At 67.3% G+C, this 56,780-nt stretch carries 50 protein-coding genes and 1 riboswitch (2 of these 51 cut by a window edge); of the genes, 30 read left to right on the top strand and 20 right to left on the bottom strand.

Annotated elements, in window-relative coordinates; genetic code table 11:
* A protein-coding gene (locus ACN9MV_RS32965; RefSeq protein WP_093076435.1) for an SDR family oxidoreductase crosses the window boundary here: on the top strand, positions 1-149 show its 3' portion. Its footprint begins 634 nt before the window's first position; the window shows 149 of its 783 coding nt (coding positions 635-783); its start codon lies off the left edge, out of view; it ends in the stop codon at positions 147-149.
* 78 nt (positions 150-227) lie between these two features.
* On the opposite strand, the gene ACN9MV_RS32960 is transcribed toward ACN9MV_RS32965, so the two are convergent.
* Positions 228-776, bottom strand: coding sequence for an RNA recognition motif domain-containing protein (locus ACN9MV_RS32960; protein ID WP_093054994.1), 549 nt, complete (start codon positions 774-776; stop codon positions 228-230).
* A gap of 261 nt (positions 777-1,037) precedes the next feature.
* Positions 1,038-1,223: riboswitch (yybP-ykoY riboswitch) on the top strand.
* Between the two features lie 11 nt (positions 1,224-1,234).
* Between ACN9MV_RS32960 and ACN9MV_RS32955 the strand changes: the two genes are divergently transcribed.
* From ACN9MV_RS32955 to ACN9MV_RS32940, 4 genes are all read left to right on the top strand, one after another.
* Positions 1,235-1,798: a TMEM165/GDT1 family protein gene (locus tag ACN9MV_RS32955; protein WP_093054996.1), complete on the top strand. Its 564-nt coding sequence runs from the start codon at positions 1,235-1,237 to the stop codon at positions 1,796-1,798.
* A 124-nt stretch (positions 1,799-1,922) separates the two neighbouring features.
* Positions 1,923-3,083, top strand: a complete 1,161-nt coding sequence (gene metX / locus ACN9MV_RS32950; RefSeq protein WP_426390938.1) for a homoserine O-succinyltransferase MetX — start codon at positions 1,923-1,925, stop codon at positions 3,081-3,083.
* Positions 3,080-3,670, top strand: a complete 591-nt coding sequence (metW, locus tag ACN9MV_RS32945) for a methionine biosynthesis protein MetW (protein WP_093055000.1) — start codon at positions 3,080-3,082, stop codon at positions 3,668-3,670. The genes metX and metW overlap by 4 nt, the downstream gene beginning before the upstream one ends.
* Positions 3,671-3,692: 22 nt before the next feature.
* Entirely contained in the window at positions 3,693-4,280 is a 588-nt protein-coding gene (locus ACN9MV_RS32940; RefSeq protein ID WP_426390937.1) for an IMPACT family protein, read from the top strand.
* Here the strand turns inward: ACN9MV_RS32940 and ACN9MV_RS32935 are convergent.
* Entirely contained in the window at positions 4,228-5,163 is a 936-nt protein-coding gene (locus ACN9MV_RS32935) for an ion transporter (RefSeq protein ID WP_426390936.1), read from the bottom strand. The two genes, ACN9MV_RS32940 and ACN9MV_RS32935, sit on opposite strands and share 53 nt — an antisense overlap.
* A gap of 114 nt (positions 5,164-5,277) precedes the next feature.
* Here ACN9MV_RS32935 and ACN9MV_RS32930 point away from each other — a divergent pair, with 114 nt between their 5' ends.
* The gene (locus ACN9MV_RS32930; RefSeq protein ID WP_093055006.1) at positions 5,278-5,805 is read left to right on the top strand and encodes a bactofilin family protein; all 528 of its coding nucleotides are present in this window, start codon (positions 5,278-5,280) and stop codon (positions 5,803-5,805) included.
* Positions 5,806-5,811: 6 nt separating this feature from the next.
* Here ACN9MV_RS32930 and ACN9MV_RS32925 read toward each other — a convergent pair whose 3' ends face one another.
* Positions 5,812-6,582 carry a DUF72 domain-containing protein gene (locus ACN9MV_RS32925; RefSeq protein ID WP_093076426.1) on the bottom strand — a complete coding sequence of 257 codons (771 nt, stop codon included), beginning with the start codon at positions 6,580-6,582 and terminating at the stop codon, positions 5,812-5,814.
* 91 nt (positions 6,583-6,673) lie between these two features.
* Here ACN9MV_RS32925 and ACN9MV_RS32920 point away from each other — a divergent pair, with 91 nt between their 5' ends.
* Entirely contained in the window at positions 6,674-8,185 is a 1,512-nt protein-coding gene (locus ACN9MV_RS32920; protein WP_093055010.1) for a M20 family metallopeptidase, read from the top strand.
* A complete protein-coding gene (locus tag ACN9MV_RS32915) occupies positions 8,182-9,039 on the top strand; it encodes a lysophospholipase (RefSeq protein ID WP_426390935.1) in 858 nt (285 codons plus the stop codon). Before ACN9MV_RS32920 ends, ACN9MV_RS32915 begins: the two co-directional genes overlap by 4 nt.
* On the opposite strand, the gene ACN9MV_RS32910 is transcribed toward ACN9MV_RS32915, so the two are convergent.
* The 6 genes from ACN9MV_RS32910 to ACN9MV_RS32885 form a co-directional block, all read right to left on the bottom strand.
* Entirely contained in the window at positions 9,011-10,192 is a 1,182-nt protein-coding gene (locus ACN9MV_RS32910; RefSeq protein WP_097197570.1) for an MFS transporter, read from the bottom strand. The genes ACN9MV_RS32915 and ACN9MV_RS32910 overlap by 29 nt on opposite strands.
* On the bottom strand, positions 10,189-13,101 hold the full coding sequence (locus ACN9MV_RS32905) for a DUF4132 domain-containing protein (RefSeq protein ID WP_426390934.1): 2,913 nt from the start codon (positions 13,099-13,101) through the stop codon (positions 10,189-10,191). Before ACN9MV_RS32905 ends, ACN9MV_RS32910 begins: the two co-directional genes overlap by 4 nt.
* A gap of 105 nt (positions 13,102-13,206) precedes the next feature.
* Positions 13,207-13,659: a YidB family protein gene (locus tag ACN9MV_RS32900; protein WP_426390933.1), complete on the bottom strand. Its 453-nt coding sequence runs from the start codon at positions 13,657-13,659 to the stop codon at positions 13,207-13,209.
* 101 nt (positions 13,660-13,760) lie between these two features.
* Complete coding sequence (locus ACN9MV_RS32895; RefSeq protein ID WP_426390932.1) at positions 13,761-15,119, bottom strand: M20/M25/M40 family metallo-hydrolase; 1,359 nt, start codon at positions 15,117-15,119, stop codon at positions 13,761-13,763.
* A 94-nt stretch (positions 15,120-15,213) separates the two neighbouring features.
* Positions 15,214-15,933 (bottom strand): 16S rRNA (uracil(1498)-N(3))-methyltransferase, encoded by a 720-nt coding sequence (locus ACN9MV_RS32890; protein ID WP_426390931.1) that lies wholly within the window; start codon positions 15,931-15,933, stop codon positions 15,214-15,216.
* 69 nt (positions 15,934-16,002) lie between these two features.
* Positions 16,003-17,100 carry an aminoglycoside phosphotransferase family protein gene (locus tag ACN9MV_RS32885; protein ID WP_426390930.1) on the bottom strand — a complete coding sequence of 366 codons (1,098 nt, stop codon included), beginning with the start codon at positions 17,098-17,100 and terminating at the stop codon, positions 16,003-16,005.
* A 235-nt stretch (positions 17,101-17,335) separates the two neighbouring features.
* Here ACN9MV_RS32885 and ACN9MV_RS32880 point away from each other — a divergent pair, with 235 nt between their 5' ends.
* The 3 genes from ACN9MV_RS32880 to rsmA are packed head-to-tail and all read left to right on the top strand — an operon-like array spanning position 17,336 to position 22,049.
* Positions 17,336-19,852 carry an LPS-assembly protein LptD gene (locus tag ACN9MV_RS32880; protein WP_093055024.1) on the top strand — a complete coding sequence of 839 codons (2,517 nt, stop codon included), beginning with the start codon at positions 17,336-17,338 and terminating at the stop codon, positions 19,850-19,852.
* 21 nt (positions 19,853-19,873) lie between these two features.
* Positions 19,874-21,280, top strand: coding sequence for a peptidylprolyl isomerase (locus tag ACN9MV_RS32875; RefSeq protein ID WP_426390929.1), 1,407 nt, complete (start codon positions 19,874-19,876; stop codon positions 21,278-21,280).
* 4 nt (positions 21,281-21,284) lie between these two features.
* On the top strand, positions 21,285-22,049 hold the full coding sequence (gene rsmA / locus ACN9MV_RS32870) for a 16S rRNA (adenine(1518)-N(6)/adenine(1519)-N(6))-dimethyltransferase RsmA (RefSeq protein ID WP_093174595.1): 765 nt from the start codon (positions 21,285-21,287) through the stop codon (positions 22,047-22,049).
* A gap of 68 nt (positions 22,050-22,117) precedes the next feature.
* Here the strand turns inward: rsmA and ACN9MV_RS32865 are convergent, their stop codons facing one another.
* The 4 genes from ACN9MV_RS32865 to ACN9MV_RS32850 form a co-directional block, all read right to left on the bottom strand.
* The gene (locus ACN9MV_RS32865; RefSeq protein WP_176928788.1) at positions 22,118-22,261 is read right to left on the bottom strand and encodes a hypothetical protein; all 144 of its coding nucleotides are present in this window, start codon (positions 22,259-22,261) and stop codon (positions 22,118-22,120) included.
* A gap of 77 nt (positions 22,262-22,338) precedes the next feature.
* Positions 22,339-22,764 carry a barstar family protein gene (locus ACN9MV_RS32860; RefSeq protein WP_086011111.1) on the bottom strand — a complete coding sequence of 142 codons (426 nt, stop codon included), beginning with the start codon at positions 22,762-22,764 and terminating at the stop codon, positions 22,339-22,341.
* 50 nt (positions 22,765-22,814) lie between these two features.
* On the bottom strand, positions 22,815-23,228 hold the full coding sequence (locus tag ACN9MV_RS32855; protein ID WP_093055030.1) for a ribonuclease domain-containing protein: 414 nt from the start codon (positions 23,226-23,228) through the stop codon (positions 22,815-22,817).
* 180 nt (positions 23,229-23,408) lie between these two features.
* Positions 23,409-25,757 carry an NADP-dependent malic enzyme gene (locus ACN9MV_RS32850; RefSeq protein ID WP_097197572.1) on the bottom strand — a complete coding sequence of 783 codons (2,349 nt, stop codon included), beginning with the start codon at positions 25,755-25,757 and terminating at the stop codon, positions 23,409-23,411.
* A 177-nt stretch (positions 25,758-25,934) separates the two neighbouring features.
* Between ACN9MV_RS32850 and ACN9MV_RS32845 the strand changes: the two genes are divergently transcribed.
* From ACN9MV_RS32845 to ACN9MV_RS32780, 14 genes are all read left to right on the top strand, one after another.
* Entirely contained in the window at positions 25,935-26,984 is a 1,050-nt protein-coding gene (locus ACN9MV_RS32845; RefSeq protein ID WP_093055034.1) for an SPFH domain-containing protein, read from the top strand.
* Positions 26,985-27,087: 103 nt separating this feature from the next.
* Positions 27,088-28,584: a DUF4178 domain-containing protein gene (locus tag ACN9MV_RS32840; RefSeq protein ID WP_426390928.1), complete on the top strand. Its 1,497-nt coding sequence runs from the start codon at positions 27,088-27,090 to the stop codon at positions 28,582-28,584.
* 57 nt (positions 28,585-28,641) lie between these two features.
* On the top strand, positions 28,642-28,860 hold the full coding sequence (locus tag ACN9MV_RS32835; RefSeq protein ID WP_093055038.1) for a DUF350 domain-containing protein: 219 nt from the start codon (positions 28,642-28,644) through the stop codon (positions 28,858-28,860).
* Positions 28,857-30,413 (top strand): polyamine aminopropyltransferase, encoded by a 1,557-nt coding sequence (locus ACN9MV_RS32830; RefSeq protein WP_426390927.1) that lies wholly within the window; start codon positions 28,857-28,859, stop codon positions 30,411-30,413. The genes ACN9MV_RS32835 and ACN9MV_RS32830 overlap by 4 nt, the downstream gene beginning before the upstream one ends.
* A gap of 6 nt (positions 30,414-30,419) precedes the next feature.
* Positions 30,420-32,063, top strand: coding sequence for an FAD-dependent oxidoreductase (locus ACN9MV_RS32825; RefSeq protein WP_426390926.1), 1,644 nt, complete (start codon positions 30,420-30,422; stop codon positions 32,061-32,063).
* Positions 32,060-33,184 (top strand): saccharopine dehydrogenase family protein, encoded by a 1,125-nt coding sequence (locus ACN9MV_RS32820; protein WP_426390925.1) that lies wholly within the window; start codon positions 32,060-32,062, stop codon positions 33,182-33,184. Before ACN9MV_RS32825 ends, ACN9MV_RS32820 begins: the two co-directional genes overlap by 4 nt.
* A complete protein-coding gene (locus ACN9MV_RS32815; RefSeq protein ID WP_426390924.1) occupies positions 33,181-33,564 on the top strand; it encodes a DoxX-like family protein in 384 nt (127 codons plus the stop codon). The genes ACN9MV_RS32820 and ACN9MV_RS32815 overlap by 4 nt, the downstream gene beginning before the upstream one ends.
* Position 33,565: 1 nt before the next feature.
* The gene (locus ACN9MV_RS32810) at positions 33,566-34,042 is read left to right on the top strand and encodes a DUF2269 family protein (RefSeq protein ID WP_258352111.1); all 477 of its coding nucleotides are present in this window, start codon (positions 33,566-33,568) and stop codon (positions 34,040-34,042) included.
* A gap of 308 nt (positions 34,043-34,350) precedes the next feature.
* Complete coding sequence (locus ACN9MV_RS32805) at positions 34,351-40,362, top strand: alpha-2-macroglobulin family protein (RefSeq protein WP_426390923.1); 6,012 nt, start codon at positions 34,351-34,353, stop codon at positions 40,360-40,362.
* Between the two features lie 17 nt (positions 40,363-40,379).
* Positions 40,380-42,710, top strand: coding sequence for a penicillin-binding protein 1C (pbpC, locus tag ACN9MV_RS32800; RefSeq protein WP_426390922.1), 2,331 nt, complete (start codon positions 40,380-40,382; stop codon positions 42,708-42,710).
* A 70-nt stretch (positions 42,711-42,780) separates the two neighbouring features.
* Positions 42,781-44,133, top strand: a complete 1,353-nt coding sequence (locus tag ACN9MV_RS32795; RefSeq protein WP_426390921.1) for an esterase-like activity of phytase family protein — start codon at positions 42,781-42,783, stop codon at positions 44,131-44,133.
* Positions 44,134-44,309: 176 nt separating this feature from the next.
* Complete coding sequence (locus ACN9MV_RS32790; RefSeq protein WP_426390920.1) at positions 44,310-44,588, top strand: DUF3649 domain-containing protein; 279 nt, start codon at positions 44,310-44,312, stop codon at positions 44,586-44,588.
* Complete coding sequence (locus ACN9MV_RS32785) at positions 44,585-46,258, top strand: PepSY-associated TM helix domain-containing protein (protein WP_426390919.1); 1,674 nt, start codon at positions 44,585-44,587, stop codon at positions 46,256-46,258. Before ACN9MV_RS32790 ends, ACN9MV_RS32785 begins: the two co-directional genes overlap by 4 nt.
* Positions 46,255-46,614, top strand: coding sequence for a DUF3325 domain-containing protein (locus ACN9MV_RS32780; RefSeq protein ID WP_093076403.1), 360 nt, complete (start codon positions 46,255-46,257; stop codon positions 46,612-46,614). Before ACN9MV_RS32785 ends, ACN9MV_RS32780 begins: the two co-directional genes overlap by 4 nt.
* 84 nt (positions 46,615-46,698) lie before the next feature.
* Here the strand turns inward: ACN9MV_RS32780 and ACN9MV_RS32775 are convergent, their stop codons facing one another.
* Positions 46,699-47,766 carry an aldo/keto reductase gene (locus tag ACN9MV_RS32775; protein ID WP_426390918.1) on the bottom strand — a complete coding sequence of 356 codons (1,068 nt, stop codon included), beginning with the start codon at positions 47,764-47,766 and terminating at the stop codon, positions 46,699-46,701.
* 115 nt (positions 47,767-47,881) lie between these two features.
* On the opposite strand from ACN9MV_RS32775, the gene ACN9MV_RS32770 reads away from it, so the two are divergent.
* Positions 47,882-48,007 (top strand): hypothetical protein, encoded by a 126-nt coding sequence (locus tag ACN9MV_RS32770; protein WP_426390917.1) that lies wholly within the window; start codon positions 47,882-47,884, stop codon positions 48,005-48,007.
* The gene (locus tag ACN9MV_RS32765; RefSeq protein WP_426390916.1) at positions 48,001-48,249 is read left to right on the top strand and encodes an ATP-binding protein; all 249 of its coding nucleotides are present in this window, start codon (positions 48,001-48,003) and stop codon (positions 48,247-48,249) included. Before ACN9MV_RS32770 ends, ACN9MV_RS32765 begins: the two co-directional genes overlap by 7 nt.
* Here the strand turns inward: ACN9MV_RS32765 and ACN9MV_RS32760 are convergent, their stop codons facing one another.
* Positions 48,250-49,287, bottom strand: coding sequence for a hypothetical protein (locus ACN9MV_RS32760; RefSeq protein WP_143062575.1), 1,038 nt, complete (start codon positions 49,285-49,287; stop codon positions 48,250-48,252).
* Between the two features lie 197 nt (positions 49,288-49,484).
* Entirely contained in the window at positions 49,485-49,688 is a 204-nt protein-coding gene (locus ACN9MV_RS32755) for a response regulator transcription factor (RefSeq protein ID WP_426390915.1), read from the bottom strand.
* 171 nt (positions 49,689-49,859) lie between these two features.
* On the opposite strand from ACN9MV_RS32755, the gene ACN9MV_RS32750 reads away from it, so the two are divergent.
* Complete coding sequence (locus tag ACN9MV_RS32750) at positions 49,860-51,857, top strand: phosphatase PAP2 family protein (RefSeq protein ID WP_426390914.1); 1,998 nt, start codon at positions 49,860-49,862, stop codon at positions 51,855-51,857.
* A 53-nt stretch (positions 51,858-51,910) separates the two neighbouring features.
* Positions 51,911-52,909, top strand: a complete 999-nt coding sequence (locus tag ACN9MV_RS32745) for a LysR substrate-binding domain-containing protein (RefSeq protein ID WP_426390913.1) — start codon at positions 51,911-51,913, stop codon at positions 52,907-52,909.
* Here ACN9MV_RS32745 and ACN9MV_RS32740 read toward each other — a convergent pair.
* Genes ACN9MV_RS32740 through speD form a run of 4 tightly spaced genes read right to left on the bottom strand, consistent with a single transcriptional unit; the run spans position 52,863 to position 55,959 of the window.
* On the bottom strand, positions 52,863-53,438 hold the full coding sequence (locus ACN9MV_RS32740) for a hypothetical protein (protein WP_093076394.1): 576 nt from the start codon (positions 53,436-53,438) through the stop codon (positions 52,863-52,865). The genes ACN9MV_RS32745 and ACN9MV_RS32740 overlap by 47 nt on opposite strands.
* A 12-nt stretch (positions 53,439-53,450) precedes the next feature.
* Positions 53,451-54,854, bottom strand: a complete 1,404-nt coding sequence (locus tag ACN9MV_RS32735) for an aminopeptidase P N-terminal domain-containing protein (protein ID WP_093055063.1) — start codon at positions 54,852-54,854, stop codon at positions 53,451-53,453.
* A complete protein-coding gene (locus tag ACN9MV_RS32730) occupies positions 54,851-55,564 on the bottom strand; it encodes a nucleotidyltransferase family protein (RefSeq protein ID WP_426393223.1) in 714 nt (237 codons plus the stop codon). Before ACN9MV_RS32730 ends, ACN9MV_RS32735 begins: the two co-directional genes overlap by 4 nt.
* Positions 55,565-55,578: 14 nt before the next feature.
* Complete coding sequence (speD, locus tag ACN9MV_RS32725; protein WP_258352125.1) at positions 55,579-55,959, bottom strand: adenosylmethionine decarboxylase; 381 nt, start codon at positions 55,957-55,959, stop codon at positions 55,579-55,581.
* A gap of 145 nt (positions 55,960-56,104) precedes the next feature.
* On the opposite strand from speD, the gene tkt reads away from it, so the two are divergent.
* On the top strand, positions 56,105-56,780 hold the start of the coding sequence (gene tkt, locus ACN9MV_RS32720) for a transketolase (RefSeq protein ID WP_097197584.1). 1,379 nt of this gene lie beyond the right edge of the window; 676 of the gene's 2,055 nt are visible here — the first part of the coding sequence; it begins with the start codon at positions 56,105-56,107; its stop codon lies beyond the right edge, outside the window.

Here is a 56,780-nt window from a genome sequence, read left to right as displayed (position 1 = left end):
CACTGCGCGCCATCGAGGCAGGCACGAGCTACCGCGTGATTCCCTGGCAGATGGGCGTGATCGCCAAGATCATGCGCATGCTGCCCAACGCCGTGCTCGACCGGGCGGTGCAAGGGCGCGAGCGCAAGAAGCGAAGCGGCGAAGCCTGAGCAACAAGCGCCGGGCGATTGCCCATTGAAAAAGGCTCCCGAGGGAGCCTTTTGTCTGTGTGCCTTAGAGCGCAGGGCTTAGTAGCCGCTGTTGCCGCCACCACCGTAGCCGCCGCCACCACCACCGCCGGAGCGGCCACCGCCGCCACCGCCACGGGGGCCGGCGCCGTAGGGACTGCGGAAACCGCCGTCGCCACCACCACCGCCGCCACCGCTGCGGCCACCACCGCCACCGCCGTAGCCGCCGCCACCGCCGGAGCGGCCACCGCCGCCACCACCGTAGCCGCCACCACCGCCGCCGTAGCCTCCGCCACCACCGCCGCCATAACCACCACCGCCGCCGCCGTAGCCGCCACCACCGCTGCGCGGGGGACGAGCTTCCATCGGACGTGCTTCGTTGACGACGACGCTGCGGCCACCAAGGGGCTGGCCGTTCATGCCGTTGATTGCTGCCTGAGCTTCCGCGTCACTGCCCATCTCGACGAAGCCGAAGCCCTTCGAGCGGCCGGTGTCACGTTCCATCATGACCTTGGCGCTGGTCACTGCGCCGAACTGCCCGAAGGCCTGTTCGAGATCTCCGTCGCGCACCGAGTAAGGCAGGTTGCCGACGTACAGTTTGTTGCCCATCAAGGGACTCCTATAAACACATCAAGAAAAGCGATGGAGTCCCGAAAGCATCACTCAAACGAGAGCCGTCGAGTCGCGCGAAACTGACCGATCACCGAACTGCCCCCCGACCAAAATGAAGAGGGAGGCTCGTGCATTATGGGTGAAATATCCGAATTGCAAGCGGGAATTTGCGTCTTGAGGTAGCACCTGTCAAAACTATTGGAAAGCTAGTGCCTACTTGCATTTTTGGGCGAGGTCCTTGGCGCTACATGTAGAATTCGCCCCGTCATTGGGGAGTAGCCGCCTTCCGATTTGCGAGAAGGGCCCGCGTCAACAGACTTGTCCTGCCCCACACAGGACATGGCGCGTGCAGTTAACACACCTGGCGAGACCTTTGACCGTGCAACTTCGGGAATATGGCCGAAGGTGTTGCACGGTCAATTGCGTCCTTCGGCCCAAGGAACCCCACATCCATCATGGAAGCTTTTCTCGTTGCAACCGGCGTAGTTGCGCTCGCCGAAATGGGCGACAAGACCCAACTCCTGGCTCTCTTGCTCGCCGCCCGTTTCAGGAAACCGTGGCCCATCGTCCTGGGCATCTTCGCCGCCACCATCATCAACCACGCGCTGGCGGGTGCCGTCGGCAACTACATCACGCGCTGGCTCGGACCGGAGGTGCTGCGCTGGATACTGGGCGGCTCGTTCATCGCGATGGCCGTCTGGATGCTGATTCCAGACAAGCTCGACGACGACGATGCCCCGGGCGCGTCGAAGTTCGGCGTCTTCGGCACCACGGTGATCGCGTTCTTCCTCGCCGAGATGGGCGACAAGACCCAGATCGCCACCGTCATGCTTGCCGCCCGCTTCACGCACGACTACTTCTGGGTGGTCGCAGGCACCACGCTGGGCATGATGCTGGCCAACGCGCCGGTGGTGTGGCTCGGCGAGAAGATCGTGCGGCGCGTGCCGATCAAGCTAGTGCACGGCATCTCGGCCGCGATCTTCCTGGTGCTGGGCATCATCATGATCGTCGGCTGGTAATCCGACGGGGCGATATACTGCCCCTTGCGCCGATTTGCTTCAGCTTGCGGGCGCTTTATAAATTCAGCTAAAGACAGGCGCGGCAGACCCGGCTCGTTTTTGGCGAGGCCGGGTTTTTTCATTCATGTCGTCGTCACCACCTTTGGTCGTCACCTCGCAGTCGATGCAGTTCGCAGGCCCGCTGGCCCTGCGCAGCGGCGCGTCGATCAGCGACTACACGCTCGCCTACGAAACCTACGGCACCCTGAACGCCGAGCGCAGCAACGCCGTGCTGGTGTGCCATGCACTCAATGCCTCGCACCACGTGGCGGGCGTCTACCAGGGCCAGGCCCGCTCCGAGGGCTGGTGGGACAACATGGTGGGCCCCGGCAAGCCGGTCGACACCGACCGCTTCTTCGTGATCGGCGTCAACAACCTCGGCTCCTGCTTCGGCTCGACCGGCCCGATGCACGTCAATCCCGCCACCGGCCGCGTCTATGGCGCCGACTTCCCGGTGGTCACGGTCGAAGACTGGGTCGACGCGCAGGCCGCGCTGCTAGATGCGCTCGGCATCGAGACGCTCGCGGCCGTCATGGGCGGCAGCCTCGGCGGCATGCAGGCACTGTCGTGGACGCTGCAGTACCCCAGCCGCGTGCGCCACGCCGTGGTCGTGGCCAGCGCGCCCAACCTCACGGCCGAGAACATCGCCTTCAACGAAGTCGCGCGCCGCGCCATCGTGACCGACCCAGACTTCCACGGCGGCCACTTCTACGAACACGGCGTGATCCCGAAGCGCGGCCTGCGCATCGCGCGAATGATCGGCCACATCACCTACCTCAGCGACGACGTGATGAACGAGAAGTTCGGCCGCATCCTGCGCAGCGCCGTCGAGGGCGAGGTGGCTGGGCTCGACTACCGCTACTCCACGCAGGACGTCGAGTTCCAGATCGAAAGCTACCTGCGCTACCAGGGCGACAAGTTCAGCGAGTACTTCGACGCCAACACCTATCTGCTGATCACCCGCGCGCTCGACTACTTCGACCCCGCGCGCAGCCACGGCGGCAAGCTCAGCACCGCGCTGGCCCAGGCCACCGCCAAGTTCCTGCTCGTGAGCTTCAAGACCGACTGGCGCTTCTCGCCCGCGCGCAGCCGCGAACTCGTGAAGGCGCTGCTCGACAACCGCCGCAACGTGAGCTACGCCGAGATCGACGCGCCGCACGGCCACGATGCCTTCCTGCTCGACGACGTGCGTTACATGGGCGTGGTGCGCTCGTACTTCGAACGCGTCGCCAAGGAGTTCCAATGAGCGACCTCGAACACCAAAGATTGATCGCAGAGCTCGTGCCCCAGGGCTCGCGCGTGCTCGACCTCGGCTGCGGCGACGGCGCCCTGCTCGACCTGCTGCAGCGCGAGCGCGGCTGCACCGGCTACGGCGTGGAAATTGCCGACGGCAACGTGCTGCAGTGCATCCGCCGCGGTGTCGACGTGATCCAGCTCAACCTCGACGAAGGCCTGGCGATGTTCGACGACGCTTCCTTCGACGTGGTGCTGCAGATCGATACGCTGCAGCACTTGCGCAATGCCGAAGTGATGTTGCGCGAGACCGCGCGCGTCGGCCGCATCGGTGTTGTCGCCTTTCCCAATTTCGCGCACTGGCCCAACCGCCTGAGCGTGGCGCGCGGCCGCATGCCGGTGACGCGCCGCCTGCCCTACCAGTGGTACGACACGCCCAACATCCGCGTCGGCACCTTCAAGGACTTCGAGGTGCTGGCCGGCAAGAACAACCTGCGCGTGCTCGACGCCTTCGGCCTGCAGGACGGGCGCGACGTGCGCTGGCTGCCCAACGCGCGCGCCAGCACGGCGGTCTTCAAGTTCGAGCGCGGCGGCGGCTGAACCCTTTGGAGAGCACCACCGGATGAGCTTCACGCTTGCACAGCCGGTCCACAGCGAGCTGCTCATCAAGAAGAGCCGCTTCATCGGCTGCGTGCAGCCGGTGGCTGACCGCGCGGCCGCGCTGGCCGTGGTCGCCTCGCTGCGCGCCGAACACCCCGCGGCCGCGCACGTGTGCTGGGCCTTGATGGCCGGCGGCCAGTCGGCCGCGAACGACGATGGCGAGCCCGGCGGCACGGCTGGCCGGCCGATGCTGGAAGTGCTGCGCCACCAGCAGGTCGAGGGCGCGCTCGCGACCGTGGTGCGCTACTTCGGTGGCGTGAAGCTGGGCGCGGGCGGCCTCGTGCGGGCCTACACCGACGCGGTTGCGCAGGCTCTGCTCGGCGCCGAGCTCGTGCCGCTGGTGCGCCAGCGCAGCCTCGGTTGCTCGGTGCCCTATGCGCTCGAAGGACTCGTGCGGCGCGAACTCGTCGCAGCCGGCGCGGTGCTCGACGATGTGCAGCACGGCGACGATGTGGCCTTCGCCTTCTCGCTCCCCGAGCCCGATGCCGACGCTTTCATCACCCGTCTCGACGATGCTGCGCAAGGGCGCGTCGTCTGGCCGAAGGCGTAACGCGCTTCGCAGGTGCTGAGGGCGCAGGCGCAGTCATCGCGAAAATGCCGCGCGGTGCCACCGGCACCGGCTCGTCGTCGGGCCCGCGTCGCGCCATCTCCGCGGTCACGATGCCGGTCGGCACCGCGAGCACGCCCCAGCCCAGCAGCATCATCACCGAGGCGATCGCACGGCCCAGGTCGGTCTTGGGCACGAGGTCGCCGAAGCCCACCGTGGCCATCGTCGAGATGGCCCAGTAAATTGCCACCGGAATGCTCGTGAAGCCGTGCACCGGCCCCTCGACCACGTACATCAGCGTGCCCATCACCAGCACCACCAGCATCACGAAGCCGACGAACACCGTGATCTTGCGCCGGCTCGATGCCACGGCAGACACCAGCGCGCGGTATTCCACCGAGTAGCGCGATAGTTTGAAGATACGGAACACGCGCAACAGGCGCAGCACCCGCACGTCGATCAGGTACGCCATCTCGGGCGCAAAGGCCACCAGAAAGGTCGGCAGCAGCGCAAGCAGGTCGATCACGCCATAGAAGCTCAGCGCATAGCGCAGCGGCTTGTTCACGCAGCACAGCCGCGCGATGTACTCCAGCGTGAAGAGAATGGTGAACACCCATTCGAGCGCATTGAACAGCGGCCGCCACTGCTCGCGGATCGACTGCACGCTGTCGAGGATCACCACCAGCACGCTGGTCACGATCACCGCGATCAGCGCCAGGTCGAACATCAGGCCCGCGCGCGTGTCGGCCTCGAAGATCACCGTGAACAGCGTGCGTCGCCAGCCGTGCGCTGGCTTGTCGAAGCGCGAATCGGTAGCCGACGAAATGGCGCGCGAGGGGTGCGCGGCCTGCGCGGTGGAAGGAGTTTCGGAGTTCGGAAGGCTCATGACGCCGCATTGTCATGTCCACAGTCGATTTATTCAGTTACGCTTCTTGCGCAATGAAGTGCCGCAGGCCATGAGTGCGTTCTTACGATAGTCCCTTTCTTGAGGAGCTCCCCTTTGGCTACACAGTCCCCCTTCTTCGGCAAGCGTGATCGTGACACCGACTCGTTGACATCCCGCCCCGCGCCGCTCGTCGGTTCGGGCACCAATCTCTCCGGAACCCCCGTCAATCCCTCGTCGCTGACCGCACAGCAAGGCGGACTGAACGCCGCTGCTGCTACAGCATCTGCCGCCGCCAAGGAAGGCGGCAGCAAGCTCACCGTCGGCCCGAACATCAAGCTCAAGGGCGTGGAGATCACCGACTGCGACACGCTCGTGGTCGAAGGCCTCGTCGAGGCCACCATGGACTCGCGCCTGATGCAGATCGCCGAACAGGGCGAGTTCAAGGGCTCGGCCGAAATCGACATCGCCGAAATCCGCGGCGTGTTCGACGGCAGCCTCACGGTGCGCGAAAAGCTCGTGATCCACTCGACCGGCAAGGTCACCGGCAAGATCCGCTACGGCAAGATCGTGATCGAGGAAGGCGGCCAGCTTTCCGGCGAAATCAGCTTCGGCGCCAAGCCGTCCCTGCACTCCGCAGCCTGAAGCCCGTCAAGCTTTCGGCGGGGTCCACCCAAAGCGCTCCAGCAAGGCACCGGCCGCGGCCGGTGCCTTTTCTTTGGCGCCATTGATGAAGTAGACAAACACGTCGCGCTTCTTCGGCGACACGGCCCAGCCCTGCGCGCGCTCGGCCCAGGTGTCCAGCGCCTTCGGCGCGTAGCCGGTCTTGAGCTTTGCGTCGGCCATCATGAGCCGCGCATAGGCGAAATCGCCTTCGGGCTCCTCGAAGGACGGAAACTTGTCGGCGTCGGTGAACACCGTCGACACCTTGTGCTTCTTCGCGAGTGCCTTGTAGGCGGGCACCATGAAGCTCTCGTGCCGCACGTCCATCACGTGCCGCAGCGCGCGGCTGCCCTCCTTCTTCGGCAGCAGCGCGAGAAAAGCCTCGAAGTCTTCCGCATCGAACTGCTTGGTCGGCATGAACTGCCACACGATCGGCCCGAGCTTGTCGCCGAGCTCGGCCACGCCGCTGTCGATGAAGCGCTTGATCGAATCGCCCGCGCCCGACAGCAGCTTGCGGTTGGTCGCGAAGCGCGAGGCCTTGAGCGAGAACATGAAGTCGGCCGGCGTGTCGTCGTGCCACTTCCTGAAGGTCTCGGGCTTGAAGGTGCTGTAGTAGGTGCCGTTGATCTCGATGGCGCTGACCTTGCGGCTCGCGTAGTTCAACTCCTTCGCGTGCGCGAGCCCCTTGGGATAGAAGTTGTCGCGCCAGGGTTCGTAGGTCCAGCCGCCTATGCCCACCTTGATGTTTGCCTTGCTCACATGGCCCTCCGGGTTGAGATCGCCCGCACTCTACGCGCGGTCGCCTCAAGGCGCAAAATGCGCCTTTTCGTCACCCGCGGAGAACCCACCGATGAACGCCCCCCTGCACCGCGAAATGCCTGCCGGCACGCTCGACGCCGAGCGCGCCCTGTCCGACGTCACCGCCCAATGGGACGGCGACATCCTCAAGCAACTCACCAACTACATCGGCATCCCGGCCAAGTCGCCCGGCTTCGACAAGGACTGGTCGGCCAACGGCTACCTCGAGACCGTGCTGCGCAACGCCGCCGCCTGGGTCGAGGCGCAAAAGGTCGAGGGCCTGAAGCTGGAGATCGTGCGCCTCGAAGGCCGCACGCCGGTGCTGTTCTTCGAAGTGCCGGCCACCGGCACCGACATGGGCGAGACAGTGCTGATGTACGGCCACCTCGACAAGCAACCCGAGTTCACCGGCTGGCGCAACGACCTCGGCCCGTGGACGCCCAAGTACGAGAACGGCCTGCTCTACGGCCGCGGCGGTGCCGATGACGGCTACGCGGTGTACGCCAGCATCGCCGCGCTGCAGGCGCTCAAGAGCCAGGGTGCGGCGCACCCGCGCATCGTCGGCCTGATCGAGACCTGCGAGGAAAGCGGCTCCTACGACCTGCTGCCCTACGTCGACGCGCTGCGTCCGCGCCTGGGCAATGTCGAACTGGTGATCTGCCTCGACTCCGGCGCCGGCAACTACGACCAGCTGTGGCTCACCACCTCGCTGCGCGGCATGGCCAGCGGCACGCTCAAAGTGGAAGTGCTGACCGAAGGCATCCACTCCGGCGATGCATCGGGCCTCGTGCCCTCGAGCTTCCGCATCATGCGGCAGGTGCTCGACCGCCTCGAAGACAGCGCCACCGGCCGCCTGCTGCCCGCGAGCTTCCACTGCGAAGTGCCGGCCGACCGGCTGGCGCAGGCCAGGGCCACCGCCGCGATCCTCGGCGAAGAGGTCTACAAGCGCTTTCCGTGGGCGCACTACGACTGCGGCGGCTCGACCATGTTCGCGCTGCCGACCACCACCGATCCGGTCGAGGCCCTGCTCAACCGCACCTGGAAGCCCACGCTGTCGGTGACCGGCGCCGAAGGCTTTCCGGCACTGAAGGATGCGGGCAACGTGCTGCGCCCGTACACCGCCTTCAAGCTGTCGCTGCGCCTGCCCCCGCTGGTCGATGCGGCCGAGGCGGTGCAGAACCTCAAGACGCTGCTCGAAGACAACGCGCCCTACCAGGCCCGCGTGACCTTCGAGAGCAACGGCGGCGCCACCGGCTGGAACGCACCCACCATCACGCCGTGGTTCGAGGACGCGCTCAACAAGGCCTCGCAGGCGCACTTCGGCGCGTCGTGCGGCTACATCGGCCAGGGCGGCACCATTCCGCTGATGAACATGCTCAGCGCCGGCTTCCCGAAGGCGCAGATGATGGTCTGCGGCGTGCTCGGCCCGAAGAGCAACGCGCACGGCCCCAACGAGTTCCTGCACGTGCCCTACGCCAAGAAGCTCACCGCGGCCGTGGCCGAAGTGATCGCCGCATTGCCGGCAGCGCATCGCGCGGCCACATCGGAGCCGGTGGCCGCTTGAGCGAGGCGCTGCCTTTGCCGCAGCGCGTTTCGCTGTCGACCCCGGACGGCGAGACGCTCGCCCTGCGCCGGCTGCCGGCGCCCGGCCCGGCGCGCGCCGTGATCGTGGTGGTCCATGGGCTCGGCGAGCATGCGGGCCGCTATCACGCGCTCGCCGAATGCCTGCACGAATGGAACTTCGCCGTGTGGGCGCATGACCACTTCGGGCACGGCGAATCGACCGGTGCGCGCGGCGGCCTGCCGAGCGAACTGCGGCTGGTCGACGACCTCGCGCTGGTCATCGACGATGCACGCCGCGAGAACCCCGGCCTGCCGCTGGTGCTGCTGGGGCACAGCCTCGGCGGACTGGTCGCCGCGAGCCTGGTGGCGCGTGGCGTGCGGCAGGTCGATGGGCTGGTGCTTTCCTCGCCAGGGCTCGATCCGGGCCTGAGCGGTTTCCAGAAGGCGCTGCTCGCGGTGCTGCCGCGCATTGCGCCGAACCTGCGCGTGGGCAACGGCCTCGACGACAACTACCTCTCGCATGACCCGGCGGTGGTGCAGGCCTACCGCGACGATCCGCTCACGCACGACCGCATCGGCAGCCGGCTCGCGCGCTTTCTCGCGTACGAAGGCCAGACGGTGCAGCAGCGGGCTGCGAACTGGCCCGTGCCTACCTTGCTTCTCTATGCGGGCGACGACCGCCTCGTGATGCCTGCCGCCAGCCGCGCCTTCGCTGCGGCCGCGGCATCAGGCGGCAAGGTCGAGGCGCACTGCTTCGACACGCTGTACCACGAGATCTTCAACGAGCTCGAAGCCGACGCGGTCTTCGCGGCCCTGCAAAGCTGGCTCAACCGGCGCTTTCCGCCGCTGGCCTGACGGCGCGCACGCGCGCCAGCCAGATCAGCGCCGCGCCAGTCAGCACCACCGGCACCAGCGAACCGAAGTTCAGCAGCCGCCAGCCCTGCGTGGTCACCAGCACGCCCGAGGCGAACGAGGTCAGCGCCAGCGTCGCGAACACGCAGAAGTTGAGCGCGCCCTGCGCGCGGTCGCGCTCCTCGGCGGTGTAGGCCGTGAGCGAGAGCGTGGTGCTGCCGGTGAACAGGAAATTCCAGCCCACGCCCAGCAGGAACAACGCGACGATGAAGTGATGCAGCTCCACGCCCGAGAGCGCGATGGCGATGCAGCCGAGGTTGAGCACCAGCCCCACGCCCATCACTGGCAGCGCCCCGAAGCGGCGGATCAGGTGCCCGGTGAAGAAGCCCGGCGCGAACATGCCGATCACGTGCCATTCGAGCACCAGCGCGGCATCGGAAAACGGCAGGCTGCAGATCTGCATCGCGATGGGCGTCGCGGCCATCAGCAGGTTCATCACGCCGTAGCCAAGCGCGCCCGCGGCGGCGGCCACGATGAACACCGGCTGCCGCATGATCTCGGCCAGCGGGCGCCCACCTGCGGCCTCCTTGCGCGTGGGCGCGGCCGGGAATTCGATGAAGTGCATCACTGCCATCGACAGCAGCGCCACCAGCGCCAGCGCAACGTAGGCGCCGGCGAACGGCACCGCAAAGGCTTCGCGCGTGGCGGTGGCGAGATTCGGCCCGGCGACAGCGCCGATCAGCCCGCCCGCCATCACCATCGACACCGCCTTCTCGCGCCAGGCCGGCGCCGCCAGCTCGGCAGCGGCGAAGCGGTAGAGCCCCGCGTTGGCGTTGTAGTAGCCCGCGACCACCGTGGCGAAGCACAGCAGCCAGAAGTTCTTCGTGACCGCCGCGAAGCAGCACAGCAGCGACGATGCCACCGCCACCGCCAGCCCGATCTGGAACGAGCCGCGCCGGCCGAAGCGCTGCTGCGTGCGCGCCACCAGCCCGGTGCTGAGCGCGCCGCCCACCACGTAGCTCATCACCGGCAGCGTCGCCATCCAGCCGTGCGGCGCGATGGCCAGCCCAACCAGTCCGTTGATGGCGATGAAGGTCACGTTGTTCGTCAAGAGCAGGCCCTGGCAGATGGCGAGCAGCCACAAGTTGCGGTTCATGGCGCCGTCTCCCGGATTGCGCGCTGCAGGTCGCGCTCGATTTCGCTGAAGACGATCGGCGGCAGCTCGCCCAGCGTGCCTTCGGTGCCATCGAGTGCCACCGCGCGCACGGTCTGCAGCTCCTTGCCGTCGGGGCTGTCCTGCACGAACCAGCCTTCCTCCAGCTGCAGGCAGATGCGGCGTCCGCCGGGCACGGCCTTGTTGAAGCTGTTGACCATGCCGCCGTCACCCACCTCGCGCTGCCAGCCGCGCGTCTCCAGGCCCATGAGGGCGGCGTTCGACACGGCGCGGCCGCTCCAGTGGGGGAGTTCGCGGCGGGTGCGCAGCGCCTCGTCGAGCACGAAGGCCGGGCGCATCAGCTGCTCGAAGGGCTGCACGATTTCGTAATCGGCCAGCACGGCGGCCCATGCGGTCGCCAGCGACGGGTCGAGTGCCGTGATTTCCAGCGGATGCGGCAGGCCGATGCGCGCGGACTCGGGCAGCTTCACCGCGTCGTCCTGCAGGTCGGCCAGCTCGCCTTCGGCGCTGACGCGGAAGGTGCCTTCGAGCTTGTCCGATGCGTCGAACAAGCCCCAGACCAGCGGCCGGCTGAAGACCCGCAGCACGGGGTGGTTGGCGAAGAAGGGCATGAACTCGTCGGGGCCCCATCGGCGCTGCATGCACATCGCGGCTTCCAGTCGCTTGATCTGCGTGGTGGCGACGGTCGTTGCCAGCTTGCGCAACTCCTTCAGCTGCGTGGTCGAGGCGGCGGCCTTGCCGGCGTCGTCGTTCGCGCCCGGCTTGGGCAGCGTCTTGAGTGCCTTGCCCCTGGCGTCGTGCACCACGGGCTGGAAGTTGTCGTCCATGCGCACCTCGAAGCTGCGCGGGCCGAAGTCGAGCGTCAGGCGCGCGCGGGTGTCGAGGCCGAGGTCAGGCACGGTGCGGTCGGCCAGCTGGTCGAGGCTGAGGCCGCGCTGCTCGGCCACTTCGCCGAGCATGCGGTCGGCGCGGGTGCGCAGGTCGTCGTGACGGGTCTGACGCGCGAGTTCGGCCAGGTGCATCAGGGCGGCGTCGCTGCCGATCTCGCCGAGCATCACCATCGCGTCGTAGGCCCGCACGCGGTCGAGCGCGGCGCGCCACTGGCGCAGCAGGCCGTAGAGCTGGCGCGCGGTTTCGCCGTCGCCGAGACGGCCCTGCAAAGCGAACATCCAGCGCTCCTTGGCCGGGCGGCCGTTGCCGATCCACCAGGCCAGCAGCGCGCGGCCGAAGCGCGCGAGGGAATCGGGAGTGAGCGCGTCCAGCAGCGGGGCGAGCCCCGGATAGGGCGCGTCGGGCTTGCCGAGCATCATCGCCATCAGCACGTCGGGCACCACGTCTTGCGGCAGCGCGAGCCCGCCTTGCTTGAGGAGCAGGCGGGGCAGTGACGCCAGCGGCAGGGTCTTCGGCACCACGGGCAGGCTGTCGGGCAGCAACTCTTCGGGGGCGATGGCCAGAAGCTGCGCCACCGCGTCGGCGGCTTCGGCGCCATAGGCGAGCGCCTGCCGGCGTACCGCGTCGGCGTGGCCGGCGTCATGCAGCCAGCGCAGCGCGGCTTGCGCCGCCTCGTGCGCCGGGCCGGGTTCGCCCAGCGCGATGGGAACGAGGCCGCGCGCAGCCGCATCCGGGTAGCGCGCAAGCCACTCGCCCGCTTCGCGCCGGACCCAGCGATTGGTGTGGAAGCCCTTGGCGATCCAGCCGGCGAGCGGGTCCCATTCGATGACCGACGCCAGCTCGAACATCGCGCGCGAGCCCTGCTTGAGGAAGCGCGGCAGTCCCGGCAGCGCGGCCGCGCCGAATGCATGGAGGATGGGGCGCATGCGCGAGACATCGCCCATGTAGAGCTCGGGCGCGGGCCCGAGCGTGAACACTGCGATGGCCAGCGATTCGGGCAGGTGCCAGATGTATTCGGCAACGCTCCAGTGGGTGGCCGGAGGTTCGCCGAAGTCTTCCGGCCCGATCTCACGGCCGTTTGCCGCGACAGCCTCGATGAGCTCGGGGCGCAGGCCCAGCATCCACAGGGCCTTGTGCACCTTGCCGCCCTCGCGGATCTCTGCGGGTGCGTTGGGCTGGTTGCGCGCGAATTCGTCCATCCACTGGTCGGCGCGTTCGCGCGAGACGCGGAGCTCGCGGGTCAGCCAGTCGGACGATTCGCCCGTGGCCTGCAGGTACTGCGGCGGCGGCAGATTGCTCCAGTGCAGCAGCGCCGTCGGTGGCAGTGGCTGCAGCGCCAGCGTCGGAATGACGGGCAGCGCCTGCCGGTTCTTCCAGGGCGGGCGCCGCAGCAGCGCGGGCCAGGCGTCGGGGGCGGCATCGGTCACGCCGGCGGAGCTGTCTTCCTGCAGGCGCGCGAGCGTCTTGCGCTGGCTGTCGTCGCAGGAGGCCTCCAGCGGTTGCTGCCACTCGGGGTTCGCGGCCAGCAACTCCAGGATCAACGCGGCGCCGGCCTGGTGTCGCGCCGGGTTCGCCGACAGCAGCTCGCGCAGCACGAACAGCGGCCAGCGGGCAGCCTGCTTGACGAGGGCGTTCTTGCAGTCGATCTGCTTGACCTGGGCCACGAAGAAACGCACCACGGCCGGGTCATGGATGGCCAGCAGGTCGGTGACGGCTTCCTTGTGCGGGGACGGCTCGAAGAACAGCTCGGCTGCCGCGGCGCCGTGCATGTCGAGCATGCGCAGCCGTGCGGCGCGCGGCGGATAGAAGCTGGAACGGTGGCGGCGAAAGAAGTCGAGGCTGTCGGCCAGGCTGCGTTCGTCCAGCAGCGAGCCGCCGCACTGGCCGCAGGGCCGGTCGTTGAACTGTGCGAGCGCTTCGCGCATGCCCTTGGACCACCGCACGGTGCCATCGGGCTGCGCGTCCAGACCTTCTTCTTTCGACTTGCGACTGCCCGCCATGCCATTGCTCTCCATTGATGCCAGCGGGATTGTCGGCCAACACGCACGGGCCAAAAAAAAGCGCCCTCGCGGGCGCCGGAATCCTGGAGAGCGCAGTCCGTCAGTTCAGGACTGCTTGCCTTGCAGCAGACCGCTGAGCGAACCCAGCAGGTCGTCATGGTTGCCCAGGCCCTGGTCGGGGACCTTGCCGTGCGGCGTGAGCTGGTCGATGAGCGCCGGCAGCATGGTGGCGAGCATCGGCAGCAGCGTTTGCGCATTGATGCCGAGCTTGGACGCGATGCTGGCGATGGTGTCGCTGCCCAGCGCGTTCTGCAGCTGGTCGCCCGAGACCGGCTGGTTTTCTCCCTTGCCGATCCACGAGCCGATGACGTCGCCCATGCCGGCCTGCTCGAACTTCGAGACCAGACCGCCCAGGCCGCCCTGCCCGCCGTTGTTGGCGAGCAGGCCGCCCAGCGCGCCGGCCAAGCCTCCCAGATCGCCCAATCCGCCGCCTTGCGGTTGCTGCTGTTGCACAGCGCCTCCGAGCACTTGACCGAGTACCGAATCGAGCAATCCCATGGCTGTTTCCTTGGTGTGTGACAGAACCGTCTGCATTGTTAAATGCCGCGGCCCGTAAGCAGAAAGTGGCACGTCCACTTTCGAACTGGCAACGTGACAAATTACTTGGTACGCGCTGTCCGTTTGGGGAGCAATGCGGGGCTGACCCCCTGCACGCCCACCAGGCCCAGCACGGTAACCAGCGAATTCTGCGCGCCTTTCCATGCATCTGTCACGTCAATGGACTCGCTCAACGAATGGAATCCGGAGGCCTTGCCGCCACCGCCGACGATGATCGCGGGAATGCCCAGCGCGATCGGCACGTTGGCGTCGGTGCTGCCGCCGCGCAGCAGCGTCTTGTTGCCGAAGGCGGCGTTCGAGCGGATCGCGGCCTCGACGATCACCGAATCGGGCGGCGTGCGGCCGCCGGGGCGGTCGCCGATGAGCTTGGTGCTCACGCTCAGCGTGCTCACGTTCCAGCGCCTGTTTTCCTCGACCACTGCTTCGTCGATGGCGGCCAGAATCTTCTTCTCCGTTTCGAGAAGCGAGGCCATGTCGTCGGAGCGGATGTCGATGGCCATGCGCGCATCTGGCGCGATGGTGTTGACCGAAGTGCCGCCGCCGACCGTGCCGACAGTGAACGTTGTCTTCGGGAAACTCGGCGTGCGGATATCGGCGATCTTCGCGATGGCGCGGCCCATGCCGTGGATGGCGCTGGGCACCTGGCCGAACGCGCCGAAGCTGTGGCCGCCCGGGCCCTGGAACGTGACTTCGTAGCGGTGGCTCGCGGTGCCGAGCACCAGCACCGCGCCCGGCGACGACGGCTCCAGCCCCACCATGCCGTCGATGTCGAGGTTGTCGCGAAAGATGGCCTTCATGCCGCGCAGGTTGCCGAGTTCTTCCTCGCCGACGTTGGCGACGATCATCAGGTCGCCCACGGTCTGGATCTTGTTTTCGTTCAGCACCTTGAGCCACGACAGAAGCACCGACAGGCCGCGCGTGTCGTCTGCGATGCCGGGTGCGTGCAGCCGGCCGTCGTGCTCCTTCACCTTCACGTCGGTGCCGGCGGGGAACACGGTGTCGAGGTGGGCCGAGATCAGCAGCTTCGGGCCGCCGCCGATGCCCTTGCGCAGGCCGACCACGTTGCCTTCGGCGTCGATCTTCGCGTGCGTCAGTCCCAGCGCCTTCATGCGCGCGAGAAACGCCTCGGCGCGCTTGTGCTCCTTGAAGGGCGGCGCCTCGATCTCGGTCAGCATCTTCAGGTCTTCGACCGAGTGTTCATGGTCGGCCTTGACCGCGTCGAGCAGCTTCTGGATGGCGGGCGAGGCCATCAGCTGGGTGTAGGCCTTGTCGACCTCGGGGCTGACTTGCGCGGGCGTGGGGGCGACGGCCTGGCTCTGGGCGAGCGCGCCCTGTGTGGCGCACAGCAGCGCGGCAAGAACGAGAGGTGCAAGGCGCAGAACGCTTGGCAGGCGGGACATCGGCAAAAGTCCTTCTTTTGTCTTAATGAAGTAACGATTGTTTCCCAAGCTTTCCGCGCGCGCGTCGCGGAAAACACCCACCTCGCGGCCCTGCCTAGAGCCCGGTCAGGGACACCAGCGCGGCCAGCGCCGCCGTTTCAGCGCGCAGCACGCGCGCGCCGAGGGTGATGGGAGCGAAGCCGCGGGCGATGGCCTGCTGTTCTTCGGTGCTGCTCAGGCCGCCTTCGGGGCCGCTCAATACAGTCACGCCTTGGTCGTTCGGGGCTTGAAGTGTGTCGGCGAGGCTGCGTGTGCCCTCGGCAAGGCTCAGCACGAGGCGCACGGCCGAGGCTTCATTGGTTTCGAGCCAGCCCGCGAAGGACTGCACCGGATGGATCACCGGCACCCGGTTGCGCCCGCACTGCTCGCAGGCCGCGACCGCGATCGCCTCCCAGTGCGCCCGCTTCTTCTCGGCGCGCTCGCCCGACAGGCGCAGCACGCCGTGGGCTGTGGCCAGCGGCTGGATGCTCGCCACGCCGAGCTCGGTGGCTTTCTCGACCAGCCAGTCCATGCGCTCGTTGGCCGGCATGCCGACCGCAAGGTGCACGGCGCGAGGCGCTTCGCGCTCCACCGGCAGGTGGGCGCCGACGGCCACAGCGACGTCACTGCGGCCCATGCGCTCGACCGTGGCTGCATATTCGCCGCCCGCGCCGTCGAACAGCGTGAGCGCATCGCCGGGCTGCATCCGCAGCACCTGCACGTGGCGCGCAGCGCCGGGCGGCAACGCCAGGCTGACGCCGGCGCTCAGCGGCACGGAACAGTGAAAACGCGGCATGCTATGAAATCGATAGCTGCGAGCGACCGTTGTACGGCCGTCACAGGGTGGTGCTTTTTCAGTTTTCCTTCAGACACGGCCGTAGGCGAAGCCCGTGATGGCCGAAGTGCCCTCGATTTCGTCGATCACGCGCAGCAGCGGCGTCAGCTCCATGTAGCGGCTGGCGGTGGCGCGGATGTAGGCAATGAAGCGCGGCGTGTCAGCCAGGTACTTGGGCTTGCCGTCGCGCAGCGTGAGGCGCGCGAAGATGCCGGCCACCTTCAGGTGGCGCTGCAGGCCCATCCACTCGACCGCGCGGTAGAAGGCGCCGAAGTCTTCGTCGACAGGCAGGCCGGCCTTGCGCGCAGCCGTCCAGTAGCGGATGGTGATGTCGAGCACGAACTCCTCGTCCCAGCTCAGGAAGGCGTCGCGCATCAGGCTGGCGATGTCGTAGGTGACGGGGCCGTACACGGCGTCCTGGAAGTCGAGCACGCCGAGCGCTGCTCCGTTGCCGATCATCAGGTTGCGCGGCATGAAGTCGCGGTGCACGTAGACGCTGGGCGACGCCAGGTTGCTGTCGACGATCAGCTTGAAGCTGCGCTCGAGCCGCTCCTTCAGCTTTCCTTCGACGGCGATGCCGCGGTGGCGGCCGATGTACCACTCGGGGAACAGCGACAGTTCGCGCTCGAGCAGTGCCCGGTCGTAGGGCGGCAGCACGCCGGGCTTGGAGGCCAGTTGCCAGCGGATCAGCGCGTCGATGGCCTGGTCGTAGAGCGGGCGGCTCGCGTCGGGCTTCGCCGGATCGATCACGTCCAGCATGGTCTGGCGGCCCAGGTCGTCGAGCAGGAGAAAGCCGTTCGGCTTGTCCCATTCGAGCACCGTGGGGGCGAGCACGCCGGCGCCGGCCATCAGCTGCGCCACCTGGACGAAGGGGGCGCTGTTTTCCTTGTCCGGCGGCGCGTCCATCACGATGCGCGTGGGGGCGGCGGGGTCGGCGGTGTCGAGGCGGAAGTAGCGGCGGAAGCTCGCGTCGACCGAGGCGAGCCGCACGGTGTCGGGCAACAACCGGTGGGCAGGCGCGATGGCGGCCAGCCAGCCCCGGAACACTTCGGCCCGCTGCGGATCAGTCCAGAGGATGGTCTCGGCGGGGCTTGGGGCTAATGAGGCCGGAGGCGGGGATGCTGTCATGGATAATCGATTCTACAAATCCGCCTGGCGCGGCAATCCCCCTTGGCCGGCTTCCGGCCGATGCGGGTTGCTGCCGGCCCCTGCAACCCGCCGGCCTGCCGCGCCGTCCCCCGACGATCTTTCGTTCCGAACCGATGCCTACGACCCAAAGCCCTCACGCTTGGCACCTTGTGCGCTCGCTGCCCTTCCCGGGCGAGTCGACCGCTTTCCTCGGAACGGCTGGGCGGGAGGCCTGATGAACCGACGTCGTGTCGCCCCGCGGCGCTCGCGCCCGCCGCTACCGCTGGCTGTTTTGTCGCTGGCCCTGATGCACGCACATGGCGCCTCCGCGCAGACGGCCGGCAACTTCGACGCCCCGCTCACCCTGAAGCGCACGCCGCTGCTGACCGAAACCCTGACGCCCGCGGACCGCGGCCAGATGCCCAGCATCGTCACCGGCGACCGCATCTCCGGCCGGCCCGACCTGGAAACCGTGGTCGAGGGCAACGCCACGCTGCGGCGCGGCGCCGTGTCCATCACCGCCGACCGGCTCGAGTACTACCAGCCCGACGACCGCGCCAAGGCCACCGGCAACGTGCGCGTCAACCAGGCCGGCAACGTGTACGAAGGCCCCGAGCTGCAGCTCAAGCTGGAGACCTTCGAGGGCTTCTTCAACAACGTGCGCTACCAGTTCCTCGTGAACGAAGCGCACGGCGAGGCCAAGCGCATCGACTTCGTCGACGCCAACGTGTCGATCGCCCGCGAAGCCACCTACACCACCTGCCGCCGCGAAGACTTCCCGGGCTGGATGCCGGCCTGGTTGCTGACCGCGACCACGATGACCACGGACACCGAGGAAAACGAGGGCGTGGCCAAGAATGCGCGGCTGAGCTTCATGGGCATCACCACGCCGCCCATTCCGAGCGTGAGCTTCCCGCTGTCGAACGAGCGCAAGAGCGGCCTGCTGCCGCCCACCATCGGCATCGACAACACCAATGGCATCGAGATCGCGCAGCCGTACTACTGGAACATCGCGCCCAACCGCGACGCCACGATCACGCCGACGATCATGAGCAAGCGCGGCATCAATTTCAGCAACGAGTTCCGCTACCTCGAGAAGGGGTACAACGGAACGATCCGCTTCGACCTGATGGGAAGCGACCGCCTGATGGGCCAGCGTTACCCCGATCTCGGCAGCACCAAGCGCTGGGGCGTGTGGGGCACGCATCACCAGGACTTCGATGCCAAGGCGCTGGGCCTCGACTCGCTGTCGGCCAACATCAGCATCAACCGGGTGAGCGACAACGACTACTGGCGCGACTTCACGCGCACGCCGTCGCTCGCGCAGCGCCAGCTGCCCAACGATGCATCGCTCAACTGGAGCAAGGGCGACTGGAGCGGCATCGTCCGCACGCTGAAGTACCAGAACCTGCAGTACGACTTGTCGCCGATCGTGCCGGCGTACGACAAGATGCCGCAGATCACGGCCAACTACAACAAGTACGACTGGCACGGCTTCGACGTTTCGCTGAACCTGGACTACACGCACTTCCGCGTGAACACGATCCTGCCGTCGCAGCTCGGCTACGACGCCACCCAGCAATCGCAGCCCGACGGCGACCGTGCCATGGCCGTCGCCTCGATCAGCCGCCCGTTCATCACGCCGAGCTCGTTCGTCATCCCCAAGCTGATGCTGAACGCGGCCTCGTACAACTACTACCTGCCGCAGTCGTCCATTCCGACGGTCACGGTCAACGGTACCCAGTACGTCAACGGCCAGGTCTACAACCCGAGTTCGCTGTATTTCTTCCCGACCTCCAGCAACCGGGCGGTGCCGACCTTCAGCCTCGACAGCGGCCTGACTTTCGAGCGCGACGCCAACTACTTCGGACGCGCCTTCCGCCAGACGCTGGAGCCGCGTGCCTACTACGTCTACACGCCGTATCGCAACCAGAGCATGCTGCCGAACTACGATTCGGCGGCCAACGACTTCAGCTTCGCGACCATCTACACCGAGAACGCGTTCTCGGGCGGCGACCGCGTCTCGGACACCAATGCCCTCACGCTCGGCGTGACCTCGCGCCTGATCGATCCGGCCACCGGCGTCGAGGCCGCGCGCTTCGGCATCGCGCAGCGGCTGCGCTTCAGCGACCAGAAGGTCACGCTGCCCGGCGGCACGCCGGTGACCGACCGCGCGAGCGACCTGCTCGTGGGCGCCCAGATCAACTGGACGCCCAAGTGGAGCCTGGACACCCTCGTGCAGTACAACCCCGACACGCGCAAGTCGGAGCGCTCGGCCATCAGCGCGCGCTACAACCCCGAGCCGTATCACAACCTGAGCGCGGCCTTCCGCTACCAGGCGCCCAGCACCCCGACCGCGACCGACGGCAGCAAGTCGATCGACGTGGGCTGGCAATGGCCCATCAACGACCTGTGGGGCGACAAGGGCAAGAACCTCGGCCCCGGCAAGGGCCAGGGCGGCGGACGCTGGTATGCGGTCGGCCGGCTCAACTACAGCCTGCAGGACAAGAAACTCACGGACGGCGTGCTCGGCTTCGAGTACGACGGCTGCTGCTGGATCGGGCGCGTGGTGCTGCAGCGCATCACCACGGGCCAGGTGACGGCGAACACCCGCATCATGTTCCAGCTCGAATTCGTCGGCTTCTCCAGCATCGGCTCCAGCCCCATGCAGGCCCTGCGGCAGAACATCCAGCGCTACGAACCCCTGCGCCAACCGGGCGAAGCGCCGAGCCGCTTCACCAATTACGACTGAGACGACTGACTGAGCGACGCCATGAAATACATCCGTTCCATCATCACCCTGGGCTGCCTCGCGGCAGTGGCTGCAACGTCGGGTGCGCAGGGCTTCCGCTCCGGCACCGGCATCACGGACATCATGCGCGCCGGGCCGCGCCTGGGCCCGCCGGCCGCGCGGCCGTCGACGGCGCCTGCCGCGGCGCCCGTGCAGCGCTCGGCTGAATTCATCGTCGCGCTGGTCAACTCGGAGCCCATCACCAACACCGACGTGCAGACGCGCGTGTCGCGGCTGATCAAGGAGAACCCGGACGCAGAGCGCGTTCCCCGCGGTGAGCTCACCCGGCTCGTGCTGGAGCGGCTGATCACGGAGCGTGCCCAGCTTCAGCTCGCGAAGGAAAACGGCATCAAGGTCGACGACGTAGCCATCGACCAGGCCGAGCAGACCGTGGCGCGTCAGAACGAGATCAGCCTGGTCGAGCTGCGCCGCCGCGTGGCCGCCGAAGGCATCGCGCAGCAGGACTTCCGCAACGACCTGCGCGACCAGCTGCTGCTCACGCGCCTGCGTGACCGCGAGGTCGAGTCGAAGGTCAAGATCAGCGACGCCGAGGCCGACGAATACCTGCGCGACCAGCGCAATCAATCCGTCAAGAACGCGGCGCTGGAAAACCTCAACCTCGCGCAGGTGCTGGTGGCCGTTCCCGAGAACGCCACCGACGCCCAGGTGGCCGCGGCACAGAAGAAGGCACAGGACCTCGCCCAGCGCGCCCGCGCCGGCGAAGACTTCGCCAAGCTGGTGCGCGAGAACTCCGATTCGCCGGACCGCGCCAACGGCGGCGCCATCGGCATGCGCAGTGCCGACCGTTATCCGTCGCTGTTCGTCGAGGCCACGCAATCGACCGGGGTGAACGGCATTGCCGGGCCCGTGCGCTCCAGCGCCGGCTTCCACGTGCTCAAGGTCATCGCCAAGGCCCAGATCGGGTCGGGCGACGCCACGGTCACGCAGACCCAAGTGCGCCACATCCTGCTGCTCAACGACCCCAAGCGCACCACGGCGCAGGCGGTTGCGCAACTGGCCGAATTCAAGCGCCGCGTGCAGGCCGGCACTGCCGACTTCGCCGGCCTTGCCCGCGACAACTCGCAGGACGGCAGCGCCAAGGACGGCGGCGACCTCGGCTGGTCGCGCCCGGGCCAGTTCGTGCCCGAATTCGAGGAAGCCATGGACCGGCTCGCGCCGGGCCAGATCAGCGACCCCGTGGTGTCGCGCTTCGGCGTGCACCTGATCCAGGTGGTCGGCCGCCGCGATTCCAAGCTCAGCCAGTCGGAGCAGCGCGAAGCTGCGCGCACCGCGCTGCGCGAACAGCGCGTAGAGGAGGCCTTCACCACCTGGGTGCAGGAAGTGCGCGCACGCGCCTACGTCGAATACCGCGACCCACCGCAATCCTGATTCGATGGCACACATCGCCAGGAAGCGGTTCGGGCAGCACTTTCTGTCCGACGGGGGGATCATCGATGCGATCGTGCGCGAGATCGCGCCGCAGCCTGGCGACGCCATGGTCGAGATCGGGCCGGGGCTCGCGGCGCTGACGCAGCCGCTGGTCGAGCGGCTGGGCCGCCTCACCGTGATCGAGCTCGACCGCGACCTCGCCAAGCGCCTGCGCGAGCATGCGCAGCTCGACGTGATCGAGTCCGATGTGCTGAAGGTCGACTTTGCGGAACTGGCCGCCAGGTTCCCGGCCAAGCCGCTGCGCGTGGTGGGCAACCTGCCCTACAACATCTCCACGCCTATCCTGTTTCACCTGCTGGGTAGTGCCCATCTGGTCGCCGACCAGCACTTCATGCTGCAGAAAGAAGTGATCGACCGCATGGTGGCCAGGCCCGCCACCTCGGACTACAGCCGCCTGAGCGTGATGCTGCAGTGGCGCTACGAGATGCAGAACGTGCTGTTCGTGCCGCCCGAGAGCTTCGACCCGCCGCCGCGCGTGGACAGTGCCGTGGTGCGGATGGTGCCGCTGGCGACGCCGCCGGCGGTCGATGCGGCCCGTCTGGGGGAGATCGTGCAGGTCGCCTTCAGCCAGCGCCGCAAGCTGCTGCGCCACACGCTGGGCAAGTGGCTGCAGGAGCACGGCTTCGCTGGCGAATTCGATGTCCAGCGGCGGGCCGAAGAAGTGCCCGTCGACGAATACGTCGCTCTGGCCCAGGCCATCATCCCGTGAAACCCATGAAAAAAGCCCGTCTGCGACGGGCTTTTTAACGGAGGCTGCAAACGCCTAAGCCTGCTTGCTTATGCGGCGGCGAGCCAATAACCCGCATTGAAGGGGCTGCTCATGCGCAGCGCCAGGGGCGACACGTCGACCAGTTTGTCGGTCGGCATTTTTTCGCCGGCCGGTTCGGTGGAGGCTGCCGCTGCGGTTGCGGTGGTGTTCACTTCGATGCCATCGAGGGTTTCAGCGTTCGGCTGAGCCTCGTTCGCCCGTTCTGCTTGGCTGGTAGATGCAGAACGGGCTACAGAAAAGAATAGAAGCACCGGAACGGGACCTTGCGGTCGCCCCAGTAGTCCGAGGCGTCGCGGAAGATGTCGAGCAGCTGCTCGCGCGCTTCCTTGTCGAACTTGGCGTTGGCCGGGATCTGCTCCAGCACGATGACGAAACCTGGCTGCGGGCCCGATTTATGCAACGGGTCGGTCATGCAGTCGTACAGCGCGTCGAAGTTCTTCCCGAAGTGGGCCGGGAACGTGAACTGCTGCGCGATCAGGTCGAGCACGTCCTGCTTGGTCTGGGCGTTGCCCAGGTTGGCGTACAGGAAGTGCTGGCCGGCCGCGTTGGCCGCGTCCTGCAGGTCGTTCACGCGGAACGCGCGGATCGATTGCACGATGTTCGGGCGTACGGCACGAAGGGATAAGGTCATCTCCGCTGGTCTTTCCATAGTCATCATCATTTCTTCGGGGCGCTTCGGGGCGCCGCTCAGGTCGTTTTCATCGCTCATGGCGCAATCCGTCTGAAACTCGCATAGTGGTCTGCGGTGTACCAACAGGCCTCGGGCGTCGTGCGTTGTTCACCGCCGCAGACGATTCGTTGTGCACCACGGTTGCGCGAACCGGGCGTCGTAACCGTGTACTCGCGGTAGTGGCCGCGGCGTGCGGGTGGCAAAAGACGCTCGCGATTGCCGAACACCGTGCCGTCCTTGTCATACCGGAAGGGACCGCCACTCAGGATGGCCTGGTAGGTTCGTTGGCCCTGTGCCGGCAATTCGGACAGAGCGATCGTTTCCTCGGTGGACGTTTTTCCGGCGCCGAACCATCCGCGGGCCTCGGCCCCCGTCGTCAACGCCACCAGCATCAGACTGGTGAGCGCAAACTTTGTGACAGAGGACGTGATCGAGGCGTAAGCCGCCATGGGGCACCACAAGAAAAGAGCGGGGGGTTCGAATCGGCGATCAACGTCGGGTTAACCCGCAAATTCAAGCCCGCGAGTGTGCACCACGCTGGCGAAAATAGCAAGCGACTGCTCAAAGTTTGAGCAGTCGCGAGGGGATCGAGTGGCGCTTTAAGTTGGCGGCCACTCTCGCCAAATGGCTTATCTCTCGGCGTTTGCGTCAGCCACTGTCAAGGCTGTCATGTTCACGATGCGCCGAACAGTCGCACTTGCCGTGAGAATGTGCACAGGTTTGGCCGCGCCAAGCAGAACCGGGCCGATCGCGATATTGCCGCCTGCCGCTGTCTTGAGCAGGTTGTAGGAAATATTGGCCGCGTCGATGTTCGGGAAAACCAACAGGTTGGCGTCACCCGCCAGCGCGCTGTGCGGCATGACCACCGCGCGCTGCTTACTGTCCAGTGCCACGTCGCCGTGCATTTCGCCGTCCACTTCCAGCCAGGGCGCCTGCACGCGCAGCAGGTCGAGCGTCTTGCGCATCTTGATGGCGCTGGGCTCGTTGCTGGTACCGAAGTTGGAATGCGACAGCAGCGCCGCCTTCGGCTTCAGGCCGAAGCGCATCATTTCCTCGGCCGCCATGGTCGTGATTTCGGCCAGTTCCTCGGGCGAGGGGTCGTAGTTGACATGCGTGTCGACCAGGAACACCTGGCGGTCGGGCAGCAGCAGGCCGTTCATGCAGGCGTACACCGGCACGTCCTGCGGCGTGCTCTCGCAGCCGCCGGGGCGCTTGCCGATCACCTGGTCGATGTAGTGCAGGTGGATCAGCGTGGTGCCCCAGGTGCCGCAGATCATGCCGTCCACCTCGTCCTTGTGCAGCAGCATCGCGCCGATCAGCGTGAGGCGGCGGCGCATCTCGATCTTGGCGACCTGGGCGGTGATGCCCTTGCGCTCGGTCATGCGGTGGTAGGTTTGCCAGAAGTCGCGGTAGCGGCGGTCCTGCTCGACGTTGACGATGTCGTAGTCGAGCTCTTCCTTCAGCCGCAGGCCGAACTTCTCGATGCGCTGGGCGATGATGGCCGGTCGGCCGATCAGCGTCGGGCGGGCCAGGCCTTCGTCGACCACGATCTGTGCGGCGCGCAGCACGCGTTCTTCCTCGCCTTCGCAGTACGCCACGCGCTTCTTCGCCGCGCGACGGGCGGTTTCGAAGATCGGCTTCATCGTGGTGCCCGAGGCATAGACGAAGCTTTGCAGCTTGTCGCGGTAGGCGTCCATGTCCTTGATCGGACGGGTCGCAACGCCGCTTTCCTCTGCCGCCTTGGCCACGGCCGGCGCGATCTTCATCATCAGGCGCGGGTCGAAGGGCTTCGGAATCAGGTATTCGGGGCCGAATGACAGCTTTTCACCGACGTAGGCAGCAGCAACGCGCTCGCTCTGCTCGGCCTGCGCCAGATCGGCAATTGCGTGCACCGCGGCGATTTCCATCTCGTCGGTGATGGTGGTCGCGCCCGAATCCAGCGCGCCGCGGAAGATGTACGGGAAGCACAGGACGTTGTTGACCTGGTTCGGGTAGTCGGTGCGGCCGGTAGCCATGATCACGTCGTCGCGCACCGCATGGGCGTCTTCGGGCGAGATCTCGGGGTTCGGGTTGGCCAGCGCGAAGATCACCGGGCGCTTGGCCATCTTGGCCACCATTGCCGGCTTCAACACGCCGCCGGCCGACAGGCCCAGGAACACGTCGGCGCCTTCGATCACCTCGGAGAGCGTGCGCGCGTCGGTCTTCTGCATGTATTGGCGCTTGTCGTCATCCATCAGCTCGGTGCGGCCTTCGTAGACCACTCCGGCCAGGTCCGTCACGAACACGTTCTCGCGCTTCAGGCCGACCTTGAGCAGCAGGTTCAGACAGGCCAGCGCCGCGGCGCCGGCGCCCGAGGCCACCAACTTGACTTCGGTGATGTCCTTGCCCGCCACCTTCAGGCCGTTGACCATGGCCGCCGCCACAGTGATGGCAGTGCCGTGCTGGTCGTCGTGGAACACCGGGATCTTCATGCGCTTGCGCAACTCGCGCTCGACATAGAAGCAGTCGGGGGCCTTGATGTCTTCCAGATTGATGGCGCCGAAGGTCGGCTCCAGCGACGCGATGATGTCGACCAGCTTGGCCGGGTCTTTCTCGTCGATTTCGATGTCGAACACGTCGACGCCGGCAAATTTCTTGAAGAGAACGCCCTTGCCTTCCATCACCGGCTTGGACGCCAGCGGGCCGATGTCGCCCAGTCCCAGCACCGCGGTGCCGTTGCTGATGACGGCCACGAGGTTGCCGCGCGAGGTGTACTTGAAGGCGTTGGCCGGGTCCTTGACGATTTCCTCGCAGGGCGCGGCCACGCCGGGCGAGTAGGCCAGCGACAGGTCGCGCTGGTTGACCATCTGCTTGGTCGCCGCGATGGCGATCTTGCCGGGAACGGGAAACTCGTGGTACTCGAGGGCGGCACGTCGCAACTCGGCGCGTTTGTCTTCGGGCGTGGGAGTCGATGAGGTCGAGGGGGTCGAATCTGACATGTGCCGTAGCTCCTGGTGGCGCTTCTTCTGGGGGCGCCGATTGTAGACCTCGGTTCGTAAAGCCATACACCGCATGGCCGGTGCCGACCATGACCAAAAGCACGGGTGCGCTGTCAAGTCGCTGTGGCAATATGCACAGTTCGGATAAAACCTGAAAAAACCTGAAGAGGAGCAACCATGGCCCTGATGGATTTCATCAAGAAACAGTTCATCGACATCATCCAGTGGACCGAGACCGGCGATGGCACGCTGGCCTGGCGCTTCCCGATGGCGGAGATGGAAATCCAGAACGGCGCCTCGCTCACCGTTCGCGAGTCGCAGGTTGCCGTCTTCGTCAACGAAGGCAAGGTGGCCGACGTGTTCGGCCCCGGCATGTACAAGCTCACGACGCAGACGCTGCCCGTGCTCACGTACCTGAAGAACTGGGACAAGCTCTTCGAGTCCCCCTTCAAGAGCGACGTCTATTTCTTCAGCACCCGCCAGCAGGTCGACCAGAAGTGGGGCACGCCCCAGCCGATCACCATCCGCGACAAGGACTTCGGTGCCGTGCGCCTGCGCGCCTTCGGCAACTACTCCTTCCGCATCGGTGACGCCAAGGCCTTCCACACCGAAATCTCCGGCACGCGCGACATCTATTCCGTGGCCGACCTCGACGGCCAGCTGCGCGGCTTGGTGCTGCAGAACATCAGCAACGCCATCGCCTCCAGCGGCGTGCCCTTCCTCGACCTTGCGGCCAACCAGATCCAGTTCGCGCAGGCGCTTGCCGCGCAGCTCGTGCCCGAGTTCGAGAAGATCGGCATCAAGCTCGAGAACATCACGGTCCAGAACGTCTCGCTGCCCGAAGAACTGCAGAAGATCCTCGACCAGAAGATCGGCATGGGCATGGTCGGCAATGACATGGGCAAGTTCATGCAGTACCAGACGGCGCAGGCCATCCCCAAATTCGCCGAGGGCGCTGCCAATGGCGGCGGCATTGCCGGCGACGCGATGGGCCTGGGCGCTGGCGTGGCGCTCGGCCAGGTGCTCGCGCAGAACCTCGCGCAGGGCCTGAGCCCCAATGCGGCCGCGCAGGCCGCGGCAACGCAGCAGCAACCCGCCGTGGCCGTGGTGAGCCCCACCGACGTGATGACCACGCTCGAGAAGCTCGGCGAACTCAAGACCAAGGGCATCCTTACCCAGGAAGAGTTCGACGCCAAAAAAGTCGAACTGCTGAAAAAGCTCGTCTGACCCGGCGCTATGTTCCCGATAGCGCCTGACGCCCGTTCGACGGGCGTCGGAAGCCTCATTGGCTTGAAAAACTCGTGGCCGTCCACGCCATGGCTGATGCGCCATGGCTGAGGAAACCGGCAACCAACGCTACTACCGCGCGCCCTGCCCCGGCTGCGGCGCGCCGGTCGAATTTCGCTCGGCGCAATCGACGCACGCGGTCTGCCCCTACTGCCAGAGCACCGTCGTGCGCCAGGGCGACACGCTCGCGCGCACCGGCAAGATGGCCGAGCTGTTCGACGACTTCAGCCCGCTGCAGCTGTTTGCCGCCGGCCGCATCCAGGACAAGCCCTTCACGCTGATCGGCCGGCTGCAGTACACCTACCCCGGCGGCCGCTGGACCGAATGGATCGCCGCGCTCGACGGCGACCGCACCGCGATCCTCAGCGAGGACAACGGCGCCTACGTCTTTGCGTTGCCCTTCGACCTGCAGCGCGTCGCGCCGCCCTGGAACGAGCTGCGCGTGAGCGCGACCACCGCCTTCGCCGGCCAGAGCTACACCGTCACCTCGAACGAGCAGGTGGCGCTGACCTCTGCACAGGGCGAACTGCCGCACCTGCCCGAGCTCGGCCGGCCGTTCGCGATGGTCGAGCTGCGCAGCGACAAGGGGCTGGTGCTCAGCATCGACTACGGCACCGCGACGCCCAGCGCCTACCTCGGCCGCTCGGTGCAGCTCGAAGACCTGCAACTCACCGGCCTGCGCGAGGAATCCGCAAAGGACGAGAAGGGCCGCAGCTTCAACTGCCCCAACTGCGGCTCGCCCGTCACCGTCAACCTGGCCGACAGCAAGAGCATCACCTGCCGTTCGTGCAGCAGCATCATCGACCTGTCGCAGGGCATCGGCGGAGAGCTCAGGCACGCCACGCAGGACGAGCCCGTGCGCCCGCTCATCGCGCTCGGCAGCATGGGCCAGCTGCAGGGAGCGCAATGGCAGGTGGTCGGCTTCCAGCACCGCATGGGCAGCGAGCCCGGCGACGACGAGCAGTTCGGCTGGGACGAATACCTGCTCTACAACAAGAAGCGCGGCTTCAGCTTCCTGGTCGATGCGGAAGACGGCTGGAGCATGGTCAAGCCGACCACCGGCGCGCCGGTGATGGCCGAGAACGGCAGCACCGCCACCTACCTCAGCAAGCGCTACCAGCAGCAGTACGCCTACAACGCCGAGACCACCTACGTGGCGGGCGAGTTCTACTGGCAGGTCGAGCGCGGGCAGAAAACCTTCAACCGCGACTTCGCCAACGGCGGCGCGCTGCTGTCGATGGAACGCTCGGCCAACGAGCTGACGTGGTCGTCGGGCAGCAAGATCGACAGCGGCGCGGTGGCCACCGCCTTCAAGCTCGACACCAAGAAGGACATGTTCAAGCGCGCCGACGCGCTGCCCGTGAGCGCCGCCTCCGGGCTGGGCTGCGGCACCATCATCCTCATCATCGTCGTGATCATCATCATGCTGATCATCCTGAGCACCTGCTCGTCCCGCTGCGATCCCCGCGTCGAGAATTGTTCGTCGCGCAGTTCGGGCGGCTCTTATGGCGGCTATTCGAGTGGCGGCGGCCACAAATGACGGCGAAGATGCACGCGATGTCTGACTCTCACCTCACTACTACGACTGGAGGTCCCCATGGGATTTGAATGGCTGAAACCGGGCGTGGTCCTCGGATCGCTCGTGTACGCGCTGATCGGCGTCGTGATCTTCTGGCTCTGCTTTTTGATCATCGACAAGATCACGCCCTATGACCTGTGGGGCGAGATCGTCGAGAAGCAGAACGTGGCGCTGGGGCTGGTGGTTGCCGCGATGAGCCTGGGCATCTGCATCATCGTCGCCGCAGCAATCCATTGAACGACGCGGCCCTGCCCGCGCGCACCCCGGATGCGCGGGGGCCGCAACCCATAGAGATCGCGCTGCTCGCCAGCGTGTTCGTGGTCGCTGCCTGCGGCCTGGTCTACGAACTGAGCGCGGCCGCGCTCAGCTCTTATCTGCTCGGCGACTCGGTGCTGCAGTTCAGCACCATCATCGGCACCTATCTGTTTGCCATGGGCGTGGGCTCCTGGCTCTCGCGCTATTTCGACCGGCAACTGCCGGCGCATTTCCTTCGCATCGAGTTGATGGTGGCGCTGATCGGCGGCGCGCTGCCGGCGATCCTGTTTCTTGCCAACGCCTACGTGCCGAGCGCCTTCCGGCTGCTGCTGTACGGCCTGGTGATGGTCGTCGGCACGCTGGTGGGGCTCGAGATTCCGCTGGTGATGCGCATCCTGAAGCGCAACATCGTGCTCAAGAACCTGGTGTCGCAGGTTCTCACCTTCGACTACCTCGGCGCACTGGCCGTGTCGGTGGCGTTTCCGCTCATCCTCGTGCCGCAGCTCGGCATGATCCGCACCGGCCTGCTGTTCGGCTTCATGAACGCGGCCGTGGCGGTGTGGGCGCTGTGGCTGTTCCGCCATGAGCTGCGCCGCGTCGGCGCGCATGCGCTGGCCTGCTTTCTCGCACTGGCCGCGCTGGTGGCGGCTTTCGTCTGGGCCGACCACATCACCACGCTGGCAGAAGACAAGTTCTACCAAGACCGTATCGTCTTCAGCGCCACCTCGCCCTACCAGCGCATCGTGGTCACGCGCGGGCTGCTCGGGCACCGCCTGTTCCTCAACGGCAACCTGCAGTTTGCAGAGCGCGACGAGTACCGCTATCACGAAGCGCTGGTGCACCCGGTGATGGCCGCGCAAGGCGCGCCGAAGAAGGTCGCGGTGCTAGGCGGTGGCGACGGCATGGCGGTGCGCGAGATCCTGAAGTACCCCTCGGTCGAGTCGGTCACGCTCGTGGAACTCGATCCGAACATGACGAAACTCTTCACCGATCACGAGACGCTGGCTGCGCTCAACGGCCACTCGCTTTCGTCGCCCAAGGTGAAGATCGTCAACACCGACGCCTTCCAGTGGCTGCAGCAGCCCGGCGACATGTTCGACGTGATCGTGGTCGACTTTCCGGATCCGACCAACTTCGCCATCGGCAAGCTCTACACCAACAGCTTCTATGCGCTGCTCGAAAAGCGCCTGTCGGCCAGTGGTTATGCGGTGATCCAGACGACTTCGCCGCTGGTCGCGCGCAAGAGCTACTGGACAGTGACGACCACCATCGAATCGGTAGGCCTTCGTGCCACGCCGTACCACGCGCACGTGCCGAGCTTCGGCGAATGGGGCTACATCATCGCGAGCCGCCGGCCGTACCGCATGCCCGATGCGCTGCCTTCGGGCCTGCGCTTTCTGTCGCCTTCCACGCTGCCGCTGATGTTCGACTTTCCGCTCGACATGGCGCGCGTGCCGGCCGAAGTGAACCGGCTGTCGAATCAAATCTTGGTCACCACTTACGAGCAGGAGTGGGGCAAGGTGATGGCGCACTAGCCGACCATGCAACGGCGCGAATTCCTCGGCGTGGCGGCAGGTGCGGCGGGCGTCCTGGCGCTCGCGGGCTGCGAGTCGCCGACACCGCCCATCGAAGGCGGCTTCAGCGGCATCGATGTCACGCGTGGCCATGCGATGCGCGATGGCGCACTGCGCAGCGCGTCGCCCGCCGTCGTGAAGCGCACGCGCGTCGTCATCGCCGGCGGCGGCGTCGCGGGCCTCGCTGCCGCACGCGCCCTGCGGCTTTCAGGCATCGACGACTTCGCGCTGCTCGAACTCGAAGACACCGCCGGCGGCAACGCACGCGGCGGCATCGTCAACGGCATCGCCTGCCCGCTCGGCGCGCATTACCTGCCCGTGCCCGGCGACGACGCACGCGAGGTGCAGGACCTGCTCGAAGAACTCGGCCTGCGCCGCCGCGTGGCGGGCCGATGGGAATACGACGAGGTCACCCTCTGCCACAGCCCGCAGGAGCGCCTGTTCATCCACGGCGAGTGGCAGGACGGCCTGCTGCCCATGCATGGCGTGGGCGAAGGCACGCTCGCGCAGTACCGCAAGTTCGCGCAGCGCATCGACGCGCTGCAGCACGCCGCGCACTTCGCCATTCCCACGCTGAAGGTCGCCGTCACGCCCGAACTGCTGGCGCTCGACGCCATCACCTTCGCCACTTGGCTCGACGGCGAAGGCTTCAGCGATGCGCAACTGCGCTGGTACCTCGACTACTGCTGCCGCGACGACTACGGCGCAGGCATCGGGCAGGTGTCGGCCTGGGCCGGCATCCACTACTTCGCAAGCCGGCACGGCTTTCATGCGCCCGGCGATCCGACTGGCAGCGTCAACGACTCGAGCCCCGAGCGCGACGGCATCCTCACCTGGCCCGAAGGCAACGGCTGGCTCACGAAGCAGCTGGCCAGGCCGCTCGGCGACCGCTTGCGCACCGGCCAGGTCGTCACGCGCATCGCCGAAGTGCGCGGTGGCGTCGAGGTCGATGCGTGGGACGCGGCGTCGAAATCGATCGTGCGCTGGCAGGCCGAGCGCTGCATCGTCGCGCTGCCCGTGTTCATCGCCGCGCGCGTGGTCGAGAACCCGCCCGAGATGCTGAAGACCGCCGCCGCGCACGTGCGCTACGCGCCCTGGCTCGTGGCCAACGTGCACCTGCGTGGCCCGCTGGCCGACAGGCCCGGCGCCGCGCCGAGCTGGGACAACGTGATCTATGGCACCAAGGGCCTGGGCTACGTCGACGCGCGCCACCAGTCGCTCGACCCGACGCCGCGCGGCACGGTGCTCAGCTGGTACCGGCCGCTGGGCCCGAGCAGCTACGACACCGCCGATGGCCGCAAGCTGCTGCTTGAGCGCCCGTGGACCGGCTGGCGCGATGACCTGCTCGCCGAGCTGTCGGCGCCGCATCCCGACCTGCCATCGCTGGCGACGCGCATCGACATCACCCGCTATGGGCACGCCATGTCGATCCCCCGGCCCGGCCTGCTGGCGCAGATCGGCCCGCAGCGCACCGCGCCGGATACCGCGCATCGCGGTAGCGTCGTTGCAGGCCGGCTGTCGTTCGCGCATGCCGACTGGTCGGGCTACTCGATCTTCGAAGAGGCGTTCACGCGCGGGCACGTCGCGGGCAGCGACGCGGCGGCGGCATGAAGACGCTGGTGCTCGGCGGCTACGGCAACTTCGGTGCGCGCATCTCCCGCGCGCTGGCCGGCGACCCGGGCATTGAGCTGCTGGTGGCGGGGCGCGATGCGCAGCGCGCCACGGCGTTCGCAGAGTCGCTGGGCGGTGGCGCGCGCGGGGTTCGCATCGATGTGCAGGCGCCCGATCTTGCGGACGCGCTGCGCAGGCTCGGCATCGCGTTGGTGATCCACACTGCCGGACCCTTTCAGAACCAGGACTACCGCGTGCCGCAGGCCGTCGCGGCGGCGGGCGCGCACTACATCGACCTGGCCGATGGCCGGCGCTTCGTGTGCGACTTCCCGTCGGCGCAAGACGCTGCCTTCAGCGATGCGGGCCGTACAGCCGTCAGCGGGGCCAGCACCGTGCCGGCGCTTTCCTCGGCGGTGGTCGACCACCTCGCGGCCGGCTGGCAAGGCATCCGCAGCATCGACATCTGCATCGCCCCGGCACAAGGCGCGCCGCGCGGCGAGGCCACGCTGGCCGGCGTGCTCGCCTACTGCGGTGAGCCCATCCGCGTATGGCAAGGGGGCAAGTGGGTCGAGCAGCCCGGCTGGGCCGATCCCGTGAAGGTCGAGTTCGCGCGCATGAAGCCGCGCCGCGGTGCGCTCTGCGACATTCCCGATCTCGAGCTCTTTCCCGCACGCTATGCCGGCGTGCAGTCGGTGATGTTCCGCGCCGCGCTCGAAGTCGGACTGGCGCAGCACGCCTTCGCCTTCATGGCGTTCATGCACCGCATGGGCCTGCTGCCCACGCCGCAGAAGCTGGCGCCGCTGCTGCATTCGACCGGCGGCGTGTTCGACGCGCTCGGTACCGCGCTGGGCGGCATGGTCGTGCGCGTGGAAGGCACGGATGCGCAGGGCGCGCCGGCACGCCGCGCGTGGCACGTAGCAGCCGACGACAACCACGGCCCTGAGATCCCCTGCATGGCCGCCATCCTGCTGGCCCGGCGTCTCGCGCGCGGCGACGATGCGTTGCCCGCGGGCGCGCATGCCTGTGCCGGCCTGCTCGCTCTGTCCGAATTCGAGCCGGAGTTCGCGCGCTGGGGCATGGTGACCGACGTGGTCGAAGAAAAAGGCGCAGCCACCGCATGAGCAGCAGCCCCGCCGACGAGACCGACCGCCTGCTGCGCCTCAGCCTCGTCGCCGTGTGGCTCTTCACCGCCATCGCCAGCATCGTCGAACTGAACGGCCAGAGCCGGCAGGTGCTGGCCGAAGCGGGCATTGCCTCGCCGCCGTGGCTGGTGCAGCTGCTGATCGTTAGTGGCGCGGCGGCTGATCTCGTGATCGGTCTTGCCCTGTGGCTGCGGCCCGGCCGCATCGTGTACCTGGCCGCCCTCGCCCTGATGCTCGCCATGACCCTCGTGGCGACGATGCTCCAGCCGAGCCTGTGGCTGCATCCCCTCGGCCCGCTGCTCAAGAACCTTCCCATCGCCGCCCTGCTCTGGCACCTGTACCGCCGTGCAGCGCAATGACATGAACACCTACCTCGTCCTCAAGTGGTTGCACATCGTCTCCAGCGTGCTGATGGTCGGCACGGGGCTGGGCTCGGCGTTCTACATGTTCTTCACCAACCGCAGCGGCAGCGTGCCCGCGCAGGCGGTGGTGAGTCGGCTGGTGGTGCGCGCCGACTGGTGGTTCACCACGCCCACCGTCATCCTCCAGCCGGCCACCGGTTTCGCGCTGGCGCACATGGCGGGCTGGCCGCTGTCCACGCCGTGGCTCGCGCTGTCGCTGGGGCTGTTCGTGTTCGCGGGCATCTGCTGGCTGCCGGTGGTGTGGCTGCAGATTCGCATGGCCGCTATCGCGGCACAGGCGCATCGTGAGGCGACACCGCTGCCGCCGCTCTACGCGCGCTATCAACGCTATTGGGAACTGCTCGGCTACCCGGCCTTCGTGGCCATGGTCGTGGTGTTCTACCTGATGGTGAACAAGCCCCAGCTTTCGTTCTGAGATGAAAACCCGCTTCTCCTCACTTCGTCGATGGAACAGCCGCGCCCATTGTGCGAAGGACGCCGGGTGCTCCCCGCAGCGAAATAAAGGAGGAGGCCGCAGGCCGGGGGACATTCGCGGAGGGGAGCACCCGGTGTCCTTCGCACACACCCCGAACAAGAGCGTCCCCAACGCCCCGCCATGAATCATTGAGATAAAGGACCCGCGCAGGCCTGTGCAGTTTTCACCAAGACTTCACACACAGCGCCATTGCTTCACAGATGGTCCGCAAACTCGCGGACGCCAACAAAAACACAGTGGGAGCGTCCATGCTTCAAGTCGCCAATCGAAAACTCGCGTCGTTCAGTGACGTGCTCTTCACCGGACTGGGCCGCGTGCTCGGCTTTCTGCGTCCGGTGGCCCGTGGGCTCATCGGTTCCTGGCGACCACCGGGCTGGCTGCGCATCGCGGGCGCATTCCTGCTCTTTGGACTGCAGTGGCTGCAGCAGCGGCTGGCCTGGCTGGTGTTGCTCCTGCTGCTCGTGCTGGCCGGCTGGATGGCCAGCCCCCATGTGATCAAGTGGTGGCACGGCCTCACGCCCGATCGCGTCGAACCCGTCGTCGCCGCCGCGAAGACCGAGCCGCCGCAGCGCACGCAGATCGAGCTCGACAGGGGCCCGAACCCCTTCGTCATCAATTTCTCGGCCTCGGTGGCGCCCATTGCACGCATCGGCCAGGAGGCCACCGGCGTCACCATCGAGCCCGCCATTGCCGGCCGCTGGACGTGGACCAAGCAGAACCGGCTCGAATTCCTGCCCGCGCAAGACTGGCCCATCGGCCAGCCGTACAAGGTGCAGATCGCCGACAGCGCACTCGCACCGCACATCGAGATGGCCCTGCGCAAGTACGAGTTCATCTCGCCCGAATTCACCGCGCAGATCAACGCCGCCGAGTTCTATCAAGACCCGGTGCAGGCCAACGTGCGCCGCGCGCTCTTTCAGGTGCATTTCTCGCACCCCGTGAACACGGCTGAGTTCGAAAAGCGCCTGGTGCTGACCTACGACCAGCCCTGCAGCTCCTCGTTCTTCAGCGTGGGCAAGTGCGCGAGCGAGAAGTTCACGGTCAGCTACGACAAGCTGCGCCTCAACGCCACCCTGCAATCAGAGCCGCTGCCGATTCCCGAGAAGACTCGCCCGGCGATTCTCAGCCTCACCTCCGGGACGGTCGCGCAGAAGGGCGGCCCGGCGCTGCGTGCCGACATGTCCCGCGCGGTCGACATCCCCGGCCTCTTCAGCCTGAGCATCGCCAGCATCGAACCCATCATCGTCACCGGAGAGAACGGCGAGCCCGAGCACGTGATGCACGTCACCGCCTCCATGCCCGTGCACGAGCGCGAAATGGCGCGCGTGGTGCAAGCCTGGCTGCTGCCCGCGACAGAAGAAGCCAAGGGCGATCCCGACGAGAAGTTCGACTGGTCCGCCGATCCGTCGAAGGTCACTGATGCCGTGCTGCGCCGCGCCAAAAAGATAAACCTCCAGCCCATCGCCAGCGAGCGCGAAGTGACCGAGATGGTCAGCTTCCGCATGCCGCAGGCCGAGGGCGGTCGCTACCTGCTGGTGCGCGTGGCCAAGGGCCTGAAGACGCCCGGCGGCTACCAGCTCGGCGCCGCACGGCAAGACGTGCGCCTGCTCAAGACCTTCGCGCCCGAACTCACCATCATGAGCCAGGGCTCGCTGCTCGCACTCTCGGGCGAGCGCAAGCTGCCGATTCTCGTGCGCGACCTGCCCGGCATCCGCCTCGAAATCGGCCGCCTGTTGCCGCAGCAGCTGCAGCACCTGGTGACGCAGACCAACGGCGACTTCTCGCATCCGCAGTTCTATGGCGGCCTGCAGTCGGACAACCTCGTCGACCGCTTCCAGAAGGAGATTCCGCTCAGCATTCCCGCTGGCAAGGCGCACTACGAGACCGTCGATTTCGCCGAGTACCTGCGCAACGACGTGGCCGATCGTCGCGGTGTGTTCCTGCTCAAGGTGCAGGGCTACGACCCCAAGGCGAAGAAGAAGCCGGAGGGCGATGAGCAGCAAGCCCAGCCCGAAGATGAACAGCAGCAGGAAGAACAGTCGTCCGACGAAGAAGGCAACGGCGAAGGCGGCAGCCCCGAGCAGCAGCTCGACCAGCGCCTCGTGCTCGTCACCGACCTCGGCATCGTCGCCAAGAAGTCGCTCGACGGCACGCGCGACGTGTTCGTGCAGAGCATCGCCAACGGCCAGCCCGTGGCCGGTGCGCTGGTCGAGGTGTGGGGCCGCAACGGCATGATCGTCGCGTCGCAGGCCACGGATGCGACGGGCGCCGCCAAGCTGCCCAACCTCGCCGGATACCAGCGTGAGAAAGCGCCGGTGGTGCTGGTCGTGCGCAAGGACGGCGACCTGAGCTTCCTGCCCTTCAATCGCAACGACCGCACGCTGGACATCTCTCGCTTCGACGTCGGCGGCCTGCGCGCGGCCGGCGTGCCGAACCAGATGACGGCTTACGTCTTCAGCGACCGCGGCATCTACCGCCCCGGCGACACCATGCACATCGCGATGATGGTCAAGGCCGGCAACTGGGGCACCTCGCTGCGCGACCTGCCGCTCGAAGCCGAGATCATCGATGCGCGCGGCCTCAGCGTACGCCGCGAAAAACTCAAGCTCGGCCCCGGCGGCGCGGCGGAAATCGCCCACACCACGCAAGACACATCGCCCACCGGCAACTACACCGTCAATCTCTACCTGCCGCGCGAATCGTCGCCCGGCACGCCCGAGGTCGAAGGCCTGCTGATCGGCAGCACCACCGTGAAGGTGCAGGAGTTCCTGCCCGACCGCACCAAGGTCACGGCCAAGCTCAGCAGCGAAATCGCGGAGGGCTGGGTCAAGCCCAAGGACTTGAAGGCGCTCATCGACGTGCAGAACCTCTTCGGCACGCCCGCGCCCGACCGCAAAGTGGAAGGCACGCTCACGCTGAGCCCCGGCTTCCCGGTGTTCCGCGCCTTCACCGACTACGCCTTCTTCGATCCGCAGCGCGCCGCCGACAAGCAGGTCGACGACCTGGGCAGCGTGCAGACCAGCGCCGACGGCAAGGCCGAATTCGACCTGCGCCTGTCGCGCTTCGACGCCGCCACCTATCAGGTGCACGTGCTCGCCAAGGCCTTCGAGCCCGAGGGTGGGCGCAGCGTGTCGGCCGAGGCGCAGACGCTGGTGAGCGACATGCCCTATCTCGTCGGCGTGAAGGTCGACGGCGACGTCGGCTATGTGAGCAAGGGCGCCGCGCGCAACGCCACCGTGATCGCCATCGACCCGCAGGCGAAGAAGACGGCCGTGGCCGACCTGAAGATCGAGCGCGTCGAGCGCAAGGTGCTGTCGGTGCTCATCAAGCAGGACAACGGCCTGTACCGCTACGAGTCGCGCCGCAAGGAAGTCGTGCTCGACGAGAAGCCCTTCGCCATCGCCGCGGCCGGCAACAACGTGGCGCTGGACACAGGCGCGCCCGGCAACTTCGCCTATGTGGTGCGCAACGCGCAGGGGTTGGAGCTCAATCGCGTGGAGTACAGCGTGGCGGGCAATGCCAACGTATCGCGCTCGCTCGACCGCAATGCGGAGCTGCAGCTCACGCTCGACCGCAAGGACTACGAGCCGGGGCAAGAGATTGCGGTGAGCATCCGCGCGCCGTACGTGGGTGCGGGCCTCATCACCATCGAGCGCGACAAGGTTTACGCGCACGCTTGGTTCAAGACCGACAAGACCGCTTCGGTGCAGAAGATCACCCTGCCCAAGGACTTCGAGGGTACCGGCTACATCAACGTGCACTTCGTGCGCGACCCGGCCTCTGACGAGGTCTACATGAGCCCGCTGTCGTACGGCGTCGTACCCTTCGCCACCGCGCTGACCAAGCGCACCGCCAACCTGCAGCTCACCAGCAGCGAGCTGGTGAAGCCGGGGCAGACCGTGAAGATGAAGCTCACCAGCGACAAGCCCACGCGCGCCGTGGTGTTCGCGGTGGACGAAGGCATCCTGCAGGTGGCGCGCTACAAGACGCCCGACCCGCTGAAGCACTTCTTCCAGAAGCGCGCGCTCGAAGTCGGCACGCTGCAGACGCTCGACCTGATCCTGCCGGAGTTCAAGAAGCTCATGCAGGGCGCCGCACCCGGCGGCGACGGAGAAGGCGAACTCGGCAAGCACCTGAACCCGTTCAAGCGCAAGCGCGACAAGCCGGTGGCGTACTGGTCGGGCCTGGTCGACGTGAACGGCAGCCGCGAGTTCAGCTACACCGTGCCCGAGAGCTTCAACGGCAGCCTGCGCGTGATGGCCGTGGCCGTGAACGACGAGACCACAGCCGCCAAGACCACCCGCACAGTGGTGCGCGGCGACATGGTGATATTGCCGAACGCGCCGCTCGCGATGGCGCCCGGCGATACGGTCGAGGTGGGCGTGGGCCTCGCGAACAACATCGTGGGTTCGGGCAAGGAAGCGCCCATTGCACTCACGCTCACCGCCTCCGGCGGGCTCGAAGTGGTGGGCGACGCCACGCAGACGCTCAAGGTCAACGAGCGCGGCGAAGCCAGCACCAAGTTCAATGTGCGCGCCAAGCCGGGCGAACAGGCGGTGCTGGGTTCTTCCGCGCTGGTGTTCACCTCGACGCACAAGACCTTCAGCGCGCGCCTGTCGACCGAAGTGAGCGTGCGGCCCGCATCGCCCTTCGTCACGCTGGTGCAGGCCGGCAGCTTCCAGCGCGCGGGCGAGCTGTCGAGCCAGGCCGACCTGTACCCGAACTTCCGCCAGAGCGACGTGGCGGTGTCGGCCGCGCCGTGGGCCTTCGCGACCGGGCTCATGCAGTACCTGGAGGTGTATCCGCACGGCTGCACCGAACAGATCACGAGCCAGACCTTTCCGGCCGTGCTGCTCGCGGGCCGCCCCGAGCTGGTAAAGGAAATGGCGCGCGGTCGCACGGCCGAGCAAGGCCCGATGCCCGAGGCACGCAAGACCTTCGAGCGCTATCTCGTGCAGCTGCGCGCACGGCAGACGGCCGACGGCGGCTTCTCGCTGTGGCCCGGTGCCGGCACCGACGCCTTTGCCACGCTATACGCAGTGCACCTGCTGGTCGAAGCCAAGGACCACAAGCTGCCCGTGCCGCAAGACCTGCTGCAGAAGGCCAACGCGTACCTGCAGGGCTGGCTCGGCAGCGGCGACGCATCGCTCGACGGCTGGCGCCAGCGCACGCAGGCGGCCTACCTGCTGACGCGCCAGGGCATCATCGCGCCGGCCGCGTTGGCCAACCTGCGCGAAGCCTGGCGCAGCAAGCAGACGCAGGGCTGGAGCGATGACCTCGGCGCCGTCTACCTCGCCGCGAGCTACCAGCTCGTGAAGCAGGAGCAGGTGGCCAACGAGCTGCTGAACCCGGTGTGGTCCGACCTGCTCGCGCGCACCGAGAAGAAGCAGCGCCGTAATGTCTGGGGCGCCTACTACGACCCGCTGGTGCACGACAGCATGACGCTGCACCTGGTGGGCCGCCACTTCCCGTCGCGCCTGAAGACGCTGAAGCCCGCGGTGTGGGAAGGCATGGCGGCGATGGTGCGCGACGGCTGGTACAACAGCCTGTCGTCGGCCTCGATGCTGCTCGCGGTCGATTCGTACTTCGAGGCCGTGGGGCAGAACGTCGAGGGCAAGCTCACGGCGAGCACCGTCAACGCGCAAGGCCAGGCCGCAGCGCTCGCGCTGGGTGCGGTGAACCCGATCACGCGAGCCGCGGTGCCGACCGGCACGGCCAAGCTGAAGCTGTCGAACGACAGCGACTTCAACCTGTACTACAGCTGGGCCGAACAGGGCTTCGAGCGCAACGTGCCCGCCACGGCGGTGAACAAGGGCCTCGAAATCTTCCATGAAGTGCTCGATGCCAAGGGCAACCCGATCACCAAGGCCAAGCTCGGTGAAGAGGTCACGGTGCGGGTGCGCGTGCGCAGCCTGGAGCGCGCGCAGCTCAACGACGTGGCGCTGGTCGACGTGCTGCCCGGTGGCCTCGAGCCGGTGCTGCAGGCCGTGGGCGATGACGACGATGCCAACGCCGACGCGCCCATCTGGAAGAAGCGCCTGGGCGGAGGCGGCTCGTGGAAGGTGCAATACGCCGACATCCGCGAAGACCGCGTCGTGTTCTACGGCAGCGTCAACAAAGACCTGCTCGAAGTGACCTACAAGGCACGCGCCACCAACGTGGGCGACTACGTGGTGCCGGCAGCGTACGGTGAGGCGATGTACGACCGGCGCGTGTTCTCGCGCTCGGCGGGTGCGCGCTTCCAGGTCGTCGGCAACTGAGGCAAGGCAGGCTCGCCATGCGCATCGGCATCGCGTCTGCAGGAAGAAGGCTGCGCAAGCCCGCGCTTTGGGCGCTGGCGGCTGTCTTCGTGCTCGCGCTGCTGCGTCTGTGGCCGCATGCGGCGCTGAGCGAAACCGTCGGCAGCTCCCGCGCCGTGTATGCGCAAGGCGGCGAGCTGCTGCGCCTCACGCTCGCAGGCGACGAGCAGTACCGCCTCTGGGTGCCGCTCGATCGCATCTCGCCCACGCTGGTCGACGCGGTGCTGCTGTACGAAGACCGGCGCTTCTATGCGCACCCCGGCGTCAACCCCGCCGCGCTGGCGCGCAGCGCCTGGCGCATTGCCAGCGGCGAACGCAGGCAGGGCGGCTCGACGCTCACGATGCAGCTCGCGCGCCGCGTCTACGGCATCGACAGCCGCACGCCCACCGGTAAGGTCGCGCAGATCTTCGCGGCGCTGTGGCTGGAGGCGCGTTTCAGTAAGCACGACATCCTGGAGGCGTATCTCAACACCGCGCCCTACGGCGGCAACATCGAAGGCGTGCAGGCCGCGAGCCTCATCTACTTCCGCAAGGACGCCGCGAAGCTCAGCCTGCCCGAGGCGCTGACGCTTGCAGTGATTCCGCAGAATCCCGTCAAGCGCATCGCCGAGCGCGGCCGCAATGCCGAGCTGCAATCTGCGCGCGAACGCCTGTGGGCACTGTGGGCCGAGCGCGATCCGACCGCGAAGCAGCACGCGCCCGATGCGCAGCTCGCGCTGTCGGCGCAGTCGCGCGGCAGCCTGCCCTTTCTTGCGCCGCACGCCACCGACATGCTGCTCGCGCAGGAGCGCGGCGTGCAGGAGGTGCGCACCACCATCGACCTGCGCATGCAGGCCACGCTCGAACGCGTGATGGGCCAGTACCTGCGCACGCATGCCGACGTGGGCATGACCAACGCGAGCGCGCTGCTGCTCGACGCCTCGACCATGCAGGTGCGCGCGATGATCGGCTCGGCCGACTTTCGCAACGACGCCATCTCGGGGCAGGTCAACGGCGTGCTGGCCAAGCGCTCGCCGGGCTCCACGCTCAAGCCCTTCATCTACGCGCTGGCGCTCGACCAGGGGCTGCTGCATCCGAAGACGATGCTGAAGGATGCGCCTACCTCCTTCGGCCCCTACACGCCCGAGAACTTCGACCATCGCTTCGCCGGCCCGCTGCCCGCGCAGGAGGCGCTGATCCGCAGCCGCAACGTGCCCGCGGTGGCCCTGGCCGCGAAGCTCTCCAAGCCGGGGCTCTACGACTTCATGCGGCTCGCTGGTGTTCAGAAGCTGCAGAGCGAATCGCACTACGGCCTTGCGCTGGTGCTGGGTGGTGGCGAGGTCACGCCCGAAGAGTTGGCGGGCATGTACGCGACGCTGGCCAACGGCGGCATCTCGCAGCCCATTCGCTACACGCAGCCCGCGCCCGACGAGCGACCCGTGCAGCCGCTGCGCCTGCTGAGCGAGGAGGCGTCTTTCATCACGCTCGACATGCTGCGCCACACGCCGCGCCCCGACACCACGCTGCCCGCGCGCCCCGCTATCGCATGGAAGACGGGCACGTCCTGGGGCTTTCGCGATGCGTGGACGGCCGGCGTGTTCGGCCGGCACGTGCTGGTGGTGTGGGTGGGCAACTTCGACGGCACCAGCAACCCAGCGCTGGTGGGCGTCGATGCGGCCGCGCCGCTGTTCCTGCGCATGGTCGATGCGCTGCGCGCCGAGCGGCTCGACCCCGGCGAGGTCGCGTCGCGCCAGCCGCCCGACTTGCGCCAGGTCGAAGTCTGCGCTGCGACGGGCGGCCTCCCCGATGCGCTGTGCCCGGTGCGGACCATGACGTGGTTCATCGCCGGCAAGTCGCCGATCCAGGTCAGCAATCTGCACCGCGCGGTATGGGTCGACGAGACGACCGGCAAGGTGGTCTGCGGCCCGCAACCGAATGCGCGCCAACAGGTGGTGGAGCAATGGGGCAGCGACATGCGCCGCCTGTTCCGCCAGGCGGGCCTGCCGCGCGCGAGCGCACCGGCCGACGGCTGCGAAAAGGAAGGCGATGCACCGGAAAGCGCGCCACTCATCACCTCGCCCCTGCGTGGCGTGCGCCACACACTGCGCGTGAAGAAGCCCGAACCTCTGGTGCTGCGCGCCGAAGCCGCTGCGGGCACGCAGGCGATCTACTGGTTTGCCGACGACGCGCTCATCGGCCGCGCCGCGCCCGGCGAAGGCATCACGTGGATGCCTGACCTCGCGGCGTCGGGTCGGCGTTATGTGCTGCGCGCGGTCGACGACCAGGGGCGCGCCGAGTCGCGCGAAGTGACGGTCGACATCGCTCCCTGAAGGGATGTCATGGCGGCGTCACGCCCCCTCGGCATGGTCACGCGTTTTCGACTTGAACACTTTCCTGCTCATGACACGTCTTGCCTCCCTGTCCTTCGTTGCCCTTGCCGCTGCACTCGCATGCGGCGCCGCGGGTGCACAGACCGCCTTCCCCGCCACGCTCTCCGGCCACGCCGTGCTGCCTGCGCAAAGCTTTGTGGCCGCGCCCAAGGACGCGCCGGCCGACCTGCAGGTCAGCGGCAAGTTCACGACCGGCAAGCGCGTCGAGGCGGTCGGCACGGTCGAAGGCCTGTCGGGCGGCCGCGGCACGGGCGTGTCGGTGCCCTTCAAGGGTCAGCCCCTGCAGGGCCACTCGGGCATCAAGAAGATGGACGATGGCAGCTTCTGGATCCTCACTGACAACGGTGCGGGCGCCAAGGCCAACTCGCCCGACTTCATGCTCTACCTGAATCACTACAAGGTGGACTTCAAGGGCGGCAAGCTCAATCGCATCAACACCATCTTCCTGCACGACCCCGACAAGAAGGTGCCCTTCCGCATCGTCCACGAAGGCACCAAGCAGCGCTACCTGACCGGTTCCGACTTCGACCCCGAGAGCTTTCAGTTCGCCGGCGGCGCGCTGTGGATCGGTGAAGAATTCGGCCCCTTCCTCATCAAGGCCGACCTGAAGGGCAAGGTGCTCGCGGTGTTCGACACGCAGGTCGACGGCAAGGTCGTGCGCTCGCCCGACCATCCGGCCGTGACCACGCCGGGCGCCCCGGGTGGCGCGGTCGACTTCCAGATCAAACGCTCCAAGGGTTTCGAAGGCATGGCCTCGTCGAAGGATGGCAGCAAGCTCTATGCGCTGCTCGAAGGCCCGGTGTGGAACGCCGAGGCCAAGGACTACGAAAAGGTCGAAGGCAAGGAAGCGCTGCGCGTGCTGGAGTTCGACGTGGCCACCGAGAAGTGGACCGGCCGTCACTGGAAGTACGTGCTCGAAGCCAATGGCAACGCCATCGGCGACTTCAACATGATCGACGGCACCACGGGCCTCATCATCGAGCGCGACAACGGCGAAGGCACGAGCGACAAGGCCTGCCCCGAAGGCCAGAAGCGCACCGACTGCTTCCACGACATCGCCAAGTTCAAGCGCGTCTACAAGGTCGAGCTGAACGACGCGAACGTGGGCGGCCCGGTGCGCAAGATCGGCTACATCGACCTGCTGAACATCGCCGACCCCGACAAGCTCGCGCGCAAGCCGCTGAACGACGGCGTGCTCAAGTTCCCGTTCTTCACGATCGAGAACGTCGACGTGGTCGATGCCACGCACATCGTGGTCGGCAACGACAACAACCTGCCCTTCTCGAGCAGCCGCGAGCCGAACAAGGCGGATGACAACGAGCTGGTGCTGCTGGAAGTCGGGGCGCTGCTGCAGGCGAAGTAAGTTGCCATAGCCGGAGCGAAAGCCCCGGCTCGCAGGTTGGGTGGCAGGGGAAAGCTTTCTTCAGATGAGTATCATTCTCATCTTCGCCAGTCCTTTTCCCTCTTCATGAATCTCCGAACGACCCCGCCCGCCGTCCGGCGCGCGCCGTGACCATCGGCGTTCGTTATCGCCTAGGCGTGGCCTCTCGCGCAGTAGCAGCCATCTTCGGCGGCTACGGCGTCGCTGCCCTGTCCGCCGCCGTGCTCGCGCTCTGCCTGCCCGCCGCCTTCGGCATGGCCCGCAGCGAAGCCGCGATGACCGGCACGCTCGCTTCCTTCGCCATCTTCGCGTTCGCAGTGATGTGGGTTTTTGCCGCGCGCACTGCGCTGCGGGCCTGGTCCGGCCTCGTCATCGTCGCGGCGCCGCTGGCCGCGCTGTTGCTGCTGCTCATGCGCACCACCGGAGGCGCCGCATGAAAGAGGGCTTCCGCCAGTCGATGGCATGGCTGCACACCTGGTCGGGCCTGCTGGTCGGCTGGGTGCTGTTCATGGTGTTCGCGGCCGGCACGGCTTCGTATTTCAAGGACGAGATCACGTTCTGGATGAAGCCGGAGCTGCATGCAGTCGCGCAGAACGCAGTGCCGCCCGTCAAGGCCGTCGAGAGCGCCGTGGCCTACCTGCAGCAACGCGCCGCGGACAGCCCGCGCTGGTTCATCAACCTGCCGAATGAGCGCCAGCCGTCGACCGACGTGCTGTACCTCGCGCCGCCCGCACCGGCCGGCGCAGCAGCAGCTACTGGTGCCAAGCCCGGCGAGAAGCCCCGCCGACGCTTCGACCGCGCCTCGCTCGACCCCGCCACCGGCGAAGCCGTCAGCGCACCGCGCGTCACGCGCGGCGGCGAATTCTTCTACCGGCTGCACTTCGACCTGCACTACATGCCCGCGCTGTGGGCACGCTGGATCGTAGGCTTCTGCGCGATGTTCATGCTGGTGGCGATCTTCAGCGGCATCGTCACGCACAAGCGCATCTTCAAGGACTTCTTCACCTTCCGCCCGAAGAAGGGCCAGCGCTCGTGGCTCGATGCGCACAACGTGACAGCGGTGCTCGCACTGCCCTATCACCTGATGATCACGTACACGGGCCTCGTCACGCTGATGTTCATGTACATGCCTTGGGGCCCGCAGGTGGCCTACAAGGACCGCGGCGGCGAGCAGGCCTTTTTCTCCGAGGCCTTCCCGGGCGGTGGCCGCGACCAGATCAAGGCCTCGGGCAACAGGGTGCCGCTCGCGCCCATCGCGCCGATGATGGCGCAGGCCTCCGCGCACTGGGGCGGCGCGGCGGTGGGCCGCGTCACGGTGCATCAGCCCAACGACGCCAACGCGGTGGTCTCGCTCACGCGCGCCGAGGGGCCGCAGCTGTCGTACGACCAGCCGTCGATGCAGTTCAACGGCGCGACCGGCGCGCTGATCGGCGCGTTCGGCGACGTGCCCAAGCCGGCGGCCGAGACGCGCGGCGTGCTCTACGGCCTGCACATCGGCCGCTTTGGCGATCCGCTGCTGCGCGCGCTGTTCTTCCTCTCGGGGCTCGCGGGCTGCCTGATGGTTGCGACGGGGCTTCTGATGTGGGCCGTGAAGGAGCGGCAGAAGTTCGCGAAGACGCTCAAGCAGGGCGGGCGCGTCAGCTTCGGGCTGCGGCTGGTCGACGGACTGAATCTCGGCGCCATCGCCGGCCTGCCCGTCGCGATGGCTGCCTTCTTCTGGGCCAACCGCCTGCTGCCGGTCGATGTGGCCGAGCGTGGCGAGGCGGAGATCCGCTGGTTCTTCATCGTCTGGGGCGCGACTGCCGTGCTGGGCCTGCTGCGTCCCACCTTGCGCATGTGGCAGGCGCAGCTTGCGTTGGGCGCGCTGCTGTTCGCGGGGCTGCCGGTGCTCAATGCGTTCACCGGCCCCGCGCCGCTGACCGTGAGCCTGCGCACCGGCCCGATCTCGGTGGCGGGCTTCGACCTGGTCGTGATCGCGCTAGGCCTGGGGCTCGCGGGCGCGGCATGGATCGTGGAGCGCAAGCGGCGCAAGTCGATTGCGAAGCAGGCGGCAGCGAAGACGCAACCACCACCATCGACGCTCGCCACTTCGGGCCAGGGTTCATGACGACGGACTCGCTGCTCCTCGGCCTCGTGTTCGCCGCATCGCTCGCGGGCTTCTGCGCGCTGAGCCTCGCGATGGACCGCCACAGCGAAGACGTCTTCGGCCGCGGCAGCACGCCGGGCCCGTGGCGGCGCTGGCTGCAACTGGGGGGCGCCGCGCTGCTGTGCCTGTCGCTGGTCGCAAGCCTGCGGGCGGCGGGCAGCACGATCGGCTGGGTGCTCTGGCTGGGCGCGCTCACGGCAGCCGCGCTGGCCACGGTGGGGCTGCTCAGCTATGCGCCGCGGCGCTTTCATTGGATCGCATTTGCCGCTGCGTCGGTCACGCTGTGCAGCTTGCTGCTGGCGGCGTCGGTCACGTGATGCGCAGCGCGCCGTGGCGCGAGGCCGGGATCACCTCATGCCGATCTCCCAGCGTCGCCACCACCGCGACCTTCAGCCGCTGCTTCATGCTGCGCGCCGCACCGAGCTGCCGCCCGAGAGCACGCCCAGCGTCATCGGCAGCGCCATGAAGTCGTGCGGGAAGCCCATCGCCACGGCGCTGGCCGCATCGAGGCGCTGCAGCGCGGAGCCGTCGAGCTCCACATCGAGCGCGCCGAGGTTGTCCTCGAACTGCGCGAAAGTGCGTGCGCCGATGATCGGCATCACCGTCGGCGCACTACGGTGCAGCAGCCAGGCCAGCGCGATCTGCGCGGGCGAGCGGCCCTGCTCCTTCGCAACCTGCGCGACCACGCCGGCGATATCGAGCGAGCGGGCGTTCAGCGCGCCGTTGCCAGCGGCCACGTCCTTGCGCGAGCCCGTCACGCCCGAATCGGGGTCCTTGCGATAGTCCAGGTCGGCGCGCGTGTACTTGCCCGACAGCACACCGCTGCCCAGCGGCGACCACGCCATCACGCCCAGTCCGAGTTCGTGTGCCATCGGCAGCAGTTCGCGCTCCACGGTGCGCTCGATCAGGCTGTATTCGATCTGCAGCGCCACCAGCGGCGCCCAGCCGCGCAGCTTGGCCAGCGTCTGCATGCGCGCGACCTGCCAGGCCGGCGTGTCGGAGATGCCCGCGTACAGCACCTTGCCCGAGCGCACGAGGTCGTCGAAGGCGCGCATCACTTCGTCGAAGGGCGTCAGGTTGTCCCAGATGTGCAGGTACAGCAGGTCGATGTAGTCGGTGCCCAGGCGCTTCAGGCTGGCCTCCACCGAGCGGACCATGTTGCGGCGATGGTTGCCACCCGCGTTCGGGTTGCCCGGCTGCATGTTAAGCGAGTATTTGGTGGCCACGACCACCGACTCGCGCCTGTCGGCGATGAACTGGCCCAGCAGCCGTTCAGAACTGCCGTTGGTATAGAAGTTGGCGGTGTCGATGAAGTTGCCGCCGCGGTCCACGTACGCATCGAACATGCGGCGCGATTCGCCCGCGTCCGCGCCCCAGCCCCATTCCTGGCCGAAGGTCATCGTGCCCAGCGACACGGGGCTGACGCGCAGGCCGGAGCGGCCGAGGGTGAGGTAGTTGTCGAGCTTCATGGCGAATGTCCTTTCGAGGTGAGATGCCAGCGTTGGCCTGGCGACAAAGTTACCTGCCGGACGCCATGGAACAAAGCCGTGCCACCTTCAAGCTTTATGAAGCCGCGCTTCAAGAATGGCCGCACTGAGGCGCAATCTGCCCTTTGCCCTGCTCGGCGCCATGCTCACAGTGGCGCTGGTCATCGCAGCGCTGTGCCGCATGCGCAGCTGGCCGCTTGGGCCGCAGCCAACGCAGTGCTGACTGCCGCTCGTGGCTGGGGTGCGTGGCGCTACCGCGTCGCAGAAGACGGCGCGGCCCTGCATCGCTGGCGCCGCTGCACGCTGGCAGGCACGGCGCTGCTCGACCGCATCCTGCGCAACCTGGTCGACAACGCCATCCGTCACACGAAGCACGGTGGCGTGCTGGTCGGCTGCCGGCGCGCGGGCAATGCCCTTCGCGTCGAGGTGTGGGACACCGGCCCCGGCATTCCTCCCGAGGCCTGATCAGCGGACCCAGGGCCGCGGTGGCACCGGTGGCGGGATGCGCGGCGGCTGCCCGCCGATGGGCGCCACTGCATTGCCGAGTGAACGGCCGACAGGCACGGCGGGATTGGAAGAAGACACCAGCGTGGGCGTCGAGATTTCGAAGGCGTCGTAGTTGCCCAGCGCCAGCGCGTAGGCGACCAGGTTGGCCAGCTGCGTGGCGCCGCCCTCGTTCGCCGACGGCGGCTTGAGCACCGGCTTGCTGACGGGCTGGTACGGCTTGCCCTTGGGGTTCATGCCCGTCAACACCTGTCGCGCATCCGCGCGGGCCGTGTGATATGCATTGAACACCACGTCCTTGGCGATATCGACCATGCGTTCCGAGATCTGGTCGGTGTCCTTGTGCATCAGCTCGGCAACGCGCTCGGCACGCACCTGCATGCCTTCCACGTAGGCGTTGATCTTGATGAGCTGCTGGCGCAGGTCGGACGCGGCCATGCGCACCTTGGCCGCCACGCCCGGATAGAGCACGGCGTCGTTCAGGCCGGTGATCTGGTCCGGCATGGAATTGATCAGATTGGCGATGTGCTTGTACTGCGACATGGCCGCTTCCGCAGCGGCCATCGCATCGCGGTCGTCGCGAAAGAGCGCTGCGGCGTCCTCGTTGCCGCGCTTGGCGATCACGCCGTCGGCCTCACGGATGCTCTTGCCGTGCAGGTAGCGGTCGAGGCCGCCTTCGGCCTCGCCGACGATCAGGCCACCGAGCTTGACGGTGCCAGTCACCACCTGCTTGAGGTACTTGGCGCCGGGCACCGGAATGGCGCCCAGCCCCGCCTTGGCCACGGCGGCAACGCCCTTGAGCACCAGCTTCTGCATGTCGGCGGTGTTGCCGCAGTACTCGCCCAGCAGCATGGTGAGCTTCTTCTTGAACGGCACGCTGAAGCTGTCGTTCGACTTGGCGCGGAAGGCATCCCAGGTCCGCTCGACCAGGTCGGTCTTCTGGACGACGGCCGCGCTCACCACGCCCCAGTCCTTGGTGCGCATCCGGTCAAGGAGCATGCGCACACCTGCCGACATTTCTTTCTCGTAGTACTCGGAGAGGCTCTTTCCGAGCTCGTCGAATCTGGTTTGCGGAATATCAAGCATGTAGAAATCTGGGTGTGTGTTGTGGTGGCGGAACAATCGGCCTCGATGCTAGGCCGGGCTCTTGTGCGGCGCATTGGACCAAAGGCCAATGGCAAGCGCCATAACACAAACTAGCGAGGGCGGCGGCCCAGGAGCCCGGCACGGCGGGCCACGATCACGGCCTGGGTGCGGCTGCTCACCTCGAGCCCGGCGAAGATGGCCGAGATGTGCGCCTTCACGGTTCGCTCGGCGGTGCTCAGCCGCTGCGCGATGTCGGCGTTGCGCAGGCCCTCGCGGAACATGGCGTGATCGTCGATCAGCAGGATGGTGGGCATGGGCTGGGAAATGACCCGGGCGGGCTTTTGTTAACTGGCTCAGGACCCTACCTGCGCACTCGGCCAGATGATTATTAATAAAAACGACTTGTTGCGTGGATAGATTGCGCGGACTGCATCGGACGACCGGTCCGGTTCGCTTGCGTTTTCAATCTTTCCATCCATTTCGCCATGTCGCCCCTTTCGTCTTTCAGCCGGCCCTTCGCCATCACCCTCGTCGCGGCCCTGTGCCTCTCGGCATGCGGAGGAGGCAGCGACGGCGGCGCCTCGTTTCCCATCACCGGCACACCACCGGCAACCACGAATCCGCCCGCCGTCGTGGTGGCTGGCCCGCCAAAGGACCTGGGCTTCACCGACACCGCGCCCGTGCCCGATACGGTCGCCATCCCACCCTTCGTCGACAACGTCGCGACCAACCAGCGCGGCGATGCGCGCTACGCGACCAAGGAAACCAATGCCGGCGTGCGCGTGGTGGCCGGCTTCCTCGACTTCTGGCAGCCCAGCACCCTGCTGGTCGATGCAGGCGTGTCGGCTCCTGCACAGGGCAGCTTTCCGGCAGTCGTTGCATCCACGTGGAGCGGCATTCCGGGCGATGCGACCGACGGCAAGATCCTCAACAGCGGGGTGTTGAACAGCAATATCCAGTACGTCGTCGACGTCACCAATGCGCGCACCAGCGCGCAGGAACTGGCCGCCTACCTGGACGATCGCCGCGGCAAGGGCTACAGCATCAGCGACGGCATGGGCCCGCTCACCAACGCCTGGCGCACAGCCACGCAGCAGGTCACCACCATCACCGGCATCGCACCGGACGCCACCACGGTGCTCTATAACGACGGCGGCAACGATGTGGGCGTGGCCGGTGCCGCGAACCCGGCCTTCGGCACGGTGGTCGACCTGCTCAAGAATATCGGCGAGAACGGCTCCACCGAGCCCGCCAAGCGCTTCTACAAATACGCGCGTCCCTGGCGCTGGAGCAGCAGCGTGAAGGTGGTGCCCGCGCTGGAGCCCGCCAAGAGCGGCACGCCCGCCACCGACGGCGGCTTCGTGAGCGGCCACACGGCCGAGGCGGTGCGCGATGCCATCGCCTCCGCCTACGTCGTGCCGCAGCGCTTCCAGGAAATGGTGGCGCGCGGCCTCGAACTCGGAGAGAACCGGATTCTTGCGGGCATGCATTCGCCGCTGGACGTGGTCGGTGGGCGACTGCACGGGCAGGCCGTGGCGACAGCGAGTCTTTCCACCGGCGCCAACGTCGCGCGCAAGAGCGCGGCCTACACGCAGGCGCAGTCCGTGCTGATGGCCGCCGTGGGCGCGAGCGATGCAGCCGCCTTCAACAGCTTTGCCCATTCGCAAGGCACAGCGGCCGACCGCTTTGCCGACCATGCCGCGAGCAAGGCCGACTACCTGCGCCGCCTGACCTTCGGCTTCAAGCAGGTGGCCGATGCGACCAAGCCCGCCGTGGTGCCCAAGGGCGCCGAAGTGCTGCTCGAAACGCGCCTGCCCTACCTCGACGCCACCCAGCGCCGCGTGGTGCTCAAGACCACGGCCGTAGCCTCGGGCTACCCGGTGATGGACGACCCCGAAGGCTGGGGCCGCCTCAACCTGTTCGATGCAGCCGACGGCTACGGCATCTTCAACGGCGACGTGGTCGTGACCATGGACGCCAGCCTTGGCGGCTTCAATGCGCTGGACAGCTGGCGCAACAACATCTCCGGCGCCGGCAAGCTCACCAAGAAGGGCAGCGGCACGCTCGCGCTCGGCGGCAGCAACAGCTACGCAGGCGGCACGCAGCTCGCAGAAGGCACGCTGCAGGCGGACGCTGCCGCGGCCTTCGGTAAGGGCAATGTCTACGTCGGTGGCGGCACGCTGGTCTGCAATGCGCCTTCGATGGTCACGATGGCGGGCGCCTACACGCAGCTGGCAGGCACGACGCTGCAGCTGAATCTCGGCGGCAATGGTGCCGGCCGCCTGAGCGTGGCCAGCGTCGCCGCGCTGGACGGAACGCTGACCCTGAGCTTCAAGCCCGGCTTTGCGCCCAGCGCAGGCGACACGCTCACCGTCATAAGCAGCGGCGCCCTGACCGGCCGCTTCTCGGCCATCAACGCGCCGGGCTTCAAGGTCACGCCGACCTATACGGGAACGCAACTCGTCGTGCGCTTCGACGCATGAGCTAGGGTGGCTGCCATGGCTTCTTTGTGAAGCTCGTCTTCATAATGGCCGCCATGTCGCCTGAGCTCCTGCCCGCCATTGCCGCCTTCGCCCGCGTGGCGCACCACGCCAGCTTCACGCGCGCCGCGCAGGAGCTGGGCGTGTCGCCCTCGGCCCTCTCGCAGACCATGCGCACGCTCGAACAGAAGCTCGGCGTGCGCCTGCTCGACCGCACCACGCGCCGCGTCGGCGTGACGGAGCTGGGCCAGCAGTTTCTCGAAGGTGCGCAGCCCGCGCTGACCGCGCTCGCGCAGGCGGTCGAAGGCATCGACGAGGCGCGCGACAAGCCGGCCGGCCTGCTGCGCCTGAATGTCTCGCGCGTGGCGGCCGAGCTGCTCTTCTTTCCGCACTTCGGCGCGTTCGCCGCCGCCTACCCGGACATCACGCTCGAGTTCGTCTGCGACAACCGCATGGTCGATCTCGTGGAAGGTGGCTTCGATGCCGGCATCCGCCTCGGCGAAAGCCTGGCGCAGGACGTGATCGCCGTGCCGGTGGGCGGGCCGGTGCGCATGGTGACCTACGCGGCGCCCAGCTACCTGAAGGGACGCAAGCTGCCGCGCACGCCCGAAGACCTGCGCGAGCACCAGTGCCTGAACTACCGCCTGACCACGGGCGGCATCTATCGCTGGGAATACGCGCAGGACGGGCGCGTGCTGGACGTCGAACTCGCCGGCCCGCTGGTCAGCAACGACAGCGACCTGCTGCTGGCCGCCGCACGCTCGGGCGCGGGCATTGCAACGTCTTTCGAGGGCGCGGTGCGCGAAGACTTTGCAAGCGGCAAGCTGGTACCGCTTCTGGAGCCCTGGTGGCCGACCTTCCCGGGCTTCTACCTGTATTACCCGAGCCGCGCGCAGATGCCGCGCAAGCTGCGGGTGTTCATCGACTTCCTGCAGGCGCGGCATGCGCCGCCGCCGGTGTCGCAGCGGGCCGTCAAGAATGCGTCGGCACCGCGATCGCGCCGGCCCGTTACAGCTCGCGCACAGCGCGCGGCAACCGCTCGGCCAAAATCGTGACCAGCGAACGGGCCTCGGCCTCGTCGAGCGAAGGCGCGATCCTGAAGGTGCGCTGCCCGTAGTCGAACGCGATCGGTCCCATGCCCGCGCCGAACAGCGGCGGCATCGCGGCGCGTTGATTGCGGAAGATATCGAACGAGAACTCGACGACCCGCAGGCGCGAAATCGCATGGACCGCATAGGCGCGCGTGCGCCCCAGGCCCCAGATTTCGACGCGATGAACCAGCGACCCTTCTTCGACCGAAATGAGTTCGCGGCCGAAGACCTGCCACAGCACGCAGAAGAATGCCCATGCACCACCCAGGGTCCAGCCCGTGAGCCAGAGCGTGAGGAACCACCGGTCGGTGTCGTGGCGGCTCGGGTGCAGCAGCTGGTTCGCGGCCGTGAACTCGCCGAAGCACCAGCCAGTCAGCCACACGCACATGAAGAGCAGAAGCAGCCAGTGCTTGCGCGCGGGCACCACGGCCCGAAGCCCGCCGCCGGGCGTCGTTTCGATGGCGTAGCGGGCGGCCAGCGGCTGGACGTTCATGGCGTCCGGGCGTCAGGCCCGCATCAGCGCCTCGATCTCGTCCGCCTTCACGGGCACGCCGCGCGAAATGAGCTCGCAGCCGGTGGCCGTGACGATCGCGTCGTCCTCGATGCGGATGCCGATGTTGTGGAACTGCTCCGGCACGCCGTCGGCGGGCCGCACGTAGATGCCGGGTTCCAGCGTCAGCACCATGCCGGGATGCAGGATGCGGCTGGGCCGGTTCTTGATGACCTCGTTCGACAGCGGATCTTTCCGCTCGCTCACCTCGCCGACCTGGGTGGGCTCGACGTAGCTGCCGCAGTCGTGCACGTCCATGCCGAGCCAGTGGCCGGTGCGGTGCATGTAGAACTGGAAGTAGGCGCGCGAGTCGATCACGTCCTGCACGCCGCCGACCTTGTTTGCATCGAGCAGGCCGAAGTCGAGCATGCCCTGCGCCAGCACCTTCACCGCGGCGTCGTGCGGGTCGGTGAAGCGGTTGCCGGCCTTGGTGGCGGCGGCCGCGGCGTCCTGGCTGGCCAGCACCAGGTCGTACAGCGCGCGCTGCGGGCCGCTGAACTTGCCGTCGCCCGGAAAGGTGCGCGTGATGTCGCTGGCATAGCCGTCGAGTTCGCAGCCCGCGTCGATCAGCACCAGCTCGCCCTTGCGCACCGGCGCCGCGTCGGCGCGGTAGTGCAGCACGCAGGCATTGGCGCCGGCCGCGACGATGGAGTAGTAGGCCGGGTACTGCGAGCCGCCGAGGCGGAATTCGTGCAGCAGCTCGGCGTCGAGGTGGTACTCGCGCGCATCCTTGCCCTCGCGCAGCATGCGGGCCGACAGCTGCATCGCGCGGACGTGCGCGCGGGCGCTGATCTGCGCGGCGCGGCGCATGATGTCCTGCTCGTGCGCGTCCTTGATCAGGCGCATTTCGTCGAGCGGGCCGCACAGGTCGCGCTGTTCCTCGGGGCACAGCGCGCCGTAGCGCACGCGGGCGCGCACCGACTGCAGCCAGCCGTCAATGCGGGTCTCCAGGCCCTTGTGGATTGCGAACGGGAACCACACGGTCGAGCGGTTCTCGAGCAGCTTGGGCAGCTTCGCGTCGAGGTCGGTAACCGAGAAGGCCTCGTCGACGCCGAGTGCCGCGGGCGCCGCGTCGGGGCCGAGGCGGTAGCCGTCCCAGATCTCGCGCTCCAGGTCTTTCGGCGCGCAGAACAGCGTGGCCCGGCCGTCGCCCGCCAGCACCAGCCAGGCGTTGGGCTCGGTGAAGCCGGTCAGGTAATAGAAGTAGCTGTCGTGGCGATACAGGAAGTCGGTGTCGCGGTTGCGCGGGCGCTCGGGCGCGGTCGGGATGATCGCGATGCCGTCCTTGCCCAGTTGCGAGGCGAGGCGCGCGCGGCGCTCGGCGTAGATCGTCGTCGTGGAGGCTGCTGCTGAAGTCATCTTGGCGTGGTGTTCAGTTGGGCGAGTCGTTCGGGGGTGCCCACATCGGTCCAGGGGCCGGTGTAGAGCTCGGCGCTCACGAGTTCATTGTCCATCGCGGCGCGCAGGATCGGCGCCAATGGGGCTTTGCGGCCGGCCGGGTTGCCGGGCAGGATGTCGCAGTACGGCGGTGCGAAGAGCGCGGCGCGGTAGAGGCCGATGGTCGAGAAGGTGAGCTTCTGGTCGGCCGTGTTGAGCGCGAGGCCGTCCGCCGAGAGGCCGAAATCGCCCTTGAGGTTGTGCGCCGGGTTCGGCACCAGCCACAGGTGCGCGAGCTTGCCGCTGGCGATGAAACGGTCGACCGAGGCCTGCGAGAAGGCGAAATCCGGCGCGAACACGTCGCCGGCCGCGACCCAGAACACGTCGCCGAGCAGCGGCAGCGCACGGATGATGCCGCCGGCCGTTTCGAGTGCGCCGCCGAAGTCGCGGCCCTCGTCGGAGTATGAAATTAATAGCGCAACACGCCCATCCAGCAAGGGAGTCAGGCCGAATCGGTCAGAAATCTGCGCGCCGAGCCAGTCGGTGTTGACCACCAGTTCGGTGAAGCCGCCGGCCGCCAGCGCCTCCATCGGCCACTGCATCAGGGGCTTGCCGCGCACTTCGAGCAGAGGCTTGGGCGTGGCGTCGGTCAGCGGCCGCATCCGCTCGCCGCGCCCGGCGGCCAGGATCATGGCTCGCACGGCGCTCACGCTGCGATCTGCCCGCGCCGCAGTTCGTTGCGCTCGCTATGACGGGGCTGGAACACCGAAATCAGGCACTCCATCAGCGCATGTGCCTTGGCCGAATGGTCGCCGCCGAAGTTGCAGACGTACACGTCGAGCGTCACGCCGCGCTGCTCGGGCCAGGTGTGGATGCACAGGTGCGATTCGGCCAGCAGCACCGTGGCCGTGACCCCGCCCGGCCCCTGCGGCGTGGCGGGAAAGGAGTGAACTATCTTGCCCACCGCCTGCAGTCCCGCGGCCGACACCGCCTTGATGCAGACCGCCCCCAAGGCGGGGCCGTCGGTGAGCCATTGAAGGCCGCATTGGCAGTCGTGAAGGTCGGCGGTGAGGTGCAGCCCATGCATGGGTGGCAACTCTAGCAGTCCGCCCGCCGCACAAGAACATCGGAAGGGTGTTCAGGCCGTATCGGGGCCGGTCTGGGCTCGCCCGGTAAAATCGCGGGTTCTCCCGACCCCAATCCTCCCTTTTCCCTCCGAAAGTCCACCGCACATGGCAAACCACGCCCTGATGGCCAACGCAATCCGCGCTCTGGCTATGGATGCCGTCCAACAAGCAAATTCCGGACATCCGGGCGCACCGATGGGCATGGCCGACATGGCCGTCGCACTCTGGGGCGAACACCTGCGCTACAACCCCGCCAACCCGCACTGGTTCGACCGCGACCGCTTCGTGCTTTCGAACGGCCACGCCTCGATGCTGCTGTACTCCGTGCTGCATCTCACCGGCTACGACCTGCCGATCGGCGAGCTCAAGAACTTCCGCCAGCTGCACAGCAAGACCGCTGGCCACCCTGAAGTCGACGTAACCCCGGGCGTGGAAACCACCACCGGCCCGCTGGGCCAGGGCATCACCAACGCCGTGGGCTTCGCGCTGGCCGAGAAGCTGCTCGCCGCCGAGTTCAATCGCAAGGACCACGACGTGGTCGACCATCACACCTACGCCTTCCTGGGCGACGGCTGCATGATGGAAGGCATCAGCCACGAAGCCTGCGCGCTCGCCGGCGCCTGGCACCTGAACAAGCTGATCGCGCTGTACGACGACAACGGCATCAGCATCGACGGCCAGGTCAAGCCCTGGTACATCGACAATGTCGCCGAACGCTTCCACGCCTATGGCTGGCACGTGATCGGCCCGATCGACGGCAACGACGCCGCCGAAGTGTCCA

This window comes from Variovorax sp. R-27, assembly GCF_049913215.1.
Taxonomy (GTDB): domain Bacteria; phylum Pseudomonadota; class Gammaproteobacteria; order Burkholderiales; family Burkholderiaceae_C; genus Variovorax.
This window is presented reverse-complemented; position numbering and strand designations above follow the sequence as displayed.

Coding starts and splice junctions, on each gene's coding strand:
- ACN9MV_RS32960 (WP_093054994.1), bottom strand. CDS start 776: ATGGGCAACAAACTGTACGTCGGCAACCTGCCTTACTCGGTGCGCGAC.
- speD (WP_258352125.1), bottom strand. CDS start 55,959: ATGCATGGGCTGCACCTCACCGCCGACCTTCACGACTGCCAATGCGGC.
- ACN9MV_RS32760 (WP_143062575.1), bottom strand. CDS start 49,287: ATGCTCCTTGACCGGATGCGCACCAAGGACTGGGGCGTGGTGAGCGCG.
- ACN9MV_RS32810 (WP_258352111.1), top strand. CDS start 33,566: ATGAACACCTACCTCGTCCTCAAGTGGTTGCACATCGTCTCCAGCGTG.
- ACN9MV_RS32955 (WP_093054996.1), top strand. CDS start 1,235: ATGGAAGCTTTTCTCGTTGCAACCGGCGTAGTTGCGCTCGCCGAAATG.
- ACN9MV_RS32855 (WP_093055030.1), bottom strand. CDS start 23,228: ATGGCGGCTTACGCCTCGATCACGTCCTCTGTCACAAAGTTTGCGCTC.
- metW (WP_093055000.1), top strand. CDS start 3,080: ATGAGCGACCTCGAACACCAAAGATTGATCGCAGAGCTCGTGCCCCAG.
- ACN9MV_RS32920 (WP_093055010.1), top strand. CDS start 6,674: ATGAACGCCCCCCTGCACCGCGAAATGCCTGCCGGCACGCTCGACGCC.
- ACN9MV_RS32875 (WP_426390929.1), top strand. CDS start 19,874: ATGAAATACATCCGTTCCATCATCACCCTGGGCTGCCTCGCGGCAGTG.
- ACN9MV_RS32840 (WP_426390928.1), top strand. CDS start 27,088: ATGGCTGAGGAAACCGGCAACCAACGCTACTACCGCGCGCCCTGCCCC.
- ACN9MV_RS32860 (WP_086011111.1), bottom strand. CDS start 22,764: ATGACTATGGAAAGACCAGCGGAGATGACCTTATCCCTTCGTGCCGTA.
- ACN9MV_RS32785 (WP_426390919.1), top strand. CDS start 44,585: ATGAAAGAGGGCTTCCGCCAGTCGATGGCATGGCTGCACACCTGGTCG.
- ACN9MV_RS32795 (WP_426390921.1), top strand. CDS start 42,781: ATGACACGTCTTGCCTCCCTGTCCTTCGTTGCCCTTGCCGCTGCACTC.
- ACN9MV_RS32905 (WP_426390934.1), bottom strand. CDS start 13,101: ATGGCGGGCAGTCGCAAGTCGAAAGAAGAAGGTCTGGACGCGCAGCCC.
- ACN9MV_RS32730 (WP_426393223.1), bottom strand. CDS start 55,564: ATGATCCTGGCCGCCGGGCGCGGCGAGCGGATGCGGCCGCTGACCGAC.
- ACN9MV_RS32780 (WP_093076403.1), top strand. CDS start 46,255: ATGACGACGGACTCGCTGCTCCTCGGCCTCGTGTTCGCCGCATCGCTC.
- ACN9MV_RS32805 (WP_426390923.1), top strand. CDS start 34,351: ATGCTTCAAGTCGCCAATCGAAAACTCGCGTCGTTCAGTGACGTGCTC.
- ACN9MV_RS32770 (WP_426390917.1), top strand. CDS start 47,882: ATGGCCGCACTGAGGCGCAATCTGCCCTTTGCCCTGCTCGGCGCCATG.
- ACN9MV_RS32885 (WP_426390930.1), bottom strand. CDS start 17,100: ATGACAGCATCCCCGCCTCCGGCCTCATTAGCCCCAAGCCCCGCCGAG.
- ACN9MV_RS32850 (WP_097197572.1), bottom strand. CDS start 25,757: ATGTCAGATTCGACCCCCTCGACCTCATCGACTCCCACGCCCGAAGAC.
- ACN9MV_RS32745 (WP_426390913.1), top strand. CDS start 51,911: ATGTCGCCTGAGCTCCTGCCCGCCATTGCCGCCTTCGCCCGCGTGGCG.
- pbpC (WP_426390922.1), top strand. CDS start 40,380: ATGCGCATCGGCATCGCGTCTGCAGGAAGAAGGCTGCGCAAGCCCGCG.
- ACN9MV_RS32735 (WP_093055063.1), bottom strand. CDS start 54,854: ATGACTTCAGCAGCAGCCTCCACGACGACGATCTACGCCGAGCGCCGC.
- ACN9MV_RS32755 (WP_426390915.1), bottom strand. CDS start 49,688: ATGCCCACCATCCTGCTGATCGACGATCACGCCATGTTCCGCGAGGGC.
- ACN9MV_RS32740 (WP_093076394.1), bottom strand. CDS start 53,438: ATGAACGTCCAGCCGCTGGCCGCCCGCTACGCCATCGAAACGACGCCC.
- ACN9MV_RS32775 (WP_426390918.1), bottom strand. CDS start 47,766: ATGAAGCTCGACAACTACCTCACCCTCGGCCGCTCCGGCCTGCGCGTC.
- ACN9MV_RS32815 (WP_426390924.1), top strand. CDS start 33,181: ATGAGCAGCAGCCCCGCCGACGAGACCGACCGCCTGCTGCGCCTCAGC.
- ACN9MV_RS32910 (WP_097197570.1), bottom strand. CDS start 10,192: ATGAACCGCAACTTGTGGCTGCTCGCCATCTGCCAGGGCCTGCTCTTG.
- ACN9MV_RS32845 (WP_093055034.1), top strand. CDS start 25,935: ATGGCCCTGATGGATTTCATCAAGAAACAGTTCATCGACATCATCCAG.
- ACN9MV_RS32880 (WP_093055024.1), top strand. CDS start 17,336: ATGAACCGACGTCGTGTCGCCCCGCGGCGCTCGCGCCCGCCGCTACCG.
- ACN9MV_RS32890 (WP_426390931.1), bottom strand. CDS start 15,933: ATGCCGCGTTTTCACTGTTCCGTGCCGCTGAGCGCCGGCGTCAGCCTG.
- ACN9MV_RS32825 (WP_426390926.1), top strand. CDS start 30,420: ATGCAACGGCGCGAATTCCTCGGCGTGGCGGCAGGTGCGGCGGGCGTC.
- ACN9MV_RS32750 (WP_426390914.1), top strand. CDS start 49,860: ATGTCGCCCCTTTCGTCTTTCAGCCGGCCCTTCGCCATCACCCTCGTC.
- ACN9MV_RS32835 (WP_093055038.1), top strand. CDS start 28,642: ATGGGATTTGAATGGCTGAAACCGGGCGTGGTCCTCGGATCGCTCGTG.
- metX (WP_426390938.1), top strand. CDS start 1,923: ATGTCGTCGTCACCACCTTTGGTCGTCACCTCGCAGTCGATGCAGTTC.
- ACN9MV_RS32895 (WP_426390932.1), bottom strand. CDS start 15,119: ATGTCCCGCCTGCCAAGCGTTCTGCGCCTTGCACCTCTCGTTCTTGCC.
- ACN9MV_RS32820 (WP_426390925.1), top strand. CDS start 32,060: ATGAAGACGCTGGTGCTCGGCGGCTACGGCAACTTCGGTGCGCGCATC.
- ACN9MV_RS32940 (WP_426390937.1), top strand. CDS start 3,693: ATGAGCTTCACGCTTGCACAGCCGGTCCACAGCGAGCTGCTCATCAAG.
- rsmA (WP_093174595.1), top strand. CDS start 21,285: ATGGCACACATCGCCAGGAAGCGGTTCGGGCAGCACTTTCTGTCCGAC.
- ACN9MV_RS32935 (WP_426390936.1), bottom strand. CDS start 5,163: ATGAGCCTTCCGAACTCCGAAACTCCTTCCACCGCGCAGGCCGCGCAC.
- ACN9MV_RS32900 (WP_426390933.1), bottom strand. CDS start 13,659: ATGGGATTGCTCGATTCGGTACTCGGTCAAGTGCTCGGAGGCGCTGTG.